Raw genomic sequence first — 55,935 nt, 5'->3', positions numbered from 1 at the left:
ACCGGGCGGGGGTTGCGGGGGGTTATGGCGCGGATCCCGGCCGGGCGGCGCCTGAAGCCGTTTTCGAGCCCTCTTCGAGTGGACGCGGACAGCATGCCCGTACCACCCGCACTCCCCGGAGGCCCGGATGACCAGCACATACGCCATGACCGAGCTGTACACACAGGTGCAGCACTTCTACGCGCGGCAGATGCAGGCGCTCGACACGGGCCGGTTCGAGGAGTACGCCGGGACCTTCACCGAGGACGGCAGTTTCCAGCACACGCCCACCGTGCCGCCCGCCGTCACCCGGCCCGGGATCGTCGCCGAACTGCGCTCGTTCAACACGAAGTACGCGGGCGATCCGGTCCGCAGGCGCCACTGGTTCAACCAGATCGTTCTCGACCCCCGTCCGGACGGCGCCATCGACTCCACCGTCTACGCGATGATCGTGCGGATCCGGCCCGGCGAGCGCCCGGAGATCTGGCCGCACTGCCTGCTGCACGACGTGCTGGTGGAGCAGGAGGGCGAGATCCTCATGCGCTCACGGGTCGTCACCTACGACGAACAGCGCTGAGTCCGGTGCCGTACGCCGGAAGCCCCGCGCGCGGCACGACCGCGAGCGAGGCCGTCACCGCCGATGCCGTCACTGCCGGTGCCGCCCCGACCCACGTCCTCCCGACCGGTGCCGTCCCGCCCCACGTCCTCCCGACCGATGCCGTCGCGACCGGTATCGACGCGCTCGCCGGCGCGCTGCGCTCCGTGCTGGTCGCTGCCCGCTCCGGCCGGGCCGGGGTCCGGCCGCTCACCGCGCCCGCCACCGGGGCGGCGCTCGGCGCGGTCGTTCTCGACCTGGCCCTGCTGCGCGCCGCCGCCCGGGGCGCGGCCCCCTGGGTGGCGGACCGGCTCGTGCCCCGGCTGCCGCTGGACAGCGCCCGGTGCCTGGCGACGGTCCTCGGCCCGGCGCTGCACCGCGCCGACGGGCCGTACGGGGAGTACCGCCGCCACCTCGCCGTGCTGGCCGCGCTCCCGGCCCCCGGGCCCGTACCGCTCGATGTTCTGCGCGCGCACCGGCCGGCGCTCGCCGTGCCGGGCGCCGGGCACGGCCCGGCGCACGGCCCGCTGGGGGAGCTGCTGCGGGACCTCTCCGGGGAACTCGCCGAAGTACGCGCAGAATGCGCCGCGTTGACGCCGGGTGATCCGCGCGTACGGGCCGCGGCCGAACGCCACGCGCTGCTCGGCGCCGCCGCCTGCCTCCTGCGCGACGCGTCGGAACCGGTCCCTGTCCGGTCCCTGTCCCCGCTCCTCCCGGAGCTGCCCCCGCGTGTGCTGTCCGGGTGCGCCGGACCCGAGCCGCTGCTCGGCGCGCTCGGCCGGGTCGCCGCCCGGCTGGGCCGGTGACGGCGCGATGCGTGCCGTCCGCGTCACCGGACCCGACGGGCCCTGGCAGCCGGTGCGTTCGGCCCTCCGCGCGCGGGGCGCCGTACTGGTCCACTCGCCCGCCGAGGGCTGGGAGACCGGCGCGGCCGAGCTGGAGCGTCTCCTCGGCCGGGACGGCGCGCGCCACCGGGCCCTGGCCGGACACGCCGTACGGCAGCGGCGGTTCGCCGTCTCCCGGCTGCTGCTGAAACACGCCGCCGCCACCGCGCTGGACGTCCGCCCGGCCGACCTGGAGCTGGCCCGTACCCCCGGCGGACGCCCGTACCTGCGCGGCTGGGGCGACATCGAGGTGAGCCTGAGCCATACCCGCGGGCTGGTCGCCGTGGCCCTGAATCTGCGCGGCGCCGTCGGTACCGACGCCGAGCCCGCCACCCGCGCCGTCCACGGCACCGGCCTGGAACTGCGCGCCTGCACACCCCACGAACGCGCGGCCCTGGACCGGCTGCCCGCGCACCGGCGCGATCTGGCGCTGCTGCGGCTGTGGACGCTGAAGGAGTCCTACACCAAGGCCCTGGGCACGGGACTCCGGCTCTCGTTCGCCTCCTTCGGCTTCGCCCTGCCGCCGGACGGCGGCCCGCCGCTGCTGCTGCGGGCCGACGGCGCTCCCGCGCCGCAGGACGAGTGGCGCTTCACCAGCCGCGTCCTGCCGTCCGGCCATGTGGTGGCGACGGCTGCGGGTCAGCCGACGAGCCGCCTGGTCTCCTCCTCGGGCAGTTCGAGGTCCAGCGAGTTCGACAACACGGCCTGGTAGAGCCGCTGGAGGCGCGGCGACGGCTCGATCCCCAGCTCGTCGATGAGCGTCCGGCGCAGCCGGTGGAACGCCGCGAGGGCCCGCGAGGTCCCGCCCGACCGGTAGAGGCTGGTCATCAGCTGCGCGCAGAGGTTCTCGTCCATCGGATGCTGGGCGGTCAGGGTCCGCAGCTCAGGGACGAGCGCGGTGTGCCGGCCGCGCCGCAGATCGGCCTCGACGCGCTGGCCCAGCGCCCGCATCCGGGCCTCTTCGAGACCGACCAGCTCGGTCTTCAGGACCCGGCCGGCCGGTACGTCCGTCAGCGCCGGTCCGTTCCACAGCCGCAGCGCGCGCTGAAGATGCACCGAGGCCGACCTGAAGTCCCCCAACTCCATGGCCGCGTAGCCCTGTTCCGCCGACCGGTGGAACTCCCGCACGTCGAGCGAGTTCACCGGTCCCGCCAGCTGGTAGCCGTTGAAGCGGGTGGCCAGGATGTCCTTGGCCGCCGTGCCGGAGTCCGGTCCCAGCGCCGCGCCGATCCTGCGGCGCAGCTGGAGGACGTACGTCTGGAGGGTGGTCGCCGCGCTGCGCGGGATGCCGTCCCCCCACAGCTCCTCCATCAGCGTCGGCACCGGGACGGGCCGGCCGGCCCGTAAAGCGAGCAGTCCGAGCACCTGACGCGGTTTGCCCGCGCTGGGTACGATCGAGACCCCCCGTTCACTGACGGCCAGTTGCCCAAGTACGTTGATGTCCAACATCGGTCGGTCCTCCCCCATGAGGAGCCGGGAGCGGTTCCCCGGCGTCGACCCGAGCCTGACACCGGTCGTGCCGTGGGCATAGTTAGGCCGTCAGCGACCTGGGTATGAAGTCCCCATCGTGTGTGACGCATGATTCCGGGCGTGAGATCTTCACGGCTCTCGGGGCCCGGCCGCTCAGTACCGCTGGAGCCAGCCGACGTCCCGGGCGATCCGGACCGCGTCCATCCGGTTGCGTGCGTGCAGTTTGGTGACGGCCGCCGACAGATAGTTCCGTACGGTGCCCACGGAGAGATGGAAGTGCGCGGCGATCTCCTGCGCCCCGGCGCCCTCGGCGGCCAGCCGCAGCACGTCCGTCTCGCGGCGGGTCAGCGGGGAGTGCTCGCTGTCCCAGGCGGCCAGCGCCAGCTCCGGGGCGATCACCCGCTGACCGGCCGCGATCTTCCTTACCGCCTGGGCCAGTTCGGCGGGCGGGGCGTCCTTGAGGAGGAACCCGGCGACCTGGGTGTCGAGCACCCGGCGTACGGTGCCGCTGCCGCCCAGACTGGTGAGCACCAGCGTGCGGCACTGCGGCAGCCGCTCGCGTAACTCGGCCGCCGCCGTGAGCCCGTCGAGACCCGGCAGGTCGATGTCGACGATCGCGACATCGGGGCGGTGCTCCAGCGCGGTACGCACGATGGTGTCGCCGCGGTCCAGTTCGGCGACGACCGTGATGTCGTCCTCCAACTCCAGCAGGGCCACCAGCGCGCCCCGGATCATGTGCATGTCCTCGGCCAGCATGACTCGTATCATCGATTGCCTTCCCCCTGTCGACCGGGGGGCTGGATCGTGATTCAGCCCCCCAGGGGCCGATAGTACGGAGGAGAGGTTCGGCGACCGAGTCGGTTTGCCCTCCGTGTCGCTCTTTGCTGAAACTCGCGCCCAGTTTTTACCGAACGTGAGAACGGGCGGGATCCGGCCGGTGGATTCCCTTCCGTGTCAGGCGTGTTCGGCGCGGTGTCAGGCGCGATCCGCCGCGCGATCCGCCGCGCGGGACGCCGCGTGCGACGCGGCGTGACTCATGGTGGCGAGGCTGTTGCGCCCCAGCGCGTCGCGGATGTGGTTCCTGGCGTCGGCGAGCGTGCTGCCCTCGCCCAGCACCTCCGCCACCGCCGCCGGATTCAGCACGACGGTGTGCGTGGCCGACGCCACCGGACCGTCGGGACCCTCGGTGAAGGTCCACAGACCGCTGTGGCCCGACAGCAGCCGGGGCATGGCCAGTTGCTTGTACGCGATCCACTCCGGCGCCCGGCACACCCGCACCGAACGCGTCGAGTGGGCCGACCCGTCGGCCGTCACCGTGTCCATCCGCAGCTCCTGGACGCCGGGCACGGTCTCGGTCAGCTCGACCCCGGCCACGTGCGGCAGCCGCTCCGCCCACAGATCGGCGCGGTTCACGAAGTCGTACGCCGCCTCGGCCGGCCCCTCCAGCGGCACCCGGTCGGTGAACGAGAACACCACGTCCTCCACCGGGTGGCCCAGCTCGGCCACCCGGGCCAGCGCGGCCAGCTCCTCGGCGCTGTTGCGGTCCAGGCCGCGCAGGAGCCCCTCCACGGTCGCCGGGTCGTCGTCGGTCGCGGCGAAGCGGTGCCGGAGCACCACCTCGGTACGCCCGCCCGGCAGTTCACGGAAGAGCCAGCCGCCGCCCATGGCGGCGACCGGAGGGTGGCTGCGTTCCTGACGGAAGCTCACATACCGGCGCTCGGGGTCCAGGACCCGCCGGGAGACCCAGTTGGCCACCTCGCCGTTGACCAGGGCCCAGATCTCGAAGCGCTCGCCGCGCCCGCCGCGTTCCAGATGGACGAGATGAACGCTCGGGCCGAAGATCGCGGGCCAGCGGGTGGCGTCGGCCACCAGGTCGTAGAGCACCTGGGCGGGCGCGGAGACGATACGGGTGTGCTCGGTGCGGTGTGTCGTCGGCCGGGCCGTGCCGGCGGGCCGGGTGGTCGCTGTCATGGGGCGGTTCTCCTCAACACGCTTGCGGAACAGGGAGGGTGAGGGGCCCTGCCCCCTCACCCTGAGTGGTGGTGCGCACGGCCCGGCGGGTCAGCCGGCCGTCGCCACGGCGGTGTCGTTGACCAGGCTCAGCAGGGCGCGGGGTGTGCCGACCTCGGCCACGTCGTCGTCCGTCAGGTCGACGCCGAACTCCTGCTTGATCCGGGCCGCGCTCTCCATCAGCGCCAGCGAGTCGTAACCCAGCTCCTCAAGAGGGGTGTCCAGGATGTCGCCGGTGAGGTCGATGCCGTCGTCCTGGCCCGCGCAGGCCACCAGGATGCGGCGGAGGTCGTCGAGGTCCATGGTCGCCATGAGAGTTCCCCGCTCTTTTCTGTGAGGTGATGAGGTCGTTGAAGTGGTGGAAGTGGTTGAAGTTGAGGTGGTTGAAGTTGAGGTGACCGAGGCCGGGGCGGGGCGGTCACTGCTCGGGACCGGTGACGACCACCGCCGAGTTGAAGCCCCAGCGACCGCGCGCCAGGACCAGCGCGGCCGTGACCGGCCGGCCGCGCGGCTCGCCCCGGACGAGGTCGATGCCGTACTCCGGCGGTACGTCGGCGCTGTGGCCGGTCGCCGGGATCACCTGGTCCCGGATCGAGAGCAGCGCGGTGACCAGGTCGACCGGGCCGCCGCCCGCGGAGAGCCGGCCGGTGAGCGCCTTGGGCGCGGTGACCGGCACGCCGTGCGGCCCGAAGATCTCGCGGATCGCCTCGGCCTCGGCCCGGTCGAGTTCCGGTGTCCCGGCCCCGTCTGCGAACACCACGTCGATGTCGGAGGGCCGCAACCCCGCGTCGGCCAGGGCAAGTTCGGCGGCGCGGCGCAGCCCCGGCGGACGGCCGGAGCCGGGCCTGGGGTCGAATGTCGCCGCGTAGCCGACGACCTCCCCGTACACCTGCGGCGCACCGCGCTCGCGCGCCCGGGCGCCGTCCTCCAGGATGACGATCGCGCCGCCCTCGCCCGGCACATGGCCCGACGCCGCCGTGTCGAACGGCAGATAGGCGCGGGCCGGGTCGTCGACGGTGCTGACCAGCCCGCCGGACAGCTGGGCCGACCAGCCCCACGGGTCGAACGCCGAGTCCACCCCGCCGCTGAGCACCATCGACGTGCCGCGCCGCACGGTGCGCCGGGCGTGGCCGACCGCGTCGAGCCCGCCCGCCTGCTCGGCGACGAGCGCGGCGCCGGGTCCGCGCATGCCGTTGCGGATGGAGATCTGGCCGGTGTTGACGGCGTAGAACCAGGCGAACGACTCGTAGACGCTGACGAATTCGGGGCCCTGGCTCCAGAGCTTGTGGAACTCCCGGTGGGTGAACTCGAAGCCGCCCTGCGCGCTGGAGGTGACCACGCCCATCTCGTAGTCCGGCAGGGTCTCGGGGCCGATCCCGGCGTCCGCCAGCGCCCAGTCGGCCGCGACCAGCGCGTACCGGGTCGAGACGTCGGTCTGCGGCAGCAGCCGGCTGGGTAGCAGCTCGCCGGCCTCGAAGTCCAGGATCTGCCCGGCCAGCCGGGACGGGTAGCCCGAGGCGTCGAAGCGGGCCAGCTCGCCGATCCCGCTCTGCCCGGCCAGCACGGCCTTCCAGTAGGCGTCCGTGCCCAGCCCGTTCGGGGCTGCCACGGCGAGCCCGGTGATCACCGTACTCATCGCGCCACCTCCGGATCGTGCAGCACCATCGCGCTCTGGAAACCGCCGAAGCCGCTGCCCACCGTCAGGACGGTGTCCACCCGCTGCTCGCGCGCGGTCAGCGGTACGTAGTCCAGGTCGCACTCCGGGTCGGCCGTGCGCAGATTCGCCGTGGGCGGTACGACATTGGCGTCGATGGCCAGCAGCGAGGCCGCGATCTCGATCGAGCCGATGGCGCCGAGCGAGTGCCCCACCATCGACTTGATGGAGCTGATGGGCACCTCACGGGCCCGCTCGCCCAGGCTGCGCTTGTAGGCGGCGGTCTCGTGCCGGTCGTTCTGCTTGGTGCCCGAGCCGTGCGCGTTGATGTAGTCGATGGCGCCGCGGTCCAGGCGGGACTCGTCGAGCGCCACCCGGATCGCCTCGGCCATCTCGCGGCCGTCCTTCTTCAGACCGGTCATGTGGTACGCGTTGCACCGGGTGGCGTAGCCGCCGACCTCGGCGTAGATGTGCGCGCCGCGCGCGCGGGCCGCCCCGTACTCCTCCAGCACGAACATGGCCGCGCCCTCCGCGAGCACGAAGCCGTTGCGCGAGCCGTCGAACGGCCGGGAGGCGTGTTCCGGGTCGTCGTTGCGGGGGGTGGTGGCCTTGATGGCGTCGAAGCAGGCGACCACGATGGGGGAGATCGGGGTGTCGGCGGCGCCGGCGACGACGGTGTCGACGGTGCCCTCCCGGATCAGCTGCACCGCGTAGCCGACGGAGTCGAGGCCGGAGGTGCAGCCGTCGGAGACCATCGCCACCGGGCCCTCCGCACCGGCGGCCCAGGCCACCTCGGCGGGCATCACCCCGGGGCTGAGGTAGTCGAACATGTGCGGCGAGAGATAGCCGGGATCCACCAGCCACTCCCGGCCCGCGTCCGACATGACCAGGTACTCGTTCTCCAGACTGGTCGCCGAGGCGACCGCGCTGCCCAGGCTCACCCCGATCCGGTGCGGGTCCAGGGAGTCCAGCTCCAGACCGCTGTCGGCGATCGCCTCCCGGGTGCAGGCGACGGCGAACTGGGTGGCGCGGTCCATCCGGCGGATCTCCCGGGGGCTGAGCCCCTCCGCCGCCGCGTCGAAGTCGACCTCGCCCGCGATCCGGGACCGGAAGGGCGAGGCGTCGAAGAACGAGATGGCGCGGGTGGCGGTACGGCCGTCGGTCAGCAGGCTCCAGAACTCCTTCGTCCCGGCGCCTCCGGGGGCGCGTACGCCGATACCGGTGATCACTACGCGCCTGCTCAACGCGGGCCTCCCGCGCGGTCGTGGGCGGGGCCTTGGGCGGGGCCGTGGGCGGGGCCCGGCCCCGTGGACCGGCAGCGCCCGGCGCCGGTCCTGTCTCGGTTCATGCGGAACATCGCTGTGCGTCCTTTCGCCTCAGAGCCTGTCGGGTGCAAGGCTGCTGGTGGCGACTTGAGCGCGGCTCGACGCCGGATGGTGGCGCGAGGGAGCGCGGCCGGTGACCGGGGCCCACCTGTGGAAACACGGCCGACAGGGGCGATTTCCGGCTGTGATAGCTTGCCGAGGCCAGTCGAACCCATGTACGTGGGTCAGGGAATCCGGTGGAAATCCGGAGCTGACGCGCAGCGGTGAGGGTGACGGGCGTGGCATCGGCCACTGGGCGGCGACCGTCCGGGAAGGCGTCACGTCCGGGAGATCCCGAGTCCGAAGACCTGCTGGCCGCCCCCGTCCTTTCAGGCGGCGGGGGAGCACCGTACGAACGGGCTCCGCGCATGGGCCCTCGAACGCAGAGGAACCACCGTGCCGATCGCGCGCCCGCTCCGTCCCGCCGCACTGACGACCCTGCTCCTCGCCGGAGCCCTGTCCCTGACGGCCTGCGGGGGAGGCGGTACGGCACAGGACGCGAAGACGGCCGAGGACGAGGCCGCCGGATATCCCCGTACCGTCGAGAACTGCGGACAGCGGGTACGGATCGACGCCCCGCCCCGCCGCGCCGTCTCGCTCAACCAGGGGACGACGGAGATCATGCTCTCCCTCGGTCTGGCGGACCGCATGGCCGGGACCGCGACCTGGACCGACCCGCTGCTGAAGGGGCTGGAGAAGGCCAACGCCGAGGTCCCCCGGCTCGCGGACAACAACCCCTCCTTCGAGAAGGTCCTCGACGCCGAGCCCGACTTCGTCGCCTCCTCCTTCCAGTCGACGCTGGGCAAGGGGGGCGTGGCCACCCGGGCGCAGTTCGAGAAGCTGGGCGTGCCCACGTACATCTCGCCCGCCGACTGCACCAAGAACGACAAGACCGTGGGCACGGACGGCGCCCGCTCCACCCCGCTGGCCATGGAGAGCGTCTACGGCGAGGTACGGGACCTGGCCGAGGTCTTCGGGGTCGAGGAGCGCGGCGAGAAGGTCGTCGCCGCGCTTGAGGCCCGGATGGCGAAGGCGACGGCGGGGCTGGACGCGGCGAAGACCGAGAAGGTCACGCTGCTGTACTGGTTCGCCAACTCCGACTCCCCGTACATGGGCGGCTGCTGCGGCGCCCCCGGCATCATCACCAACGCCGTCGGCGCGAAGAACGTCTTCGACGACACCCAGGACGAGTGGCCCCAGATCAACTGGGAGACGGTGGCCGACCGCGACCCCGACTTCCTGGTGATCGGCGACCTCACGCGCAAGTCGCAGTCCGCCGAGACCGCCGCCAAGAAGATCGAGTTCCTGGAGTCCAATCCGGTCACCAAGGAGATGGACGCGGTCAGGAACAAGCGGTACGTGCTGCTCAGCGGCCAGGCGATGAACCCGACCATCCGCACGGTCGAAGGCGTCGAGAAGGTCGCCGCTGCGCTGCGCTCGTACGCGCCCGCGAAGTGACGATCCAGCGGGAGCGGGATCCGGAGCGGGACTCGGCGAGAGATCCGGCGGGGGAAGCGGCCGCGGATCCCGGTGCGCCGCAGTCCGCCGCACCGGAGCACGCCGCACCGACCTCCGCCGCACGCGCCTCCCGCGGGCCGCGCGCCCTGTGGGGTCCGGGGAGCCCGCGCGTGCTGCTCCTGTGCGCCGGCGGGCTCGCCGCGCTGGTGGCCTCCGTCGCCGTCGCGATCACCATCGGCCCGGCGCAGATCCGGGTCGGCGACGTCTGGTCGGTCGTGGCCGCTCACCTCGGCTGGGGCGAGTCGCGGCTCACCCCGATCCGCGACGGAATCGTATGGAACCTGCGGCTGCCGCGCACGCTGCTCGCGGCCGTGTGCGGCGCCGGACTCGCGGTGTGCGGGGCGGTCATGCAGGCGCTGCTGCGCAATCCGCTCGCCGACCCGTTCGTGCTCGGTGTCTCCTCGGGCGCCTCCACCGGCGCCGTGCTCGTCGTCGTCCTCGGGGTGGGCGGCGGCGCCCTGTCGCTGTCCGGCGGCGCGTTCCTGGGCGCGCTCTGCTCGTTCGCGATGGTGCTGCTGCTCAGCCACACGCTCGGCGGGACGACGGACCGGGTGGTGCTCTCCGGGGTCGCGGCCATGCAGCTGTTCTCCGCGCTCACCTCCTTCATCGTCATGACGTCCGCCGACGCGGAGACCACGCGCGGCGTGCTGTTCTGGCTGCTCGGCTCGCTCGGCGGCGCCGGCTGGAACGATGTGTGGATCTGCTCCGCCGTGCTCGCGCTCGCGCTGCTGGTGTGCGGCGGATACGCCAGGACCCTCGACGCGTTCGCCTTCGGGCAGGACGCGGCGGCCACGCTCGGCGTCTCCGTCGGCCGTACCCGCCTGGTGCTGCTCTGTGTCACGGCCCTGCTGACGGCGGCGCTGGTCAGCTCGGCGGGGGCGATCGGCTTCGTCGGTCTCGTCCTGCCGCACGCCGCCCGCGCGCTGGTCGGCCCCAACCACGGCAGGCTGCTGCCGGTGACGGCCCTGGCCGGGGCCGTGTTCCTGGTGTGGGTCGACACCCTGGCCCGTACCGTGCTCGACCCGCAGGAGGTACCGGTGGGAGTGGTGACGTCCCTGATCGGCGTACCGGCGTTCGTGGCCGTGCTGTACCGCGCCCGGAGGACGGCATGACCGGCGCGACGCCCCCGCCCGGACTGCGCGCCGAGCGGGTCTCCCGTACCGCCGGGGGGCGGCTCGTCCTGGACGGGGTCGGCCTCGCGCCCGCGCCAGGCTCCACGCTGGGGCTGCTCGGGCCGAACGGCTCCGGCAAGTCGACCCTGCTGCGGATCCTCGCCGGAGTCCTGGCGCCCGCCTCCGGTGTCGTCACCCTCGACGGCCGCCCGCTCCCCGAACTCGGCCGCAGGGCGATCGCCCGCCAGGTCGCCGTCGTCGAGCAGCAGGCCGGTACCCAGGTCGAGCTGACCGTGCGCGAGGTCGTACGCCTCGGCCGCGTCCCGCACCGCCGCGCCTGGACACCGGAGTCGGCGGGCGACGACGAAGCGGTGCGTACGGCGCTGGAGCGCACCGGGCTCACCGACCGGGCCGGCCAGTCCTGGCACACCTTGTCGGGCGGCGAGCGCCAGCGCGTGCAGATCGCCCGCGCGCTCGCGCAGGAACCCCGGGAACTCCTGCTGGACGAGCCGACCAACCACCTCGACATCCAGCACCAGCTCGACCTGCTGAACCTCGTGGCCGCGCTGCCCGTCACCACCGTCATCGCCCTGCACGACCTGAATCTCGCGGCGATGTACTGCGACCAGGTCGTCGTGCTCCAGCACGGCCGCGTGGTGGCCGCCGGCGCCCCCAGGGAGACCCTCACCGAGCAGCTCATCGCGGCCGTCTACGGCGTACGCGCGACCGTCACCCCGGACGGTCCCGACGGCCGGCCGCATGTCCGCTTCCTGGGCACGGTCAGGGCGGCGCCCTCCGGCTGAGGCGGCGGCCCTCCGGCAGAGGCGGCGTGCGGGCGGCCGGGGCTTAATGCGTATGATGCGCAAGTGCCTAGCTATCGCATCCGAACGGCGACCCCCGATCACCTCGACGCCGCGCGCGCCGTCATGCTCGACACCGTCTACCGCGACTTCGGTACCGGGTACGTGCCGCGCTGGCACGCCGACATCATCGATCTCGCGGGCGCGTATCTGGCCTCGCCCCGGCACACGCTGCTCGTCGCCCTCGACGAGAGCGGGAGTGGGAGTGAGGGCGGGGACGGGAGCGAGGGCGTCGTCGCCGTCGCCGCGCTGGACTCCCGCGGGCCCGTCAATCCCCCCAACCCGGCCTGGATGGCGGAGCGTTACCCCTCCGGGGAGACGGCCCAGCTGCGCCGCGTCTACACCCGCCCCGGCCATCGCCGCCAGGGCCTCGCGCGGGCGCTGGTGCGTGAACTGGTGGACTTCGCGGTGGCGGACGGCGGATACCGCTCGGTCTATCTGCACACCGATCCGGCGGTGCCCGGCGCCGAGGCGTTCTGGCGCTCGATGGGCAAGGCGGTGTGTGATGAGCGCGAGGAGATCGCGGGCGGCGGTCAGAGCATCGTGCACTTCGAGATACCGCTCGGCTGATGAAAACGGTTGTCATGTAATCTCTCGTTCGTTCGTCCCGTAGCCGGTGTGTCACCCACAGACCCCGCAGAGAACAGAGAACGAGGATCATGCGCTCCGTCCGACCTCGCCGGTGGGCCGCCGGCCTGCTGCTCATCCCCCTGCTCTCCGGCTGCTTCGCCTCCGGCGGCTCCGCGGACCCCAAAGCGGGCTCCGGCGAGGGCAGGCGGCTGCGGGTCGCGCTGGCCTTCCCGCCCTCCGAGTCCTTCTCCCCGTACGGGGCCGACGCGACCCTCCTCAGCCGGCTCGGCGTCACCGAGGGGCTGACGAAGCTCGACGGCAACGGCGCCGCGGCCCCCGCGCTCGCCGAGTCCTGGACCAAGGAGAACGCCCGCACCTGGCAGTTCACCCTGCGCGACGCGCGCTTCCAGGACGGGACGCCGGTCACCGCGTCCGCTGCCGCCGCCGCCCTCACCCACGCCGCCCAGGCGAGCCCCGCGCCCGCCGCGCTCTCCGGGGTCTCCCTGACCGCCGAGGCGTCCGGCGACCGCCGGGTGCGGGTCACGACCGCGACGCCCGACCCCGTACTGCCGCTGCGGCTGGCCGGGCCCAGCCTCGCCGTGCTGTCCCCGCAGGCGTACGGGAAGAAGGGCGCCGCCGACCCGGTCGGCCACGCCACCGGACCCTTCACCCTCACCAAGGTGAACGGCTCCACCTCCGCCGCCCTGGACCGCTTCGACGACTACTGGGGCGGCCGGGCCCAGGCGTCCGGCATCGACGCCAGGTTCATCGCCGACGGCACCGCCCGCGCCAACGCGCTGCGCACCGGTGAGGAGGACATCGCCGAGGCGCTCCCGTTCGCGCAGGCGGCCTCCCTCGCCAAGGGCACCGGCCGCGAAGTCCCCACCGCCCGCACCACCAGCCTCTACCTCAACACCGCTTCCGGCCCCTTCACCGATCCGAAGCTCCGGGCCGCCGCCCGCGCCGCGATCGACACCTCCGTCCTCGCCAAGAACGTCTACGAGGGATACGCCGACCCCGGCCAGGGCATCTTCGGCCCCGCGCTGACCTGGGCGGCGGGCAAGCGCGAACAGCCCACCGGACGCGCCGCCGCCGCGAAGACCACCGGCGCCACCGTCCGGCTCGCCACGTACGACAACCGGCCGGAGCTGCCCGAGGTCGCGCAGGTGCTCCAGCAGCAGCTGGAGAAGGCCGGCTTCAAGGTGACGCTGACCGTACGGGAGTCCTCGCGCATCGAGGGCGACGCGCTGGCCGGGAAGTTCGACGCGTTCGTCGGCGCGCGCAACACCATGCTCGACACCGGCGACCCCGTCTCGGTCCTCGCCAGCGACTACACCTGCGACGGCACGTACAACATGGCCCGGCTCTGCGACAAGACCGTCGACCAGGCCGTCGCCACCGCCGACGCCATCGGCGACCCGGAGAAGCGGCAGGACGCCGCGATGGCCGCCGAGGCCAGGATCCTGGGCACGGACGCGGTCGTTCCGCTCGTCCACCAGCGCAACATTCTCGGCGTCTCCGCCGCCGTGAGCGGTGTCCTCCTCGACCCGTACGAGCGCACCGTCGTCGCCACCGGCACCCGGCGCTGAGCCATGTCCCGTACCTCCCGGGCCCGCATATCCCGGCCGGGCCTGACGGCCCTGTGGCGCTCCGTGCTCGCGGGCGGGCTGCTGTGCGCCATCGGCCTGCTGCCCTGGCTCTCGCGCACCGATCCCGCGCTGACCGTCCTCAAGGCGCGCTCCGCCGACCGCGACCCCACCCCCGAGGCGCTGGCGGCGGTACGGGACCAACTCGGCCTCGGCGCCGGGCCGCTGCGGTTGCTCGGGCAGTGGCTCGGCGACCTGGCCCACGGCGACGCCGGCCACTCCTGGATCTCCGGGAGCGCCGTACTGCCCTCCGTCGTCCAGGCCCTCGGTGTGTCGCTGCTGCTCATGGGCGTGGCGATGGTCGCGGCGCTCGCGACGGCCGCGCCGGTGTGCGCCCGCACGCTGCGGCGCGGGGCGGCGGGGCGGCCGGCCGGGCCCCGCGCGGGCGGGGTGGCCGCGATGCTCGCCTCGCTCCCCGAGTTCCTGACGGCGTCCGTGCTGGCCACCGTCGTCGGCGTACAGCTGGGCTGGCTGCCCGCGCTCGGCTGGTACGGGCCCCAGTGGCTCGTCCTGCCCGCGCTCGCGCTCGGCGTGCCCGCCGGCGCGCTGCTCGGCCGGCTGCTCGACGACTCGCTGCCCGGCGCGTTCGCCGAACCGTGGGCGCTGGCCGCGAGCGCGCGCGGCCTGCCCGGGCGCCGCATCGTCCGGCAGGCGCTGCGGCGCTGCTTCCCCGGACTGCTGCCGAACCTCGGGCTGTTCGTCGTCGGCCTCACCGGCGGATCGGTCGCCGTGGAGCAGATCTTCGACATCCCCGGACTCGGCCGGCTCACCCTCCAGGCGGCCATCGCCCAGGACCTGCCGGTGCTCCAGGCGGGCACGCTGGCACTCCTGCTGCTCGCCGCCGTCGCCGGAGGTGCCACCAGGGGAGTGGCCCGGCTGCTGCTGGGGCCCGTCCTGCGCGACGGCGCGCTCACCTCGCCGCACCGGGCCGGACCGCCGGCCCGCTCCGTACTGCCCTTCGTGTACGGGGTGCCGCTGCTCGGCGTCGTAGCTGCGGGGCTCTTCCGCGATCCGCTGGCACTGGACACCGCCGCCCGGCTGCGCCCGCCGTCCTGGGCGCACCCCTTCGGCACGGACGCGCTCGGCCGCGACGTGCTGGCGCGGGTCGGGCACGGAGCGCTCACCACGCTCGCGGTGGCGGTCGCGGTGAGCGCCGCCGCGCTGCTGATCGGGGTGCTGCTGGGGCTGGTGCCGAGGGTGTCGGGCGCGGCCGTGGACACCGTGAACGCCGTACCGCCCGTGCTCGCCGGACTCCTCGTCGCCGGGGTCGCTGGCAGCGGCCCTTACACCCCGGCGCTTGCGGTCGCCGCCGTCGCCTGGGCGCCGCTGGCCGCGCACGCGGCCGCGCTGCTGACGCAGGAGCGCGCCACCACACATCTCAGCGCCACCCGCGCGCTCGGCGCGGGCCCGCTGCATCTGCTGCGGTACGAGCTGCTGCCCGCCGTCGTCCCGCCCGTCACCCGGCACGCGCTGCTGCGGCTGCCCGCCGTGGCGCTCGCGCTGGCCTCCCTCGGCTTCCTGGGCCTGGGCGCGCAGCCGCCGTCGCCCGAGTGGGGCCTGCTGCTCGCCGAGAACCTCCCCTACGCGGAACGCGCGCCCTGGGCGGTGCTGGCCCCGGCCGCCGTACTGGCGCTGCTGGGCGCGCTGGCGGTGTCGGCGGCGGGCGGAATACGGATACGGATACGGATACGGGGACGGGGCCGGTGGCCCGCACGGCGGCCGGAACCGTCCGCGCCCGCCCGCGGGACGGCGGCCCCGAGGAGCGCCGGATGACCGAACGCCCGGCGGCGCCCGACGGCCACGCCGAAAGCGCCCGGCGGTGGCCGCGCTCAGGGACAGGGATGTGGAGTGAACTGTCCCCGCTGCTGCGGCTGCTGATCCTGACCCAATTCGCCTTCAACGTGGGCTTCTTCGCCGTACTGCCGTTCCTGGCCGATCACCTCGGCGCCGGGATCGGCCTGGCCGGCTGGCTGGTCGGCCTGGTCCTGGGGCTGCGTACGTTCAGCCAGCAGGGGCTGTTCCTGGTCGGCGGCGCGCTGACCGACCGGTACGGCGTACGGCCCGTGGTGCTGACGGGGTGCGCGCTGCGGATCGCCGGGTTCGTGTGGCTCGGGTACGCGGACCGTACGGGGCCGGTCATCGGCGCCGTCCTGCTGATCGGCTTCGCGGCGGCGCTGTTCTCGCCCGCCGTGGAGTCCGAGGTCACCCGCCAGGCGGTGGCCCGCGCGGACGCGGGCGGCGGACCGCGCACCGGCGTCCTCGCGCTCTTCACGGCGGCCGGGCAGGCGGGCGCGTTCGTGGGGCCGCTGCTGGGCGCGCTGCTGCTGGCGGTGGACTTCCGTACGGTCTGCCTCGCCGGGGCGGCCATCTTCGTCCTCGTCCTGGCCGGGCACGCGTGGCTGCTGCCCCAGCACATCCCCGGCCGGCCCCGGGTGAGCGGGCGGGGCGGGATACGGCGCATGCTCGGCAACCGGCCCTTCCTCGCGCTGTGCGCGGTGTACGGGACGTATCTGCTGGTGTACAACCAGCTCTATCTCGCCCTCCCGGCCGAGGTGGAGCGCGCGGCGGGCTCCCAGGCGCCGCTGGCCTGGCTGTTCGCGCTCTCCTCGCTGCTCGTCGTCACCACCCAGCTCCCCCTCACCAGCTGGGCGGCCGACCGCCTCGGCCTGCGCCGTTCCATGGCCACCGGGCTGCTGTTCCTGTCGGCGGGCTTCGCGCTCGTGGCCGCCACGCTCCCGGCCGGGCGCACCGGCGCGCCGGGCCTGCTCCCGGCGGCCGGCTTCGTGGCCCTGCTCGCCATCGGCCAGATGCTCATCGCCCCCGCCGCCCGAGCCTGGCTCCCCGACCTGGCCGCCCCCGGCCGCCTCGGCCTCTACACGGGCGCGCTCTCCTCCGTATCCGGCCTGATCGTCCTGGCGGGCAGCGCGGCCACGGGCGCACTGACGGACACGGGGCTGCCGGGCGCGGCGGTGTGGCTGGTCCTGGCGGCGATCCCGCTGGCGGCGATCGGTGCGCTGCCGGGGCGGGCGGCGGGGGAGTGAGCGCGTGGGGTGTTCGCGTACGCCCTGCGGCGAAACGCGGCTCCACGGGTGGGACGCGTCCGGCAGGATCCGCGGCATGAGCGAGCCCACCCACAAGTATTCGATCACCATGCCGAGGGCTGTCGCCGAGGCCGCCCGGTCACGCGGCGGTTCATCCGGACTCTCGGCGTACGAAGCAGCCGCTGTCGCACGGCAGCGTGAGCGGGACAATCCGAAGGAACTCATCGAAGCGGCCGAGGCCGAACACGGCCCGATCACCGAGGAGGAGATCCAGTCCACGCGCGAGATCTCGCGGCGCGCCCGCGAGGAACAGCGGCACTCGACCCACCGGCGGCCCATGGATCTGGGCACGTACGAGCAACGGGCGCGCGGCGGGCCCTGCTTCGTGTGCTCCTTCGTCGCGGGGGACCCGGCGTACGCGCACGAGACGGTGTACGAGGACGACGCCCACGTGGCCTTCCTCGACCGGTATCCCACCCTCCCCGGGAAGGTCCTCGTCGCGCCGAAGGCCCATGTCGAGCATGTCGTCCGCGACCTGGACGAGGCCGCGTACACCCGGCTGACGCTGCTCGTACGCACGGTGGCGCTGGCCGTCGAGGACGTGGTGGCGCCCGAGCGCACGTACCTCCTCTCCCTCGGCAGCGCCGAGGGCAACGCCCATCCGCACTGGCACATCGCCGGCCTGCCGCCCGGCGTTCCCTACGCGCGGCAGCAGTACCACGCGCTCATGACGGAGCACGGCGTGCTGGACGTACGGCCCGAGGACGGCGCCGCGACGGCGGCCCGGCTGCGGCGCGCGGTCGCCGAGCGGCTGCGGGGCGGCTGACGCCCCGTCGCCCCCCCCTCAGCGCCCCGGATACGCGTGCCGCCGCGCCGTCCAGACCACCGCCAGCGCCGCCGCGATCAGTGGCAGCGCCGTCCAGGGGAGGGCGCCGGCGCCGGTGGATTCCAGGACCAGGCCGCCCGCCAGGGAGCCCGCGGCGATGCCGCCGTTGTAGACCGTCGTCTGCATCGCCGTCGCCACGTCCGCGCGGGACGGGCCCGAGATCCGGACCAGGGCCGTCTGGATCAGGGTCGGTGCCCCGCCGAAGGCGACGCCCCAGGCCGCGACGGCGGTCAGTAGCACCGCCGGGTGCGCGCCGAAGAGGCCCAGCGCGAGCTGCGCCGCCGCGATGGCGGTCAGCGCGCCCAGCAGTGCGGCGCGTGGACGCCGGTCGACGAGGGCGCCGGTGAGCCAGATCCCGGCCACCGTGGCGGCGCCGAAGACCAGCAGGACCAGCCCCGTACGGCCGAAGCCCGCGTGTGCGGAGAAGGGCGCCATGTACGTGTACATCGTCTGGTGCCCCAGGAGCAGCAGCAGCGTGGTGGCCAGCACCGCCCCGATGCCCGGTACGGCGGCGATCCGGTGCAACGGCACCCGCTCGGCTGCCGGTTCGCCCGGGAAGTCCGGGACCTGCCGGGCCACCCACAGCACCAGCAGCCCCGCCAGCACCGCCACCGTCCCGAACGCCGCCCGCCACCCGGCCAGCGACGCCAGCGCCGTGCCCGCCGGAATGCCGAGCGAGAGCGCGACGGTGATCCCGGCCAGCACGATCGCGATGGCCCGCCCCCGCCGCTCCGCCGGGACCATCCGCGCCGCGTACCCCGCGAGCATCGCCCACATCGTGCCGCCCATCACCCCGGCCAGCAGCCGCGCCCCGAACGTCGGCCAGTACGCGGACGAGAGAGCGGTCACGGCGTTGCACAGCGCGAAACCGGCCAGCGCCCCGATGAGCACCGGACGCCGCCGCACCCCGCGCAGCGCCGCCGTCAGCGGGATCGCGGCGAGGAACGAGGCGGCGGCGTAGCCCGTCACCAGGAACCCCACCCGCCCCTCGGACACCTGGAGACTCCGGCTCATCCCGGGCAGCAGCCCGGCGGGGAGCAGTTCGGTCATGACGGCGGTGAACGCGGCCGTGAACAGGGCCAGCAGCCCCGGCAGGGGCAGCCCTCGCGGCCGGGCCGCGGGCCGAGCGGACAGGGGTGTGCCGCTGTCGGTCGATGCGGTGGACATGCGACCATGGTGAAACCTTCACATCAGTGTGAAGGCAAGCCCGGCCGAACAGGGAGCGGAGTCCGTGCGCATCGGTGAACTGTCCCGCCGCACCGGCGTCCCCACCCGCATGCTGCGCTACTACGAGGAGCAGGACCTGCTCCACCCCGGGCGCGCCGGGAACGGCTACCGCGCCTACGACGACGCGGCGGTCCACCGCGTCCAGCAGATCCGCGGTCTGCTCGACTCCGGCCTCACCACCGAGATCATCCGCCGGATCCTGCCCTTCCTGAACAGGCCGGACCAGATCCATCTCCACCCGGAGTGCCTGACCCCCGAGACCGCCGCGCTGCTGCGCGACGAGGCCGAGCGGATCCATCAGCGCGTCGAGTGCCTCGCCCGCAACCGCGACGCCATCTACGCCTACCTCGCCGCCGTACAGCCGAAGGGCGCGAAAGCGGGAGCGGGTCCGGACCCGGACCCGGGCACGGCCCCGGACCCGGGCGCGTAGGCCCGCACCCGCCCCCCGTACGCCCCGCCCCCGTCAGTCCTCGTGCGTGTCCCGCGCCGCCCACCGGGCCCGCCACCGCTCGGTGCCCACCCCGGACAGCACCACCCGCACCACGTCCTCGGCCAGCCCCTCCGTCACCGGCAGATGTCCGAACAGCGCCCGGTAGTACGTCGTCGAGGCCAGCATGTCGAGCAGCAGGTCGATGTCGGCGTCCGGCGCGATGTCGCCGCGCGCGATCCCGCGCCGCAGCGCCTCGGCCGTCGAGGCCCGCCGGGGGGCGAAGAACGTGTCCAGGAACGTGGCCGCCAGCTCGGGGTCGTCCGCGAGATCGGCGACGAGCCCGGACAGGGTGTGCCGCAGGGCGGGCGCGGCGAACGCCTGGCCGAGGGTGTTGATCCCGGCGATCAGATCGCAGTGCGTACAGCCGGTGTCGGGGGTCGGGGAGGTCCCGATCGTGGTCGCCAGCGCCTCGACGACCAGATGCTGCCGGGAGCGCCACCGCCGGCGCAGTGCCGGTTTGCTCGTACCGGCGCGCGCCGCGACCGCCTCCAGCGTGAGCCGCGCGTAGCCCGACTCCTCAAGGATCTCCAGCACCGCCACGGGTACGGAGGCGTCGATCCGCCCGTCCCGGGGTCGGCCCGTGCGTGCCGTGGCGGAGTCCCGCGTGTTGACCATGCCCGAAGTATAGGTATTCTCGAATCGTTCCGTTCTGGAACGGAACATAATTCGAGAAGGAGCCGCCCGCCATGTCCCCGCATGCCGATCCGCCCGCCCCCGCCGGGGGCGTCTTCGAGCCGCCCCACCGCGCCCTCACCCTCGGGGTGATCCTCGCCGTCGGCATGGTCGCCTTCGAGTCGCTCGGGGTGGCCACCGTCCTGCCCGACATCGCCCGGCGCCTCGACGGCCTGGGCGCGTACGGCTGGGGGCTGTCCGCGCTGATGCTCGCCAATATCGTCGCCACCGTGCTGGCGGGCCGCGCCGCCGACCGCTCGGGGCCCGCCCGGCCGCTCGCCCTGGGCATGCTGCTCTTCGCCGCGGGCTGCGCGCTGGCCGGGACCGCCGGCTCCTGGCCGCTGTTCCTCCTCGGCAGGGTCGCGCAGGGGCTGGGCGTCGGCGCCATCATGGCCATGGCGTACACGGTGATCGGCCTCGCCTACCCGGAGCGGCTGCGGGCCCGGATGTTCGCGCTGCTCTCCTCCGCGTGGACGATTCCGTCCCTGGCCGGCCCCGTCGTCGCCGGTACCCTCGCCGACCGGGTCGGCTGGCGCGGGGTGTTCCTGCTGATGCTGCCGCTGGTCGCCGTCGCCGCCGCCCTGACCCTGCCGGCCGTGGGCCGGGTGCGGGTACGGGACGCGGGAGAGCCGGCAAGGACCGCCGGAACCGCCGGGACCCCCGGGACCGCCGAAATCCCCTGGTGGAAAGGGCCGTTGGCCAGCGCCGTCCTCCTCACCGCCGGTACGGGACTGCTCCTCCAGGCGCTGCTGCTGCGTGACGCCGTACTCCTCGCCGTGCTCTCGGCGGCCGGGATCGCCCTCGCCGTGCCCGCCCTGCGCCGCGTCACCCCCCGCGGCACCCTCACCGCCCGGCCGGGGCTCGGCGCGGGCATCGCGCTCCGCGGGCTGCTCTGCGGGGTCTACTTCGGGAGCGAGGCGTTCCTGCCGCTCGGCCTCCAGGAGCTGCGCGGGCTGAGCCCCACGGCCGCCGGGCTCGGCCTCTCGGCGGGCGCGATCACCTGGGTGCTCGGCTCACTGCTCCAGGCGCGGCGCGACACCGGGAACCCCGGGGGCCGCACCACCGGTGTGACGCTCGGCTTCGCGCTGCTGCTCGGCGGGGTGGCCGTGACGGCGACGGCGGTGCTGGCCGGCTCCGTACCCGCCTGGATCGCCGTGCTGGGCTGGGCGATCGGCGGCGCCGGCATGGGGATCGCCTTCAACGCGTCCACCACGGAGACCCTGGAGCAGGCGCCACCCGGCCGGCAGGGCGAGATCAGCGGCGCCCTTCAGCTCGCCCAGACCCTCGCCACCGCGCTCGTCGCCGGTCTCGGCGGCGCCGCGCTCGCCCTCGCCCACCACCACGGCGCCACCACCCGCGCCGCCCTGCTGTGGACCTTCGCGTTCACCGCCGCCCTCGCGTCGGCGGGGGTCCTCCTCGCCGGCCGGATCAGGCCCCGTCGCCCGGCCGTGACATCCGCAGCGCCAGCTCCCGCAGCAACTCCTCCGACGTGATGTCCGTACGCCCGCTGTCATGGACCCGCGCCAGCTCCGCGTAGATGTACGAGAACGCGCCGATCAGCCGCATCACGGCGGGCAGCGCCGCCTCGGTCACCGCGTGCGCCGCCTCCAGCGGGGTCGCCTCGGGGGAGACCGTGAACGAGGGGAAGACCTCGGCGAGCAGCGAGCCGATCTGACCGGCGCCCGGCGTGACGTCCGGCTCCGGATCTCCGGCCGCCCCGGCGCCCTCGGCGGCCCCCGCCGCCTCCGGGTTCTCCGAGCCGGCCGTCCTCACCCACTCCGCCGACTGCGTCAGGATCCCGATGGCCCTGAGGACAACTTCGTTCTGCTCCATCCGCAGAGACTATGCCCGGGGCGCACACGCGCCGTCCGCGCCGGGTGGAAGTGGGCAAAACCCGGACGCGGCGCCGCGATCGGACCTACTCTCGAAGGGTGTCCGGGGCGTCCGGCCGGGTGCTCGTTGTCGACGACAACAGAGTCATCCGGCAGCTGATCAGGGTCAACCTTGAGCTGGAGGGGTTCGAGGTCGTGACCGCGGCCGACGGTGCCGAATGCCTGGACGTGGTGCACGACGTGCGGCCCGACGCCATCACCCTCGACATGGTGATGCCCCGGCTCGACGGGGTGCGCACCGCCGCCCGGCTGCGCGCCGACCCGCGCACCCGCCTGCTGCCCATCGCGATAATCAGCGCCTGCACGCAGTACGAGATGGAGGAGGGCCTCACCGCCGGGGCGAACGCCTTCCTCGCCAAGCCCTTCGAACCGTCGGAGCTGGTCAGACTCGTACGGCGGCTGACCCACCAGGAGGCGCCGCCGGCGCGCGACGACAGATACGGCGCCGGGTGGGCCGGATCCGCCCTGAGCTGACCGCCCCCAGCCGGCCCGGACGCACCCGGAGCCGACCGCCCGGAGCTGCCCGCATCGCGAAACGGGTTCGCCAAGAGCCCACCCCCCTCCCATACGCTTGTCCCGTGACCCCCGCAGAACTCTCCCGAACCGTGCGGCACGCCGTGTGCCGCGCCGTCGCGGACGACGCCCTGCCCGGGCCCGTGCCCGACCGGATCATGATCGAGCGGCCGCGCCCCGGCGGCAGCGGGGACTACGCCACCAGCATCGCGCTGCGCCTGGCCGGCCCGGCCGGCCGGCCGCCCCGCGAGGTCGCCGAGATCCTGCGCGGCCGGGTCGCCACGGCCCCCGGCGCCGACGGGGCCATCGAGCGCGTCGAGATCACCGGCCCCGGTTTCCTGAACTTCACCCTCGCCCCCGCCGGCCGCGACCGGCTGCGCGCCGAGCTGGTCCGTACGGTCCTGCGCGACGGCACGCGCCACGGCCACGGCGACGCCCTCGCCGGTACGGCCGCCCGCTTCGCGCCCGCAGCCGAGGAGCGCGCCGCCCTCTGGACCCGTACCGTCGTCGCGCTGCTCCGTGCCCAGGGCGCCGAGGCGGAGATCGTGCCGGGAGCCGCCGAGACGCTCCGCGTGACCCCCGTCGGCGCCGCCTCCGACACCGGGTCCGACGTCTTCCGCCGCCTCGGGCCCGACGCCGCCCGCTGGGCGCTGCTGCGGCCCGCCGCGCACGACCGTCCGTACACCGGCCCCGACCTGCTCGTACAGCGCGAGAGCAACCCGCTCTTCCGGGTCCGCTACGCGCACGCCCGCACACAAGCACTCGCGCGCGGCGCGCGGCAGCTCGGTCTCACCCCCGGCACTCCCGGCTACGAGGTGAGCGAGCCCACGCACACCGGCCTCCTCACCGCCCTCGGCGACCACCCCGCCGTCCTCGAAGCCGCCGCCGGGCTCCGCGCGCCCGACCGGCTCGCCCGCCACCTCGAACACACCGCGGAGGCTTTCCTGCGCTTCCAGGAGGCCGCCCGTCCGCTGCCGCTCGGCGACGAGAAACCCTCGGCCGCCCACCGCTCCCGGCTCGCGCTCGCCGCCGCCGCCGGGGCCGTGCTGGCCGGCGGCCTGTCCCTGCTCGGCATCGACGCCCCAGAACACCTCTGAACAACCAAGAGAGCCACGAACATGAGCCGTTCCGCACACCCCGCAGGCCCCCGCCACGGAGACGTACTGCCCGAAGGGCACTACACCGCCCCCGCCGCCGACCTCAACGTCCTCGACGAGAAGGTCTGGTCGCGCACGGTCGGCCGGAACGAGGACGGGGTGGCGACCGTCGCTGGCATCGAAGTGACCCGGCTGGCCGAGGAGTTCGGCACCCCCGCGTACTTCCTCGACGAGGCCGACTTCCGCGCCCGCTGCCGCGCCTGGGCGGACGCCTTCGGCCCCGGCGCCGACGTGTTCTACGCGGGCAAGGCGTTCCTCTCCCGCGCCGTCGTCCGCTGGCTGTACGAGGAGGGGCTCAACCTCGACGTGTGCTCGGGCGGCGAGCTGGTGACCGCGCTGGCCGCCGGGATGCCCGCCTCGCGCATCGCCTTCCACGGGAACAACAAGTCCGCCGACGAGATCGAGCGCGCCGTCGCCGCCGGAGTCGGCCGGATCGTCCTCGACTCGTTCCAGGAGATCGTCCAGGTCGCCCATGTCGCGCAGCGCCTCGGCAAGCGCCAGCCCGTCCAGATCCGGGTCACCGTCGGCGTCGAGGCGCACACGCACGAGTTCATCGCGACGGCGCACGAGGACCAGAAGTTCGGCATCGCGCTCGCCGGCGGGCAGGCCGCCGAGGCCGTCCGGCGGGCCCTGACGCTCGACGGCCTGGAACTGATCGGCATCCACTCGCACATCGGCTCGCAGATCTTCGACATGGCGGGCTTCGAGGTCTCCGCCCGCCGCGTCGTGCGGCTGCTCGCCGAAGTGCGCGACGAGCACGGCGTGGAGCTGCCCGAGATCGACCTCGGCGGCGGCCTCGGCATCGCCTACACCCCGCAGGACGACCCGCGCGAGCCGTACGACATCGCCAAGGCGCTCAGCGACATCGTCACCCGCGAGTGCGAGTCGGCCGGGCTGAGCACCCCCCGGATCTCCGTCGAGCCGGGACGCGCGATCGTCGGGCCCACGGCGTTCACGCTGTACGAGGTCGGCACCATCAAGCCGCTCGAAGGGCTCCGTACGTATGTCAGTGTGGACGGTGGCATGTCCGACAACATCCGTACCGCCCTGTACGACGCGGAGTACAGCGTCGCGCTCGTCTCCCGCCGCTCCGACGCCGAGGCGATGCTCACCCGCGTCGTCGGCAAGCACTGCGAGAGCGGTGACATCGTCGTACGGGACGCGTTCCTGCCCGCCGACCTGGCGCCCGGCGATCTGATCGCCGTCCCCGCCACCGGCGCGTACTGCCGCTCGATGGCGAGCAACTACAACCACGCGCTCCGGCCGCCCGTCGTCGCCGTCAGGGACGGCGAGGCCCGGGTGATCGTCCGGCGTGAGACGGAGGAAGATCTTCTGCGACTGGATGTCGGAGAATGAAATAAATGTCTCGCAATCTGGACGAAGGACAGGAATTCCCGTCCGGTGAGTGAGACTGGATCGCACTGATCCTGTACCGCTTGCTGTACCTCTCGTGCTCGAACGGCTGTGTTGGATGAAAGGCGTAGGTCGGATGATGCGTACGCGTCCGCTGAAGGTGGCGCTGCTGGGCTGTGGTGTGGTCGGCTCAGAGGTGGCGCGCATCATGACGACGCACGCCGACGACCTCGCCGCGCGGATCGGGGCCCCGGTCGAACTGGCCGGGGTCGCGGTCAGGCGCCCCGCGAAGGTGCGCGAGGGCATCGACCCCGCGCTGATCACCACCGACGCCACCGCCCTCGTCAAGCGCGGTGACATCGACGTGGTGGTCGAGGTGATCGGCGGGGTCGAGCCCGCCCGTACGCTCATCACCACCGCGTTCGAACACGGCTCCTCCGTCGTCTCCGCCAACAAGGCGCTGCTCGCCGAGGACGGCACGACGCTCTACGAGGCCGCCGAGCGGCACGGCCGCGACCTGTACTTCGAAGCGGCCGTCGCGGGCGCGATCCCGCTGATCAGGCCGCTGCGCGAGTCCCTCGCCGGGGACACCGTCAACCGCGTCCTCGGCATCGTCAACGGCACGACCAACTTCATCCTCGACCGGATGGACACCGCGGGCGCCGGCTACTCCGAGGCGCTCGACGAGGCCACCGCCCTCGGCTACGCGGAGGCCGACCCGACGGCGGACGTCGAGGGCTTCGACGCCGCCGCCAAGGCCGCGATCCTCGCCGGGATCGCCTTCCACACCCGGGTACGGCTGGACGACGTCCACCGCGAGGGCATCACCGAGGTCACCTCGGCCGACCTCGCCTCCGCCAAACGCATGGGCTGCACGGTCAAGCTCCTCGCCATCTGCGAGCGCGCCGCCGACGGCAGGTCCGTCACCGCCCGCGTGCACCCGGCGATGATCCCGCTCAGCCATCCGCTGGCCTCCGTGCGCGAGGCGTACAACGCGGTCTTCGTCGAGGCGGCGGCGGCCGGACAGCTGATGTTCTACGGTCCCGGCGCGGGCGGCTCGCCCACCGCCTCGGCCGTCCTCGGCGACCTCGTCGCGGTCTGCCGCAACAAGCTGGCCGGGGCGACCGGCCCCGGCGAGTCCGCGTACACCAGGCTGCCGGTCAGCCCCATGGGCGACGTGGTGACGCGCTATCACATCAGCCTCGACGTGGCCGACAAGCCGGGCGTGCTCGCCCAGGTCGCGGCGGTCTTCGCCGAGCACGGCGTATCGATCGACACCGTACGGCAGAAAGGCCGGCCGGACGGAGACGGCGAGGCTTCCCTCGTCGTCGTCACCCACCGCGCGCGCGACGCCGCCCTCTCGGGGACCGTCGAAGCGCTGCGCAAGCTCGACACCGTGCGCGGTGTCGCCAGCATCATGCGTGTTGAAGGGGAGTAAGGGACCCATGACCAGCAATGGCACCCGTGAGGGCACCCATCAGTGGCGCGGCATCATCGAGGAGTACCGGCACCGCCTCCCGGTGACGGACACGACGCCGGTCGTCACGCTCCGCGAGGGCGGTACGCCGCTCGTTCCCGCGCAGGTGCTCTCCGAGCGGACCGGCTGTGAGGTGCATCTCAAGGTCGAGGGCGCCAACCCGACCGGATCCTTCAAGGACCGTGGCATGACCATGGCCATCACCCGGGCCAAGGAGGAGGGCGCCCAGGCGGTCATCTGCGCCTCCACCGGCAACACCTCCGCCTCGGCCGCGGCCTACGCGGTGCGCGCCGGGATGGTCTGCGCGGTCCTCGTGCCCCAGGGCAAGATCGCGCTGGGCAAGATGGGCCAGGCGCTGGTCCACGGCGCGAAGATCCTCCAGGTCGAGGGGAACTTCGACGACTGCCTGACGCTGGCCCGCTCGCTCTCCGACAACTACCCGGTGGCGCTGGTCAATTCGGTCAACCCGGTACGTATCGAGGGCCAGAAGACCGGGGCGTTCGAGATCGTGGACGCGCTCGGCGACGCCCCCGACATCCATGTGCTGCCCGTCGGCAACGCCGGCAACATCACGGCGTACTGGAAGGGCTACACCGAATACGCCGCCGACGGCGTGGCGGGACGCACGCCGCGCATGTGGGGCTTCCAGGCGTCCGGCTCCGCGCCCATCGTGCGCGGCGAGATCGTCAAGGACCCGCACACCGTCGCCACCGCCATCCGGATCGGCAACCCGGCGTCCTGGCAGTACGCGCTGGCCGCCCGCGACGAGTCCGGCGGCTTCATCGACGAGGTGACGGACCGGCAGATCCTCTCCGCCTACCGGCTGTTGGCCTCCCAGGAGGGCGTCTTCGTGGAGCCCGCCTCGGCCGCCTCCGTGGCCGGTCTGCTCAAGGCCGCCGAAGAGGGCAAGGTCGACCCCGGCCAGCGCATCGTCTGCACCGTCACCGGCAACGGCCTCAAGGACCCGGACTGGGCGGTCGCGGGCGCGCCGCAGCCGGTCACCGTGCCGATCGACGCGGTCGTCGCGGCGGAGCGCCTCGGGCTCTCGTCCTGACCCACGGCACCGCCGGCCGGCACACCGGCACCGCCTGAACTACGGCAAGACCGACAAAGGCGCACAGGAGGCCCCGCGACACGCATCGTGCGCCTCCTGTGCGCCCTATGTCGCGGCGCAACCAACCTTCGATAGGCTGTACTCAATCCCGCCCGCCGCATATGCCGCGTGGTGTTGATGCCTCTGTTCGCCTCCGGGCGTTCCGTATGTCCCGCACCTCGCGCGGGAACCCAACCCGCAGCCCAAGGAGAGTCGTCGAAGCGATGGCCGGTCCCGCGTTCCGCGCCGCCGCCGTACGGGTGCGCACCCCCGCCACCAGCGCCAATCTGGGTCCGGGGTTCGACGCCCTGGGGCTCTCGCTGGGGCTCTACGACGACGTGGTCGTCCGTGTCGCCGACTCCGGGCTGCACGTCGACATCGCGGGCGAGGGCGCCGAGACGCTGCCCCGTGACGAGAACCATCTGCTCGTACGGTCCCTGCGCATCGCCTTCGACCTGCTCGGCGGACAGCCGCGCGGCCTGGAGGTCGTCTGCGCCAACCGCATCCCGCACGGGCGCGGCCTCGGCTCCTCCTCGGCCGCGATCTGCGCCGGGATCGTCGCCGCTCGCGCGGTGACCATAGGCGGCGACGCCCGGCTCGACGACGCGGCGCTGCTGGAGCTGGCGACCGAGATCGAGGGACACCCCGACAACGTCGCCGCCTGTCTGCTCGGCGGCTTCACCCTCGCCTGGATGGACGGAGGAGCGGCGCGCGCGATCAGGATGAGCCCCGTCGGTTCCATCGTTCCGGTGGTTTTCGTCCCCGGCAAGCCGGTGCTCACGGAGACCGCCCGCGGGCTGCTGCCGCGCACCGTCCCCCATGTGGACGCGGCGGCCAACGCCGGTCGCGCGGCCCTGCTCGTGGAGGCCATGACCAGGCGCCCCGAACTGCTTCTGCCGGCCACCGAGGACCGGCTCCACCAGGACTACCGGGCACCGGCGATGCCCCAGAGCGTGGCCCTGGTCAACCGGCTGCGCGCGGACGGCGTCCCGGCGGTCATCTCCGGCGCGGGACCCACGGTCCTGGCGCTGGTCGAGGACGGTGCGGCCGACAAGGTCGCGCGGCTGGCGGGTGAGGGATGGGCGGCGAACCGGCTCTCCCTCGACGCCGGGGGGACGAGCGTTCTGCCGCTCGGCTCGCAGTGACAAGTGATTGCCGGTGAGTGAGAGGGGGAATGTTTGTTGGAGCCGGTAGTGTTAACCTCAAGTCTGCAACCGACGTCTTTGAGGCGCGGTGCTTCGTGTCCCGCTTCGGGACCACCCTTCTTCCGGGAGCCTCCCCAACTGCCTGAGCAGCCTGCCTGAGCAGTTTTGAGCACGCACCGGAACCGGCACGACACCCCCCGTTTTTCACCACGGTGGGCCGAGCAGGGGGACCTCGGGCCGGGCCCATGGCACGTATGCACGTATCCGGACAGCACGTATGCACGTACGCAGATTTCTCCGCCGTACCCGGCGGGACCACCGCCCCGGCACGGTCCACAAGATGGGACCGCAGCCGGACAGCACAACCGGTCGCCGAGCCAGAAGGCCGACGTCCGCTCCAGGGAAGGACCCTTCGTGAGCGACACCACCGATCTGATGGGCGTGACTGCCGACAGCAGTGTCGACACCACCGCGCCCGCCGAAGGTGCTGCCACTGGCACCACCGCGCGGCGCCGCCGCTCCGGCACCGGCCTTGACGGCATGGTCCTGGCCGAGTTGCAGCAGGTCGCGTCCGGCCTCGGGATCAGGGGCACGGCGCGGATGCGCAAGAGCCAGCTGATCGAGGTCATCAAGGAGGCGCAGGCCGGCTCCTCGCCCGCCGCCAAGCCCGCCGACAGCGCTGACAGCGCCGAGACCAAGCCCAAGCGCCGCGCGACCTCCAAGGCCCGTACGGGCGAGGCCGCGGCCGCCGCCGAGGCGAAGGCCGGCAAGGCCGAGCAGGCCGCCGACCAGCAGCAGATCGACATCCCCGGCCAGCCCGCCAGCGACGATCAGCCCACGGGCGAGCGCCGCCGTCGCAGGGCTACCGCGCAGGCCGGCAGCCCCGAGACCAAGACGGAGGCCAAGGCCGAAGCGCCGGCCGACGTCAAGGTCGAGGCACAGCCCGACGCCAAGGCCGAGACGGCCGTCTCCGCGTCCGGCGCCGGCACCGCGCAGAGCGAGACCGACGGCCGCCGCGGCGACCGCCAGGACCGCGGCCAGCGCGGCGACCGCGACCGCGGCGACCGCAGGGACCGCCAGCGCGACCGCCGGGGCAAGGGCGATGAGCAGCAGGGCGGCCAGGGCGGCCAGCAGCAGGGCGGCGGCCGCCAGCAGCGCGACAGCCGCGACAGCCAGCGCGACAACCGCGGCGGCGGCCAGAACAGCGGCCAGAACGCCCCGAACAACGGCCCGCAGGACGACTTCGACGACGAGGCGGGCGGCCGTCGCGGCCGTCGCGGCCGCTACCGCGACCGACGGGGACGCCGCGGGCGCGACGAGTTCGGCCCCGGCGAGCCGCAGGTGGCCGACGACGATGTGCTGATCCCCGTCGCCGGCATCCTCGACATCCTCGACAACTACGCGTTCATCAGGACCTCCGGCTATCTGCCGGGCCCCAACGACGTGTACGTCTCGCTCGCCCAGGTCCGCAAGAACGGCCTGCGCAAGGGCGACCACGTCACCGGCGCCGTGCGCCAGCCCAAGGACGGCGAGCGCCGCGAGAAGTTCAACGCGCTGGTCCGGCTGGACTCCGCCAACGGCATGGCCGCGGACTCGGGCCGGGGCCGCCCCGAGTTCCAGAAGCTGACCCCGCTCTACCCGCAGGACCGGCTCCGCCTGGAGACCGACCCGGGTGTGACGACCACGCGCATCATCGACCTGGTCGCCCCCATCGGCAAGGGCCAGCGCGGTCTGATCGTGGCCCCGCCGAAGACCGGCAAGACCATGATCCTCCAGGCCATCGCCAACGCGATCACGGTCAACAGCCCCGAGTGCCACCTGATGGTCGTCCTCGTCGACGAGCGGCCCGAAGAGGTCACCGACATGCAGCGGTCGGTCAAGGGCGAGGTCATCTCCTCGACCTTCGACCGTCCGGCCGAGGACCACACCACCGTCGCCGAGCTGGCCATCGAGCGCGCCAAGCGCCTGGTGGAGCTGGGCCACGACGTGGTCGTCCTGCTCGACTCGATCACCCGTCTGGGCCGCGCGTACAACCTCGCCGCCCCCGCCTCCGGCCGCATCCTGTCCGGTGGTGTCGACTCGACCGCGCTCTACCCGCCGAAGCGCTTCTTCGGTGCGGCGCGCAACATCGAGGACGGCGGTTCGCTGACCATCCTGGCCACCGCGCTGGTCGAGACCGGTTCGCGGATGGACGAGGTCATCTTCGAGGAGTTCAAGGGCACCGGCAACATGGAGCTGCGGCTCGACCGGAAGCTCTCGGACAAGCGCATCTTCCCGGCGGTGGACGTGGACGCGTCCTCCACCCGTAAGGAAGAGATCCTCCTCGGCAGCGACGAGCTGGCCGTCGTCTGGAAGCTGCGCCGGGTGCTGCACGCACTCGACCAGCAGCAGGCGATCGAGCTGCTCGTCGACAAGATGAAGAAGACGAAGTCGAACGCCGAGTTCCTGCTCCAGATCCAGAAGACGACCCCTGGATCGGGCAACGGGAACGACTGACCGGCGCCGACCGCGCCACCCGAGGAATCCGCCCCGCCGCCACGGCGACGGGGCGGTTTTTTCATGCCCGGCGCGCGACCACCGCCCGGAGACCTTCGCCACACCCCTCACGCCGGTGCCTGAGGGCCCGCTGAGCGGCCCGGCACGGCCGAGCCGCAGGTCGGGGCAGGGACGGCCGGGCGGCGGCCCGTACCGCGCCGCTGTCCGCGCGTGTCCGCCGCGGGTGTCCGGTACGGCATGGTGTGCAACCCTTCCGGATGCTTCACTGTCTGTACAAGTGGCGACATAGCGCGCCTCGTCACCACGGCAGGAGGCAGCCGGGGGCCAAGGACGACGAAGACGGACAGAGGGACGGACATGGGCGACCGGATCAGCGGCCGAATACGCGGCGGCGGCAAGCGACGCATGACGGCGGGCAAACGACGCCGGGCGACGACCGTCGCGGCCTGGTCGGCCGCGGGGCTGGTGCTCATCGGCGGATCCGGGCTCGGCTACGTCTACTTCAAGCTCGACGGCAACATCAAGGGAATCGACATCAATTCCCAGCTGGGCAGGGACCGCCCGGCCAACCCCGACAACGGCTCCGAGGACATCCTCGTCCTCGGCTCGGACTCCCGCGCCGGCGCGAACTCCTCGTACGGCAAGGACGAGGGCGCCGCCCGCTCCGACACGGCCATGATCGTCCACGTCTACCAGGGCCACAAGAAGGCCAGCGTCGTCTCCGTACCGCGGGACACCCTGGTCGACCGGCCCGACTGCACCGCCCCCGACGGCAGCAAGGCCGCGGGAGCGCACCTCGCGATGTTCAACACGGCGTACGAGGTCGGGGGCCCCGCCTGCGCGGTCAAGACCGTCGAGCAGATGTCCGGCATCCGCATGGACCACTACATCGAGGTCGATTTCACCGGCTTCAAGAAGCTCGTCGACGAACTGGGCGGCGTCAGGATCACCACCAGCCGGGCCATCGACGACCCCAAGAGCCACCTCACGCTCGCGCCCGGCACCCACACGCTCGACGGCGAGCAGTCCCTCGGCCTGGTGCGCACCCGCCACGGCGTCGGCGACGGCAGCGACCTGGGGCGAATACAGCTCCAGCAGGCGTTCATCAAGGCGTTGATCGAGCAGGTCAGGAGCGTCGGCGTGTTCAGCAACCCCAAGAAGCTCTACGACCTCGCCGACACCGCCACCAAGGCGATCACCCCGGACTCGCAGCTCGACTCCGTCAACGCGCTGATCAGCTTCGCCGACGGACTGAAGAACCTCGGCTCCAGTGACGTCCACATGATCACCCTGCCCGTGCGCTACGACCCGGCCGACCCGAACCGCGTCCTGCCCCTGCCCGCCGCCTCCCAGCAGGTCTGGACGGCGCTCAAGCAGGACAAGCCGATCCCCGCCTCCGCGACCAGGAACTCGGCCGGCGACAAGGGCTCCGCGCACAGCGTCGTCACGGGCAGTGACAAGAGCTGAGCGGACGGCACCGAACCGGGCCCCCGGAACACTTCCGGAATACTTTCCGCCGCACCCCGGTTTGGGGAGATGCGGCCGGTCCTGGCAGACTGGTTCGTCGGCCCCGGTTCACGTACGAGCAATCCGCGCGTACGACCCGGCGCCCTCCCGAATCTAGGAGAACCCCTTGAAGCGCGACATCCACCCCACGTACGTCGAGACCGAGGTCAGCTGCACCTGCGGCGCGTCGTTCGTCACCCGCAGCACCATCGAGAGCGGCCGCATCCGCGCCGACCTGTGCTCCGAGTGCCACCCGTTCTACACGGGCAAGCAGAAGATCCTCGACACCGGTGGCCGCGTGGCCCGCTTCGAGGCCCGCTTCGGCAAGGCCGCTGCCGCCGCCAAGAAGTAGCGAGCCTTCCGCGCCGGTTTCCGGTGCCCCGCTAGGGCCTGTACGGGCCGGGGCGCCGGGACCGGCGCTTTGGCGTCCCGCAGCACCTTCGCAGCACTCTCGCAGTACTTCGTACGTACGAAACCAGGAGCCCCCGAATGTTCGAGGCGGTCGAGGAACTGATCGGCGAGCACGCCGATCTGGAGAAGAAGCTCGCCGACCCGTCGGTCCACGCGGACCAGGGCAACGCGCGCAGGCTCAACAAGCGTTACGCCGAGCTGACGCCGATCGTCTCCACGTACCGCTCCTGGAAGCAGCTGGGCGAGGACATCGCGACCGCCCGCGAGTTCGCCGCCGACGACCCCGACTTCCTCGCCGAGGCCAAGGAGTCGGAGAAGCGGCGCGACGAGGTCACCGAGAAGCTGCGCCTGCTGCTCGTGCCCCGCGACCCCAGCGACGACAAGGACGTCATCCTTGAGGTCAAGGCCGGCGCGGGCGGCGACGAGTCGGCGCTCTTCGCCGGCGACCTGCTGCGCATGTACCTGCGGTACGCCGAGCGCGTCGGCTGGAAGACCGAGATCATCGACGCCACCGAATCCGAGCTGGGCGGCTACAAGGACGTCCAGGTCGCGGTGAAGACCAAGGGCGGCAACGGCGCCACCGAGCCGGGCCAGGGCGTCTGGGCACGGCTGAAGTACGAGGGCGGGGTGCACCGCGTGCAGCGCGTGCCCTCCACCGAGTCCCAGGGCCGCATCCACACCTCCGCCGCCGGCGTGCTCGTCACGCCCGAGGCCGAGGAGGTCGACGTCGAGATCCACGCCAACGACCTGCGCATCGACGTCTACCGCTCCTCGGGACCCGGCGGCCAGTCCGTCAACACCACCGACTCGGCCGTCCGCATCACCCACCTGCCGACCGGCGTCGTGGCCTCCTGCCAGAACGAGAAGAGCCAGCTCCAGAACAAGGAGCAGGCCATGCGTATCCTGCGCTCGCGGCTGCTCGCCGCCGCACAGGAGGAGGCGGAGAAGAACGCGGCCGACGCGCGGCGCAGCCAGGTCCGTACCGTCGACCGGTCCGAGAAGATCCGTACGTACAACTTCCCGGAAAACCGGATCTCGGACCACCGGGTCGGATTCAAGGCGTACAACTTGGACCAGGTGCTCGACGGAGAGCTGGACGCCGTCATCCAGGCCTGCGTGGACGCCGACTCCGCCGCCAAGCTGGCAGCCGCGCAGTAACTTCCTCAGCAACCACTCTCGCACTCGGAGGAACCAGCCGTGCAGCCACATTCTGGGGGGCCCAGCGACTCCCAGCGGCGCAGCCTGCTGCTCGCGGAGGTGGCCCAGGCCACCCAGCGGCTGGCCGACGCGGGCGTGCCCTCACCGCGCTTCGACGCCGAGGAACTCGCCGCGTACGTGCACGGCGTGAAACGGGGCGAGCTGCACCGGGTCAAGGACATCGACTTCGACGCCCGTTACTGGGAGGCCGTGGCCCGCCGCGAGGCCCGCGAGCCGCTCCAGCACATCACCGGCCGCGCCTTCTTCCGCTATCTGGAACTCCAGGTCGGACCCGGCGTGTTCGTGCCCCGCCCGGAGACCGAGTCGGTCGTCGGATGGGCCATAGACGCCGTACGCGCGATGGACGTCGTCGAGCCGATCGTCGTCGACCTGTGCTCCGGATCCGGCGCGATCGCCCTCGCCATGGCGCAGGAGGTGCCGCGTTCGCGCGTGCACGCCGTCGAGCTGTCCGAGGACGCCCTCTCCTGGACGCGGAAGAACGCGGAGGGATCCAGGGTCACCGTGCACCGGGGAGACGCCCTGAGCGCCCTGCCCGAGCTGGACGGCCAGGTCGACCTGGTCATCTCCAACCCGCCGTACATCCCGCTCACCGAGTGGGAGTACGTCGCGCCCGAAGCCCGCGACCACGACCCCGAGATGGCCCTCTTCTCCGGCGAGGACGGCCTCGACACCATCCGCGGCATCGAGCGCACCGCCCACCGGCTGCTGCGCCCCGGCGGTCTCGTCGTCATCGAGCACGCGGACACCCAGGGCGGACAGGTCCCGTGGATCTTCAGCGAGGAATCCGGCTGGGCGGACGCGGCCGACCACCCCGACCTGAACAAGCGCCCCCGCTTCGCGACCGCCCGCAAGGCGATGCCGTGAGGTTCGGGGCGAACGAACGAATTCCGCACGGTCGGCCGCGGGCAGGGGCGAAAGGCGCCCCGGCGGCGAACCGGGCAGCACACACGAGGAGGGCCCGTTAAATGGCTCGGCGATACGACTGCAACGACGCGACCGACCGTGCCACGGGTCTGCGCGAGGCCGCGTCGGCCGTACGCCGCGGTGAGCTGGTCGTGCTGCCCACCGACACGGTGTACGGGATCGGCGCGGACGCCTTCAGCGCCGAGGCGGTCGCCGATCTGCTGACGGCGAAGGGCCGGGGCCGCACCATGCCCACTCCGGTGCTCATCGGCTCCCCGAACACCCTGCACGGCCTGGTCACGGACTTCTCCGAGCACGCCTGGGAGCTGGTCGACGCCTTCTGGCCCGGCGCCCTGACCCTGGTCGCCAAGCACCAGCCGTCCCTCCAGTGGGACCTCGGGGACACCCGGGGCACCGTCGCGATCCGGATGCCGCTGCACCCCGTCGCCATCGAACTGCTCACCGAGGTCGGCCCGATGGCCGTCTCCAGCGCCAACCTGACGGGACACCCGGCTCCAGAGGACTGCGACGCCGCGCAGGAGATGCTCGGCGACTCCGTCTCCGTCTACCTCGACGGCGGCCCCACGCCCGCCAACATCCCCTCCTCGATCGTCGACGTCACCGGCCGGGTCCCGGTGCTGCTGCGAGCCGGTGCCCTCGACGCGGAGGAGCTGCGCAAGGTGGTACCCGACCTCGAGGTGGCCAATTGACCGCCCCGCAGGGGCGTGGCATAGCGGAGACCGCATACACCGGCACTCCCTTCCGCATCCTCCACGTCAGTACCGGCAACGTCTGCCGCTCGCCCATCACCGAGCGGCTGAACCGGCACGCCCTGAGCGTCCGCCTCGGCGAACGGCTCCCGGGCGGCCTGATCGTGGAGAGCGCGGGCACCTGGGGCCACGAGGGCGCCCCGATGGAGGCCAACGCCGAGGCCGTCCTCGCCGACTTCGGCGCGGACGCCTCCGGCTTCGTCGGCCGTGAACTGCTCGACGAGCACGTCATCCGCGCCGACCTCGTCCTCACCGCGACCCGCGACCACCGGGCCCAGGTGATCTCCATGGGCCACTCGGCGGGGCTGCGCACCTTCACGCTGAAGGAGTTCACCCGGCTGGTCCGCGCCATAGACCCGGCCACCCTGCCCGACCCGCTGGACGACGGCGTGGTCGAACGCGCCCAGGCCCTGGTCCGCGCCGCCGCCGCCCTCCGCGGCTGGCTGCTGGCCCCCACGGCGGACGCGGACGAGGTCTACGACCCGTACGGCGCGCCCCTGACCTTCTTCCGGTCGATCGGCGAGGAGATCAACCAGGCCCTGGACCCGGTGGTGACGGCCCTGACGGGCGTCCCGGCGGCGCTCTGACTCCGCCGGGCCGGGCCGCGCGGGGGCCCGGCGGCGACCGGCCCGCGCGTGGCGGCCGTCCGAGGACGGCCGAACCGGGGAGTCGCACCCGCGCCGCCACCGCTCTCCAGCCTCAGGCCACCGGCCCGGCAGACGGCACGAGGCGGCTGGTGTAGCCCGCGCGGCACAGCCGTTCGTAGGCGTCGGTGACGTCGTCGGGCACGGGCAGGCTGATCATGAATCCCTGCGCCGGGTAGATCAGCAGCCGTTGCAGGGCGCCGACGAGCATGTCGATCACGAGGCGTGGGCTCCCGATGGACTCCACGTACGTCTCGAAGGGCATCGGCGCGGACGCGCAGACGATCTCGGCCCCGGGCCAGAGCCGGCGCGCGGTGGCGTAGGCGCGACGTTCCTCGTACGGCTTGCTGATCAGCAGCACGGACGCCACGTCCACCCCGGCCCGCTCCAGCAGTTCCCGCGTGAAGCGGATGTTCTCGCCGGTATTGCGGGCACGCGGCTCCACGAGCACGGCGGAACGCGGAACGCCGAGTTCGAGTGCCCGTTCCCGGTAGTGGACGGCCTCCCCGCGCGGCATGCGCTCCCGCGTCGTCCGGCTGGTCGCACCGGTGAAGACGATCAGCGGCACCATCCCGCGCCGGTACAACTCCACCGCCGCGTCGGCCACCCCGAGATCGTGGCTCCCCAGCCCGACCCCGACCGAACACGGCCGCGCCTCGTGACGCATCCGGTGGAAGTCCCACAGCCGCCGGGCGTCGGACCATGTCTGTACCGGGATCACCGCGTCCGCCTTCCGCTCCACGCTAGGAGTCTCCCTCGGCAGCCCACTCCTCACGGAGGATCCCGTACGTGATCGAGTCCCGCCAGGCGCCGCGTACGTGGACGTGGCCCCGGATGCGTCCCTCTTCGGTCATTCCGGCGGCCAACCTCCGATCGTGGCCGCGCGTTGCTGGTGCGGGTCGAGTGCCAGGCGGGCGAATCCGATCAGCTCGTCGCTGTCCTGCCGTGTGAGGGCGAGCGCGTACTCGTCCCGTGGGGAGGCCGTCGCCGATGCCATGGACCGGGCGACGATGCCGTCGACGTCGTCGCGCGAGCGCGGGGTGAAACTGAGGTGCTCGGTCGCTTCGGAGCTGCCGTAGACGGCGAGGACCGCGTCCACGTCATCGGTGGTGAGTTCGCGGAGCGAGAGCCGTGCGCCGTGGCGATTGACCGGATGCATGCCACGTGATGCTAGTGCTCCAGCGCGCCTCCCGGGCATCTTCGCCCGCACGGTGGGGTAGTGCCTGCGCATGACTCGGGAAACCAGCTTCCGCAGCCCCGATGGTCTGTTGCTCCGGGGCAGCGTCGGGTACCCGCTTGATGCGACCCGGGGTGTCGCGGTGTTGGTTCACGGCGGCGGGGTGACACGTGAGGAAGGCGGATTCTTCGGCCGTCTTGCCGATGGCCTGGCGACGGTGGGCGTCGGCTCGTTGCGCTTTGACCTCCGGGGGCACGGAGAGAGCGAAGGGCGTCAGGAGGAACTGACGATCGCGGGAGTCCTCAACGATATTCAGGCCGCCACAGATCATGTCCGTCAGCTGTTCGACTGTGGTCCCGTGCACCTGATCGGAACGAGTTTCGGCGGTGGAATCAGTGCCCTCTTCGCGGCACGCCACCCGCAGGAGGTAAAGAGCCTGACTCTTATGAACCCTCTTCTGAACTACAAGAAGCGGTTCATCGAGGACAAGCCGTACTGGAAGAACGCCACGATCGACGAATCAGCTGGCAGGGAGCTGGCCTCCCGTGGATTCCTGGAGCACTCGCCTACGTTTCGGGTCGGGCGCGGTTTCCTCAACGAACTCTTCTATCTTCAGCCGCACAGGGCTCTTGGGGATATCGTCTCGCCTGCCCTCCTTATTCACGGAACACTGGACACTTTCATTCCGGTGGAGAGTTCACGATCCGCCGTCGGGGCTCTGAAGTCGGAAGTCAAGCTTCTGGAGATCGACGGGGCACAGCACGGGTTCGCGGTGCACGACGACCCGCAGTATCGGCATCCGCAGACGCAAGAATGGCAAGCGTATGTGGTCCAGTCGGTAGCCGACTGGACCATCCGTCACACGTAGGCCGTGGCTTCGGGGCAGGCGTAGAGGGTCCTCTACGCGGCGACAACCAGGTCCCGGGCGCGTTCGTTGAAGTCCGCGACGAGGCGGTGGCGCCCGAAGGGCCGCATGCGTTGCTGTAGGTCCTGTACCGCTTCCACGCAGCGTGACGACTTCACCTGGCGGGCCAGAGCCAGCGTGCGCAGCCCGGCCGAGTGGGCGGATTCGAGGTCCTGACGTTGCAGATGCGAGACCGCGAGCGCGGCCTGTGACATCGCGCCTCGTCGTGCGCGCTTCTGCCTTTTCGCGTGGTCGATGGAGTGGCGCGCGTGTTCCTCGGCGTTCTGTGAGTCGCCCAGGTCGCGGAAGGTATTCGCGTGCTCGCCGTGGAGGTAGGCGGGGTCGATGAAGGCGGCCCACTCCTGTTCCGTCTCAGGCCGTGCCCGCTCGAACGCTTCCTCGGACCGTGCCACTGCGTGTGCCGCGCCGGACTTGTCCCCGAGCAGGGCGAGGGCCCGTGCTTCGAGGCACCACAGGTCCGCCAGGCAGGCGAGTGAGTCCGCTCGTGAGAGTCCGTGGCGCCCGGCCTGGGCGAGGCGGCGCCCTTCGGCGGGGTCACCGAGCAGCGTGGCCTGATCGGCCATGCCGGCAAGTACATGGGCGCCGAGCGCCGGGTTGCCCGACTCCTCGGCGAGCCGCAGCGACTGGATCAGATACCTCTGCGCGGTGCCGTGTTCGCCGTTGTCGTACGCCATCCATCCGAGCAGATATGTCTGCTCGGCCGCAGCGTCGCACAGCGCACCGCGCACATCGGAGCCGTGGGTGCGACGCAGCAGCGGATAGACGTGCTGCGTCATGTACTCGGCGAGGACCAGGCGGCCCGATCCACCGCCTTGGAGGACATCCATGCGCTGAAAGGTGGCGAACATGTTCTTCACGGCCGAGACGTCTTCGAGCCGCACACGCGGGCCCGGTTCCACCTCGTGGTCAAGCACGTTCATCAGCCAGTCCCGCGAGGGGCCTACTCCGGCAGCGGCGGCGAACGGTGCGGCGGCAAGGAACTTGCGTCGGTCCACGTCAGCTCTCCCCAGGTCTGTGACGACATCCACGGTAGCCGCGTACGAGGAGTTGTACACGAGCGCCGCATCCGCTGAACTGCCGTCACCGAGGCCCAAGTCGTAGGTCGTGAACCGGAATCCAAAGCGCTCGGAGAAGACTGCGGCCAGGATGTCCGGGAGGGGCGTCCGTGGCGTCTCACCTTGGAGCCAGCAACGAATGCGGGTCGTGTCGGGCGAGATATGAGGCTGCTTCCACTCAACTGCCTTGGATTTCACCCGCCGCGCTAACTCTCCCCGGCTCATTGCCGACCGATGGAGCCACTGCGCGAGCTTGTCGTTCGGTGTTTTCATGATCAACAACTTTCTCCGCGGGGCGTGGCGCAAGCGACACCCTTCGACACCCCTTGGGGCGGTGCCCTCAATCAGTTTGTCCCTGTTGCCTGGGCATAGAAACCAATCGGTGACGGGGAGTCATCACGATGACGAACAAAGAGCGGTACGGCAACTCACCCATTCCACCGCCAGGGGACTCAGCCCGGATCTGCTTTCCTCCCCTGGCGGGACCGCCGCCGCAGCTCATGTTGGTGAGCGAGCCGCAGTCGGTGCACGCGGCACGAGAGTGGGCGCGCGAGTTCATCGGAAGTCGGCTGCCGACGGCGAGTGGCGAGCGGGCGGCCGATATCGAGCTGGTGGTCTCCGAACTGGTCACCAATGCCATCCGGTACGGGAGCGAGCCCGGGGACAGCGTCCTGGCAGTCCTGGCCGTCCTGCCCGCGCTGGTTCGGGTGGAGGTCCATGACCCGGTGCGCCGGCGGCCACGCTTCCGTGCCGCCACTTCCGGCCAATGCGTCCGTGGGCGGGGACTGTTCATCGTGGCGGCGCTGGCCGAGCGGTGGGGCGTTGAGGACCGGCCGTTCGGCAAGAGGATCTGGGCGGAGCTGGCCCGTTGACCGGTTGATCCCAGCGCTGGCCACCGCCGCGCTCGTCGTCCTCGTCGTGACGCTCGTCAGCGATCAGTTCGGCACATGAACGCCTCGACCGGTCAGTGCGGCGGATGCTTCCCCACCCCTTACGCCCGCACCACGTCTGCCCCGCACCCTGACCACCTCCCCCACCCCTGACAGCCGGAGGTGGCGGGGGAGGGGCGCGACGGCGGGAGGGGGACGGGGGCGCAGGAGGTGCGTGTCCGGACAATAAAGCGTGATTTGTGGCGCACGCGGTCCGCAGACGAACCACCGGTCCGCAGGCGCCGTAAATCATGCCGTCCGGGCATGCGCCTCCGGAGCCCCCGGCCCCCGCACCAGCGACGTCGTGAACCCGCACCACGATCCACCGAAGGCCCGCCGCCCCCACACCCACCACCGCACCCGCACCCGCCCCCGCGCCCCACGCTCCCCTCCGCCCTACATTGGAGAAGGGACGTCTCGCCCGAGGAGCCCGCCATGCCCGCCACCCCCGCCGCCACGGCATATCCGCAGCCACCCGGCGCTGACCCCGCCGACCGCGCCGACCGCGCCTTCGGCGCCCTCCGCCGCCAGGATCCCGAGATGGCCGAGGTGATCCTCGGGGAGGCGCGCCGGCAGTGCGACAGCCTCCAGCTCATCGCCGCCGAGAACTTCACCTCGCCCGCCGTGCTCGCCGCGCTCGGGTCGCCGCTGGCCAACAAGTACGCCGAGGGATATCCGGGCGCCCGCCACCACGGGGGCTGCGAGCTGGTGGACGCCGCCGAGCGGATCGCGGTCGGGCGGGCGAAGGCGCTCTTCGGGGCCGAGCACGCCAATGTGCAGCCGCACTCCGGCTCGTCCGCCGTGCTCGCGGCGTACGCCGCGCTGCTGCGGCCGGGGGACACGGTACTGGCGATGGGGCTGCGGTACGGCGGCCACCTCACCCACGGCTCGCCGGCCAACTTCTCCGGCCGGTGGTTCGACTTCGTCGGGTACGGGGTGGACCCCGGCAGCGGGCTGATCGACTACGCGCAGGTGCGGAAGCTGGCGCGGGAGCGGCGGCCCAAGGCGATCGTCTGCGGATCGATCTCGTATCCGCGCCACATCGACTACGCGGCGTTCCGGGAGATCGCGGACGACGTCGGCGCCTATCTGATCGCCGACGCGGCGCATCCGATCGGGCTGGTGGCCGGGGGAGCGGCGCCGAGTCCGGTGCCGTACGCGGATGTCGTGTGCGCGACGACGCACAAGGTGCTGCGGGGGCCGCGCGGCGGGATGATCCTGTGCGGCGAGCGGTACGCGGAGCGGGTGGACCGCGCGGTGTTCCCGTTCACCCAGGGCGGCGCGCAGATGCACACGATCGCCGCCAAGGCCGTCGCCTTCGGCGAGGCGGCGGGCCCCGCCTTCACCGGCTACGCCCATCAGGTCGTCGCCAACGCCCGCGCGCTGGCGCGGACGTTGGACGCGGAGGGTGTGCGCGTCATCACGGACGGTACGGACACGCATCTGATCACGGTCGACACCGCGCCGCTGGGGGCGGACGGCCGGGCCGCACGCGGCCGGCTCGCCGCGGCGGGGCTGGTGCTGGACACCTGCGCCCTGCCGTACAGGGACGGGCGCGGCATCCGGCTGGGTACCGCCGCCGTGACCACTCAGGGCCTGCGAGAGGGCGAGATGGAGTGGATCGGGCACGCGATGGCCTCCGTGCTGCGGGAGGGCGCTGACGGGGCGCGTACGGTCCGCGCCGACGTCCGCTCCGACGTACGGGAACTGGTGGGCCGGTTTCCGCCGTATGCGACCCTTTCCTGAGAGAAAGGCCGACGGTCCGGCGGCAGTGCAACCAACCGGCCTACCCAGGTGTCCTTGCCCATATGCCGACTCCGTTTCCACCCGACGCCTCCGCGCGGGCTAGGGTGTGGGGCTGAGATGGCCAGCGATTCCTGTGGGGCAGCCCGTGCGTGATTACCTGCTGACGCTCTGCGTGACGGCCGCGGTGACCTATCTGCTGACCGGCCCGGTGCGGAAGTTCGCCATCGCGACCGGAGCGATGCCGGAGATCCGCGCCCGTGACGTTCACCGCGAACCGACGCCGAGACTCGGCGGCATCGCCATGTTCTTCGGCCTGTGCGCCGGACTGCTCGTCGCCGACAACCTCCAGAACCTCAACGGGGTCTTCGAGTTGTCGAACGAGCCGCGCGCGCTGCTCTCCGGGGCCGCGCTGATCTGGCTGATCGGTGTTCTGGACGACAAGTTCGAACTGGACGCCCTGATCAAGCTCGGCGCGCAGATGATCGCGGCCGGTGTGATGGTGATGCAGGGTCTGACGATCCTGTGGATTCCCGTCCCCGGCGTCGGTACGGTCTCGCTGACCTCCGGCCAGGGCACGCTGCTGACCGTGGCGCTGGTCGTGGTCACGATCAACGCGGTCAACTTCGTGGACGGTCTCGACGGCCTCGCGGCCGGGATGGTCTGCATCGCCTCGGCGGCGTTCTTCCTGTACGCGTACCGGATGTGGTACGGCTACGGCATCGAGGCCGCCGCCCCCGCCACCCTGTTCGCGGCCATCCTGATGGGCATGTGCGTGGGCTTCCTGCCGCACAACATGCACCCCGCCCGGATCTTCATGGGCGACTCGGGATCGATGCTGATCGGCCTGGTGCTGGCGGCGGGCGCGATCTCCGTGACGGGACAGGTCGACCCGGACGCGCTGAAGATCTTCGAGGGGTCGACCCGGCAGGCCACCCACGCCGCGCTGCCGGTCTTCATTCCGCTGCTGCTGCCGCTGACGATCATCGCGATCCCGTTCACGGACCTGGTGCTCGCGGTGGTCCGGCGGGCCTGGAACGGCAAGTCGCCGTTCGCCGCCGACCGGGGGCATCTCCATCACCGGCTGCTGGAGATCGGGCACTCGCACAGCAGGTCCGTACTGATCATGTACTTCTGGTCGGCGCTGATCGCGTTCGGTGTCGTGGCGTACTCGGTGCACTCGGCGTCGATGTGGATCGTGTTCGTCGTCGTCGGGCTGAGCGCGGTGGGCCTGGTGCTCCTGCTGCTGCCGCGCTTCACCCCCCGGGCGCCGCTCTGGGCGCAGTCCTTCGTGCCGCCGCGCTACCGGCGCCGCAGCCGTCGGCACGGCGGGGAACAGCCGTCGGCGCCGCAGTCGCCGAGCGCGGCACCGGACGAGGCGGCCGAGCGCGAGCCGGGTGGGCCCGAGGGCGCGCGGGAGGCTCAGGAGGCTTGTGAGGCGACCGAGGGCAAGGCGGCCGAGGACCGTATGCCCGTTCCCGCCGGCGTCAACGGGGCGACCGCTCTCAGTGCTCGTTCGCGTTCGACTGAGCCACGTAAGGCTGGTTCTCGTCCCTGACCGGCGCGCCATTTTTCACATCGAGCCGCAATACCAGACAAGTTGCCGCGCTGTCCTGCACACACGCGCGCGCTAACTCTCATGTGTGACAGTAAGCACACCGTCATGGTAAAGACCTCATCAAATAGTTTGTGATACTGTTCACTAAGCCCGGCGACGGAGCCGAAGGACCTTAGAGCGACGGTCCGTTGGCCCGAGAAATCACCTCTCGAACCGGGCCTTACGCTCGTCCTTGACGACACCATCTGCCCCACCCAGTTTCAGCGGAGCCGCCGCCATGCCGTCCAATGACGTCCGGACCCTCCTTCACACAGTTGTGCCCACCGCCGCCGTCGGTGCGGTCGCCGCTGTGATCAGTGGTGTGGTCGCGGGTGGCAAGGGAGCACTGGGTGCCGTCATCGGTACGGCGGTGGTCATCGTCTTCATGGGTATCGGCCTCGTGGTGCTCGAACGCGTGGCGAAGTCAATGCCGCACCTGTTCCAGGGGATGGGACTGCTGCTCTACACCTCGCAGCTGCTCCTGCTGTTCGTCTTCATGGCGGCGGTCAAGGACACCACCCTGTTCAACCCCAAGGCTTTCGCGTTCACGCTGGTCGGGACGGTCCTCGTGTGGATCGCGGCCCAGGCCCGTGCGTACATGACAGCCAAGACCCTTTACGTCGAACCCGAGTCCACCTCGGCCGAGAAGGCCGGGAAGAGCGGTTCTTCGACGTGAGAGGTAGGGCCGGAATAAGTGCCTGTTCGGGACCCTGCTATCGTCCGGTGCCAACTGCGGCATTGCGGACGCGGGCATCCGAGCTGACGCCTGTTCTCACGCGAGGCTCATCGCCCGTCCGTCGTCCCCACATCCGTTTCACCAGTCCAGTGCCGAATCGTGGCTGCGCGCCGCGCCGACACCATGAGGTTGCCGTACCTATGCGCCACGCTGAAGGAGCCCCCGGTGAGTGCTGACCCGACGCAGGTGCTCGCCTTCGAGACCGACTGCCACCTCTTCAAGGGGTGTGGTTTCGAGGGACCGAGCGTGTGGTCGTTCATCTTCGAACCGATCGCCAAAGTCGGCCCGGTGGAAATCAACAAGCCGATGCTGCTGGCCGTCATCGGTTCGATTCTGATCATGGTCTTCTTCTGGCTGGCCTTCGCCAAGCCGAAGGTCGTGCCCGGCAAGACGCAGATGGTCGCCGAGGTGCTCTACGACTTCGTCCGGCGCGGCATCGGCCGTGAGGTCATCGGCAAGAAGGCCGAGCCCTTCATCCCGCTGCTGGTCTCGCTGTTCTTCTTCGTCTGGATGCTGAACCTCTGGGCCCTGATTCCGCTCGCCCAGTTCCCGGTCAGCTCGGTGATCGCCTTCCCGGCGGGCCTGGCGATCGTGGTCTGGGTCACGTACATGACGGTGACCTTCAAGACCAACGGGTTCGTCGGCGGTATCCGGAACCTCTGCGTCCCCTCCGGGCTGCCCAAGCCGATCTACGTCATCCTGACCCCGATCGAGTTCATCTCGAACATCTTCGTCCGGCCGTTCACGCTCGCCGTCCGACTGTTCGCGAACATGTTCGCCGGCCACGTGCTGATCCTGATCTTCACGACCGCCACCTGGTACATGCTCGGCACGCTGCTCGGCACCGTCTACGCCACCGCGTCCTTCGCCCTGACCCTCGTGCTCACGGTCTTCGAGATGTTCATCCAGGCGCTCCAGGCGTACGTGTTCACCGTGCTGACCGCCACCTACCTCTCCCAGGCGCTCGAAGAGGCCCACTGAGCCCCACGGGCCCACCTCGCGGAACCCCACATCGTCCGGTGGACCAACCACCCACCGGCCCACCAAGAGAAGGAACCACGCAATGTCTGCTCTCGAGACCACCGCGGCCATCAGCGGCAACATCGGCACCATTGGTTACGGCCTCGCCGCGATCGGCCCCGGCATCGGCGTCGGCATCATCTTCGGTAACGGTGTCCAGGCGATCGCCCGTCAGCCCGAGGCGGCCGGCCTGATCCGTCAGAACATGCTGCTCGGCTTCGCGGTCGTCGAGGCCCTCGCCCTGATCGGCTTCGTCGTTCCGTTCATCCTCAAGTAAACCCTGAGGGTCAGGACATAGCCGTATCCGACGAAAGGTCCACCATGATGTACCTGGCATCCACGGAGCCGCAGAACCCGCTGCTCCCGGTCTGGCCCGAGGTCGTCATCGGTCTGATCTGTTTCGGCATTATCTACTTCGTCTTCGCGAAGAAACTCCTCCCGGCCATCAACAAGGCCCTGGACGAGCGTCACGCGGCGATCGAAGGCGGTATCGAGAAGGCCGAAGCGGCTCAGATCGAGGCGCAGAGCGTCCTTGAGCAGTACAAGGCCCAGCTCGCCGAAGCCCGGCACGAGGCCGCGCGTCTCCGCCAGGAGGCGACCGAGCAGGGCACCGCGATCATCCAGGAGATGAAGGCGGAAGGCCAGCGGCAGCGCGAAGAGATCATCGCCGCCGGCCATGCCCAGATCGAGGCCGACCGCAAGGCGGCCGCCGGCTCGCTGCGTCAGGACGTGGGCAAGCTCGCCACCGACCTGGCCGGCAAGCTCGTCGGCGAGTCCCTTGAGGACAGCGCCCGGCAGAGCCGCACCATCGACCGCTTCCTCGACGAGCTCGAGGACGGCGCCGTGAAGGCCGAGGCGAGCCGGTGACTGCGCACGGAGCGAGCCGTGCGGCGCTGGCCGCCGCCCGCGAGCGTCTCGACGCGCTGACCGACTCCACGTCGGCCGACGCGGCGAAGCTCGCGGACGAGCTGGCAGCCGTCACCGCGCTGTTCGACCGCGAGGCGTCGCTGCGCAGGGTCCTCACCGACCCCGCGCGGACCGGTGAGGCCAAGGCCGAGCTGGCCGGGCAGCTGCTGGCGGGACAGGTGAGCGGTACCACCGCGGACCTGGTCTCCGGCATGGTCCGGGCCCGCTGGTCGGGCGCGCGCGGCCTGGTCGACGCGGTGGAGGAGCTGGCGGCTCTCGCCGAGCTGACCGCCGCGCAGCGGGCCGGCACGCTGGACGACGTGGAGGACGAGCTGTTCCGGTTCGGCCGGATCGTCGAGTCCAGCACCGGACTGCGTGCCGCGCTGACCGACCGGTCGGCGACGGTCGCCGCCAAGACCGAGCTGCTGCACAGTCTGCTGGGGGGCCGGGCGAATCCGGTCACCGAGCGTCTGGTAGTGCGCCTTGTGACCCGGCCCCGGGGACGTAGCCTGGAAGCGGGTCTCCAGACCCTCTCCCGGCTCGCGGCCGCGCGCCGGGACCGCAGGGTCGCCGTGATCACCTCGGCGGTGCCGCTCACCGACGTACAGAAGCAGCGCCTCGGCGCGGCTCTGGCGAAGCTCTACGGGCACACCATGCACCTGAACCTGGACGTGGACCCCGAGGTCCTCGGCGGGATCACGGTGCGGGTCGGCGACGAGATCATCAACGGCACGGTCGCGGCTCGCCTCGAAGAGGCGGAACGGCGGCTGGCCGGCTGACGGCAGCCCGACGGACAGCCGCCGGCACCAGCCGGACCACCGGCCGGCGCCGGCAACAGAACAGAGCAAGACCAGCGGCCCGGTTGGGCCGTGCAGAGATTGCAGAAGATCTTTCTGGGGGCCGCCCCCGGAACATGGCAGCCCCCCAAAGAAACTTCGGGCCCAACAAGGAGAGCAGGGAACCCAGATGGCGGAGCTCACGATCCGGCCGGAGGAGATCCGGGATGCGCTGGAGAACTTTGTCCAGTCGTACAAGCCGGACGCGGCCTCGCGCGAGGAGGTCGGTACGGTCAGCGTGGCCGGAGACGGTATCGCCAGGATCGAGGGACTGCCCTCGGCCATGGCGAACGAACTGCTGAAGTTCGAGGACGGCACCCTCGGTCTCGCCCTCAACCTCGAAGAGCGCGAGATCGGTTCGATCGTCCTCGGCGAGTTCAGCGGTATCGAGGAGGGGCAGTCGGTCACCCGTACCGGCGAGGTCCTCTCCGTGGCGGTCGGCGAGGGCTACCTCGGCCGTGTCGTCGACCCGCTCGGCAACCCGATCGACGGTCTCGGCGAGATCGCGACCGAGGACCGGCGTGCCCTGGAGCTGCAGGCTCCCGGCGTCATGGTCCGCAAGTCGGTCCACGAGCCGATGCAGACCGGCTACAAGGCCGTCGACGCGATGGTCCCGATCGGCCGCGGTCAGCGTCAGCTGATCATCGGCGACCGGCAGACCGGCAAGACCGCGCTGGCCGTCGACACGATCATCAACCAGCGCGACAACTGGCGCTCGGGCGACGTGAACAAGCAGGTCCGCTGCATCTACGTCGCCATCGGCCAGAAGGGCTCCACCATCGCGTCCGTACGCGGTGCGCTGGAAGAGGCCGGCGCGCTGGAGTACACGACCATCGTCGCGGCCCCCGCGTCCGACCCGGCCGGCTTCAAGTACCTGGCGCCGTACACCGGCTCGGCCATCGGCCAGCACTGGATGTACCAGGGCAAGCACGTCCTGATCATCTTCGACGACCTCTCGAAGCAGGCCGACGCCTACCGCGCCGTGTCCCTGCTGCTGCGCCGCCCGCCGGGCCGTGAGGCCTACCCGGGTGACGTCTTCTACCTGCACTCGCGTCTGCTGGAGCGCTGCGCCAAGCTCTCCGACGAGCTGGGCGCCGGTTCGATGACCGGTCTGCCGATCGTCGAGACCAAGGCGAACGACGTGTCGGCGTTCATTCCGACCAACGTCATCTCCATCACCGACGGCCAGTGCTTCCTGGAGTCCGACCTGTTCAACGCCGGCCAGCGGCCCGCGCTGAACGTCGGTATCTCGGTCTCCCGTGTCGGTGGCTCCGCCCAGCACAAGGCGATGCGCCAGGTCTCCGGCCGACTGCGCGTGGACCTCGCCCAGTACCGCGAGCTGGAGGCGTTCGCGTCCTTCGGTTCCGACCTGGACGCCACCTCCAAGGCGTCGCTGGAGCGCGGTAAGCGTCTCGTCGAGCTGCTGAAGCAGCCGCAGTACGCCCCCTTCCCCGTCGAGGAGCAGGTCGTCTCCGTCTGGGCCGGCACCACCGGCAAGCTGGACGACGTCCCGGTCGAGGACATCAGCCGCTTCGAGACCGAGCTGCTGGAGCACCTGCGCCGCGAGCGCAAGGAGCTCCTCACCGGTATCGCCGAGGGCGGCAAGATGAACGACGACACGATCCAGGCCATCGGGGACGCCATCGCCGCCTTCAAGCAGCAGTTCGAGACCTCGGACGGCAAGCTCCTCGGAGACGACGCCCCGGCCGCCAACGTCTCCAAGTGACGACGGAAGGGACCTGACTCATGGGAGCCCAGCTCCGGGTCTACAAGCGTCGCATCAAATCCGTCACCGCGACCAAGAAGATCACCAAGGCGATGGAGATGATCGCCGCCTCGCGCATCATCAAGGCGCAGCGCCAGGTGGCGGCGTCGGAGCCGTACGCGACCGAACTCACCCGCGCGGTGACGGCGGTGGCGACCGGATCCTCCACCAAGCACGCCCTGACCACCGAGGTCGAGAACCCGACCCGGGCCGCGGTCCTGCTCATCACGAGCGACCGCGGTCTGGCCGGGGGCTACTCCTCGAACGCCATCAAGGCGGCCGAGCATCTCACCAGCCAGCTGAGCAGTGAGCGCAAGGACGTCGTGACCTACATCGTGGGTCGCAAGGGCCTGGCCTACTACGGCTTCCGTGACCGTCCGGTCGCGGACTCCTGGACGGGCTTCACCGACAACCCCACCTATGCCGACGCGAAGGTGGTGGCCGCCCCGCTCATCGAGGCGATCACCAAGGACACGTCCGAGGGAGGGGTGGACGAGGTCCACATCGTCTTCACCGAGTTCGTGTCGATGATGACGCAGACGCCGGTCGAGAGGCGGCTGCTGCCGCTCACCCTCGCGCCGAGCAGCGCGGAGGAGTCGGCCGAGGTCTTCAAGCGCGGTGGCGAGGTTCGGCCGCTGTTCGACTTCGAGCCGTCGGCGGAGGACGTCCTCGACGCCCTGCTGCCGCGCTACATCGAGAGCCGTATCTACAACGCGCTGCTCCAGGCCGCCGCTTCCAAGCACGCTGCCACCCGCCGCGCGATGAAGTCGGCGACCGACAACGCCGGGGATCTCATCAAGAGCCTCTCCCGGCTCGCCAACGCGGCCCGCCAGGCCGAAATCACCCAGGAAATCAGCGAGATCGTCGGTGGCGCCAGCGCCCTGGCCGACGCGACCGCGGGGAGTGACAGGTAAATGACGACGACTACCGAGAACGCTGTGGCCGCAGCCACGGGCCGCGTCGCCCGGGTCATCGGCCCGGTCGTCGACGTGGAGTTCCCCGTCGACGCGATGCCGGAGATCTACAACGCGCTGCACGTCGAGGTGGCTGACCCCGCCGAGGACGGCAAGCTCAAGACGCTGACCCTCGAAGTCGCCCAGCACCTGGGCGAGGGCGTGGTCCGTGCCGTCTCGATGCAGCCGACCGACGGTCTGGTCCGCCAGGCCCCGGTCGTCAACACGGGCGCCGGTATCACCGTGCCCGTCGGGGACGTGACCAAGGGCAAGGTGTTCAACACCCTCGGTCAGATCCTGAACGAGCCCGAGGCCGAGGCGCAGATCACCGAGCGCTGGCCGATCCACCGCAAGGCCCCGGCCTTCGACCAGCTCGAGTCGAAGACCGAGATGTTCGAGACCGGCCTGAAGGTCGTCGACCTGCTGACCCCGTACGTCAAGGGCGGCAAGATCGGTCTGTTCGGTGGTGCGGGTGTCGGCAAGACGGTCCTCATCCAGGAAATGATCATGCGTGTGGCCAAGCTGCACGACGGTGTTTCCGTGTTCGCCGGTGTGGGTGAGCGCACCCGTGAGGGCAACGACCTCATCGACGAGATGACCGACTCGGGCGTTCTGGACAAGACCGCGCTGGTCTTCGGCCAGATGGACGAGCCGCCGGGCACGCGTCTGCGGGTCGCGCTCTCCGCGCTGACCATGGCGGAGTACTTCCGCGATGTGCAGAAGCAGGACGTGCTGCTCTTCATCGACAACATCTTCCGCTTCACCCAGGCCGGTTCCGAGGTCTCCACGCTGCTCGGCCGTATGCCGTCCGCGGTGGGTTACCAGCCGACCCTGGCGGACGAGATGGGTGTGCTCCAGGAGCGCATCACCTCGACCCGCGGTCACTCGATCACCTCGATGCAGGCGATCTACGTGCCGGCGGACGACCTGACCGACCCGGCCCCGGCCACGACCTTCGCGCACCTCGACGCGACGACCGTGCTGTCGCGTCCGATCTCGGAGAAGGGCATCTACCCGGCGGTGGACCCGCTGGACTCGACGTCCCGCATCCTGGACCCGCGCTACATCTCGCAGGACCACTACAACGCGGCCAGCCGCGTCAAGGGGATCCTCCAGAAGTACAAGGACCTCCAGGACATCATCGCGATCCTCGGTATCGACGAACTCGGCGAGGAGGACAAGCTCGTCGTCAGCCGGGCCCGTCGCGTCGAGCGCTTCCTGTCGCAGAACACCCACGCCGCCAAGCAGTTCACCGGCCTGGACGGTTCGGACGTGCCGCTGGACGAGTCGATCGCCGCGTTCAACGCGATCATCGACGGGGACTACGACCACTTCCCCGAGCAGGCGTTCTTCATGTGCGGTGGCCTGGACGACCTCAAGGCCAGCGCCAAGGAGCTGGGCGTCTCCTGAGCCGTTCGGCTCAGGACGGGGGGCGGGTTTGCCCGCCCCCCGTCCGACGCTCCCATCGACACCCCATAGAATTGAAGCCAACACCCGGCGATACGGCCGGGTGGTGACCCGAGGAGCCACCCATGGCTGCTGAGCTGCATGTCGAGCTGGTCGCCGCGGACCGTAGGGTCTGGTCCGGTGAGGCCACTCTCGTCGTCGCGCGCATCACGTCCGGCGACATCGGTGTCATGCCCGGTCACCAGCCGCTGCTCGGTGTGCTGGAGTCTGGCCCGGTGACCATTCGTACGAGCGACGGCGGAACGGTGGTGGCCGCCGTACACGGTGGTTTCCTCTCGTTCGCCGACAACAAGCTTTCGCTGCTGGCGGAGACCGCCGAGCTGGCGGATGAGATCGACCCCCAGCGCGCCGAGCGTGCGCTGGACCGCGCGAAATCGGGTGACGACGACGCCGCTGGGCGCCGTGCCGACGTCCGACTGCGTGCGGTGGCGGCCCGATAGGGGCTGCCACAACGGATTTACCCTCAGCCGCGGCTCGTTCCGGAACCCTCCGGACCGGGTCGCGGCTGAGGCGATGCGGCTGCGGTTGTGTTCCGGTACTGGATGAGGCGAGGAGGTCGGTGTTGATGGTCCTCGCTCTGCTTGTCTGCGGACTGGTCGTCGTACTGGTTGCGGTGGGGCTCTTCGTCTTCGGGCTGCGCAGGCGGCTGATTCAGCGCTCGGGCGGCACCTTCGACTGCAGTCTGCGGTGGAACGTCCCGGAGGAGCCGGATCTGTCCGGCAAGGGCTGGGTCTACGGCGTGGCCCGCTACAACGGCGACCGGATCAACTGGTTCCGGGTCTTCTCCTACGCCCCGCGCCCGCGCCGCACCCTGGAGCGCTCCGCGATCGAGGTGCTGGCCAGGCGGGCGCCCGAGGGCGAGGAGGAGCTGGCCCTGCTCTCCGACGCGGTCATCCTGGGCTGCGCGCACGGCGGGGTCCGGCTGGAGCTGGCGATGAGCGACGACGCGCTCACCGGCTTCCTGGCCTGGCTGGAGGCGGCGCCGCCCGGACAGCGTGTGAACGTGGCCTGAGCACGGCCTACGGCATGGGGAAGGGGGCGGCGCCCGTGGGCGCCGCCCCCTCCGTATGCCCGCCGCCGGTTATCCGAGGCCGCTGTTGATCGCGGTCACCAGCTCGCCGTTGGCCGTGTCACCGGTGAAGTCCCAGAAGAAGGCTCCGCCGAGGCTCTGCTGATTGGCCCACGCCATCTTCGCCGTGATGGTGGCCGGGGTGTCGTAACTCCACCAGTTCGATCCACACTTGGCGTACGAGGTGCCCGCGATGGTGCCGGTGGGCGGGCAGGTGTTCTTCAGGACCTTGTAGTCCTCGATCCCCGCCTCGTACGTCCCGGGAGCCGCCCCGGTGGCGGTGCCGCCCGGCGTCGCCTGGCTCACTCCGGTCCAGCCGCGCCCGTAGAAGCCGATGCCGAGCAGCAGCTTCTTCGCCGGCACGCCCTGCGCCTTGAACTTGGCGATCGCGTCGGCGGAGTTGAAGCCCTCCTGCGGGATGCCTGGGTACGAGGTGAGCGGGGAGTGCGGGGCCGTCGGGCCCTGGGCGGCGAAGGCGCCGAAGAAGTCGTACGTCATGACGTTGAACCAGTCCATGTACTGCGCGGCGCCCGCGTAGTCCACCTTGTCGATCTTGCCGCCGGCCGAGGCGTCCGCCGTGACGGCCGCCGTGACCAGGCTGCCCGTACCGAACTTGGCCCGCATGGCCTGCATCATGTTCTTGAACGCCGCGGGACCGCTGGTGTCGCAGGACAGCCCGCAGGCGTTCGGGTACTCCCAGTCCAGGTCGATGCCGTCGAAGACATCGGCCCAGCGCGGGTCCTTCACCAGGTCGTAGCAGGACTGGGCGAAGGCGGTCGGGTTCTGCACGGCCTGGCCGAAGCCGCCGGACCAGGTCCAGCCGCCGAAGGACCAGAGCACCTTGATGCCCGGGTACTTCGCCTTGAGCTTGCGCAGCTGGTTGAAGTTGCCGCGCAGCGGCTGGTCCCAGGTGTCGGCGGTGCCGTCCACGGACTGGTCGGCGGTGTACGCCTTGTCGGTCGCCGCGTAGCTGTCGCCCATGGCGCACTTGCCGCCGGTGACGTTGCCGAAGGAGTAGTTGATGTGGGTGATCTTGCTCGCGGAGCCGGAGGTCACCAGGTTCTTGACGTGGTAGTTGCGGTCGTAGACGCCCCACTCGGTGAAGTAGCCGAGCTTGACCTTGTCGCCCGTGCCGGGGCCGGGGCCGGTGCCGCCGCCGGTGGTGCGCACCGTGCGGGCGCCGCTGACCGGGCCCGTCTGGTCGGCGGTGTCGCGGGCCTGGACGGTGTACGAGTAGTCCGTGCCGGCGCTCAGACCGGTGTCGGTGTACGTCGTACCGGTGACCGTGGCGATCTTGGCGCCGCCGCGCAGGACGTCGTAGTTCTTGACGCCCTTGTCGTCGGTGGCGGCGGCCCAGGTCAGCTTGACCGAGGTGTTGGTGATGTCGCTCGCGGTGGGGGTGCCGGGTGCGGAGGGCGGGTTGTCGCCGGGCACGCCGGGGCCGCCGTCGCAGGAGCCGCCGTTGAGCTTGCAGGCCGACGGGGATCCGGCGCCGCTGCCGTTGAAGCCGAAGCTGATGGACGCGCCGGGGGCGAGCGAGCCGTTCCAGCTCTTGTTCTTCGCGGTCCAGTGGTTGGCGGAGCCGGTGATGTCGGCGTCCCAGCCGGAGGTGACGGCCGTACCGGAGGGGAAGTCCCACTCCACGGTCCAGGCGGAGAGGCTGGTGGTGCCGGTGTTCCGCACCGTCCACTTGCCCTCGAAGCCCGTGCCCCAGTCGGAGACCTTGGTGTAGGTGGCGGTGGCCGACTCGGCGGCCTGGGCGGGGGTGGCGAGGCCGACGAGCGCGGCCAGCGGCAGCAGCAGCGCCGTCAGACCGGCGACGGTTCTGTGTCTGAAACGGGGTCTGGGGGAGGCGAGTCGGGTCTTCACGCGTGCTCCTCAGAGGTGAGGTGGGGGACGGCTCACCCTGCGACGGCTCGCACCGCAGTGTGTGCGGTGAGAGTAGAAAGGTCTGGACCACCCGTCAATAGGTCCAGACCAAAGCCGACGATCCGTGTCAGATGCCCAACTCCCTCGCGAGTACCGCCGCTTGCGCCCGGCTGCGCAGCTCCAGCTTCCCCAGCAGCCTGCTCACATGGGTCTTCACCGTCGCCCCGGCCATCTCCAGCCGTACGGCGATCTCCGCGTTCGACAGCCCCTCGCCCAGACAGGAGAGCACCTCGCGCTCCCGGCGCGTCAGGGTCTCCAGCGCCGCGCGGACCGCCGCGTCACCGGACCGTACGGGGGCGGGCGCGGCGAACTCCGCGATCAGCCGGCGGGTCACGGCCGGGGCGATCAACCCCTCGCCGCGCGCCACCGTGCGTACCGCCGTGAGCAGCTCCCCGGCCTCCGCGTTCTTCAGCAGGAACCCGGCCGCGCCCGCCCGCAGCGCGCCGAAGACATACTCGTCCAGGTCGAAGGTGGTCAGCACCAGCACGTCCGCCAGCCCCTCGGCGACCACCGCGCGGGTCGCCGACACCCCGTCCAGGCGCGGCATCTGCACGTCCATCAGCACCAGATCGGGGCGCAGCTCCCGGGCCAGCGCGAGCGCCTCCTCGCCGTCCGCCGCCTGGCCGACGACCTCGATGTCCGGGGCGCTGCGCAGGATCAGCGCCAGCCCCGCCCGTACCGCCGACTGGTCCTCAGCGACCAGCACCCGGATCGTCATGACGTACCGCTCCCTTCCGGTCCTCGGTGATTCCGCGACACGGGCAGCTCCGCCCGTACCACCCAGACCTCGCGGCCCGTGTCGCCGACGGTCACCGGACCCGCCTCGAACACACCGTCCAGCAGCGCGGCCCGCTCGCGCATCCCGACCAGACCGGCTCCGGAGCCCGGCGCGCGCGGGCCGGGGCGGGCGCCGTACGGGCTGGCCACCCGTACGGTCAATATGCCTTCGGAGCAGCGCAGTCCGATGTCGACGGTACCGGGGGCCGCGTGCTTGAGCGCGTTGGTCAGCGACTCCTGGACGATGCGGTACGCGGCCAGCTCCACCGGCGCGGGCAGCGCCGTCGCCCTGCCGCGCCCGTCGTCCAGGGTGAAGCCGAGCCCGCTGGACGCGCCGTTGGTACGGGCCTGTTCCAGCAGCGCGTCCAGCGCGGCGAGGCTGGGGGCGGGGGCCGGCCGCCGGTCCTCGTCGCCGCTGTCCCGCAGCAGCCCGATCAGCCGGCGCATCTCGGCGAGCCCGTCGACGCTGTTCTCCCGGATGACGGTGAGCGCCTC

The 55,935-nt window shown here is 71.6% G+C and carries 56 protein-coding genes, 1 pseudogene and 1 riboswitch (1 of these 58 cut by a window edge); of the genes and pseudogenes, 41 read left to right on the top strand and 16 right to left on the bottom strand.

What is annotated here, in order from left to right; genetic code table 11:
• Window positions 1-127 precede the first annotated feature (127 nt).
• The 3 genes from OG627_RS09755 to OG627_RS09745 are packed head-to-tail and all read left to right on the top strand — an operon-like array spanning window position 128 to window position 2,170.
• A complete protein-coding gene (locus OG627_RS09755; protein WP_329063449.1) occupies window positions 128-556 on the top strand; it encodes a nuclear transport factor 2 family protein in 429 nt (142 codons plus the stop codon).
• 5 nt (window positions 557-561) lie between these two features.
• The gene (locus tag OG627_RS09750) at window positions 562-1,380 is read left to right on the top strand and encodes a hypothetical protein (RefSeq protein ID WP_329063447.1); all 819 of its coding nucleotides are present in this window, start codon (window positions 562-564) and stop codon (window positions 1,378-1,380) included.
• A 7-nt stretch (window positions 1,381-1,387) separates the two neighbouring features.
• A complete protein-coding gene (locus OG627_RS09745; protein WP_329063445.1) occupies window positions 1,388-2,170 on the top strand; it encodes a 4'-phosphopantetheinyl transferase family protein in 783 nt (260 codons plus the stop codon).
• Here the strand turns inward: OG627_RS09745 and OG627_RS09740 are convergent.
• The 6 genes from OG627_RS09740 to OG627_RS09715 all read right to left on the bottom strand — a co-directional run bounded on the left by OG627_RS09740 (window position 2,098) and on the right by OG627_RS09715 (window position 7,836).
• Window positions 2,098-2,907, bottom strand: a complete 810-nt coding sequence (locus OG627_RS09740) for an AfsR/SARP family transcriptional regulator (RefSeq protein ID WP_329063443.1) — start codon at window positions 2,905-2,907, stop codon at window positions 2,098-2,100. The two genes, OG627_RS09745 and OG627_RS09740, sit on opposite strands and share 73 nt — an antisense overlap.
• Window positions 2,908-3,081: 174 nt before the next feature.
• Window positions 3,082-3,696, bottom strand: coding sequence for a response regulator transcription factor (locus OG627_RS09735; protein WP_329063441.1), 615 nt, complete (start codon window positions 3,694-3,696; stop codon window positions 3,082-3,084).
• Between the two features lie 207 nt (window positions 3,697-3,903).
• Window positions 3,904-4,899 (bottom strand): aromatase/cyclase, encoded by a 996-nt coding sequence (locus OG627_RS09730; RefSeq protein ID WP_329063439.1) that lies wholly within the window; start codon window positions 4,897-4,899, stop codon window positions 3,904-3,906.
• A gap of 90 nt (window positions 4,900-4,989) precedes the next feature.
• Window positions 4,990-5,250, bottom strand: a complete 261-nt coding sequence (locus OG627_RS09725) for an acyl carrier protein (RefSeq protein ID WP_329063438.1) — start codon at window positions 5,248-5,250, stop codon at window positions 4,990-4,992.
• A gap of 106 nt (window positions 5,251-5,356) precedes the next feature.
• Window positions 5,357-6,574: a ketosynthase chain-length factor gene (locus tag OG627_RS09720; RefSeq protein ID WP_329063436.1), complete on the bottom strand. Its 1,218-nt coding sequence runs from the start codon at window positions 6,572-6,574 to the stop codon at window positions 5,357-5,359.
• Entirely contained in the window at window positions 6,571-7,836 is a 1,266-nt protein-coding gene (locus OG627_RS09715) for a beta-ketoacyl-[acyl-carrier-protein] synthase family protein (RefSeq protein WP_329063434.1), read from the bottom strand. The genes OG627_RS09720 and OG627_RS09715 overlap by 4 nt, the downstream gene beginning before the upstream one ends.
• A 266-nt stretch (window positions 7,837-8,102) precedes the next feature.
• A riboswitch (cobalamin riboswitch) is annotated at window positions 8,103-8,286 on the top strand.
• Window positions 8,287-8,352: 66 nt separating this feature from the next.
• Here OG627_RS09715 and OG627_RS09710 point away from each other — a divergent pair.
• The 9 genes and pseudogenes from OG627_RS09710 to OG627_RS09670 all read left to right on the top strand — a co-directional run bounded on the left by OG627_RS09710 (window position 8,353) and on the right by OG627_RS09670 (window position 17,529).
• Entirely contained in the window at window positions 8,353-9,414 is a 1,062-nt protein-coding gene (locus tag OG627_RS09710; RefSeq protein WP_329063432.1) for an ABC transporter substrate-binding protein, read from the top strand.
• A 146-nt stretch (window positions 9,415-9,560) separates the two neighbouring features.
• Window positions 9,561-10,586 (top strand): FecCD family ABC transporter permease, encoded by a 1,026-nt coding sequence (locus tag OG627_RS09705; protein ID WP_443073613.1) that lies wholly within the window; start codon window positions 9,561-9,563, stop codon window positions 10,584-10,586.
• Window positions 10,583-11,389: an ABC transporter ATP-binding protein gene (locus tag OG627_RS09700; RefSeq protein WP_329063428.1), complete on the top strand. Its 807-nt coding sequence runs from the start codon at window positions 10,583-10,585 to the stop codon at window positions 11,387-11,389. Before OG627_RS09705 ends, OG627_RS09700 begins: the two co-directional genes overlap by 4 nt.
• Before the next feature lie 63 nt (window positions 11,390-11,452).
• Window positions 11,453-12,016 (top strand): GNAT family N-acetyltransferase, encoded by a 564-nt coding sequence (locus tag OG627_RS09695; RefSeq protein WP_329063426.1) that lies wholly within the window; start codon window positions 11,453-11,455, stop codon window positions 12,014-12,016.
• Between the two features lie 89 nt (window positions 12,017-12,105).
• A complete protein-coding gene (locus OG627_RS09690; protein WP_329063424.1) occupies window positions 12,106-13,605 on the top strand; it encodes an ABC transporter substrate-binding protein in 1,500 nt (499 codons plus the stop codon).
• A 3-nt stretch (window positions 13,606-13,608) separates the two neighbouring features.
• The gene (locus tag OG627_RS09685; protein WP_329063422.1) at window positions 13,609-15,435 is read left to right on the top strand and encodes an ABC transporter permease subunit; all 1,827 of its coding nucleotides are present in this window, start codon (window positions 13,609-13,611) and stop codon (window positions 15,433-15,435) included.
• Window positions 15,432-16,703, top strand: a complete 1,272-nt coding sequence (locus OG627_RS09680; protein WP_443073439.1) for an MDR family MFS transporter — start codon at window positions 15,432-15,434, stop codon at window positions 16,701-16,703. The genes OG627_RS09685 and OG627_RS09680 overlap by 4 nt, the downstream gene beginning before the upstream one ends.
• A gap of 76 nt (window positions 16,704-16,779) precedes the next feature.
• Window positions 16,780-17,019, top strand: a pseudogene (locus OG627_RS09675) (CopG family transcriptional regulator); the annotation flags it as partial.
• A 21-nt stretch (window positions 17,020-17,040) separates the two neighbouring features.
• Window positions 17,041-17,529, top strand: coding sequence for an HIT family protein (locus OG627_RS09670; protein ID WP_329072531.1), 489 nt, complete (start codon window positions 17,041-17,043; stop codon window positions 17,527-17,529).
• 18 nt (window positions 17,530-17,547) lie between these two features.
• Here OG627_RS09670 and OG627_RS09665 read toward each other — a convergent pair whose 3' ends face one another.
• Window positions 17,548-18,756 (bottom strand): MFS transporter, encoded by a 1,209-nt coding sequence (locus OG627_RS09665; protein WP_329063420.1) that lies wholly within the window; start codon window positions 18,754-18,756, stop codon window positions 17,548-17,550.
• Between the two features lie 64 nt (window positions 18,757-18,820).
• On the opposite strand from OG627_RS09665, the gene OG627_RS09660 reads away from it, so the two are divergent.
• Window positions 18,821-19,246: a MerR family transcriptional regulator gene (locus OG627_RS09660; RefSeq protein WP_329063418.1), complete on the top strand. Its 426-nt coding sequence runs from the start codon at window positions 18,821-18,823 to the stop codon at window positions 19,244-19,246.
• Between the two features lie 33 nt (window positions 19,247-19,279).
• Here the strand turns inward: OG627_RS09660 and OG627_RS09655 are convergent, their stop codons facing one another.
• Window positions 19,280-19,921 carry a TetR/AcrR family transcriptional regulator gene (locus OG627_RS09655; protein WP_329063416.1) on the bottom strand — a complete coding sequence of 214 codons (642 nt, stop codon included), beginning with the start codon at window positions 19,919-19,921 and terminating at the stop codon, window positions 19,280-19,282.
• A 71-nt stretch (window positions 19,922-19,992) separates the two neighbouring features.
• On the opposite strand from OG627_RS09655, the gene OG627_RS09650 reads away from it, so the two are divergent.
• Window positions 19,993-21,471, top strand: coding sequence for an MFS transporter (locus OG627_RS09650; protein WP_329063414.1), 1,479 nt, complete (start codon window positions 19,993-19,995; stop codon window positions 21,469-21,471).
• Here the strand turns inward: OG627_RS09650 and OG627_RS09645 are convergent.
• Window positions 21,407-21,811, bottom strand: a complete 405-nt coding sequence (locus OG627_RS09645) for a hypothetical protein (RefSeq protein ID WP_329063411.1) — start codon at window positions 21,809-21,811, stop codon at window positions 21,407-21,409. The genes OG627_RS09650 and OG627_RS09645 overlap by 65 nt on opposite strands.
• 11 nt (window positions 21,812-21,822) lie before the next feature.
• Here OG627_RS09645 and OG627_RS09640 point away from each other — a divergent pair, with 11 nt between their 5' ends.
• From OG627_RS09640 to OG627_RS09580, 13 genes are all read left to right on the top strand, one after another.
• Entirely contained in the window at window positions 21,823-22,344 is a 522-nt protein-coding gene (locus tag OG627_RS09640) for a response regulator (protein ID WP_329063409.1), read from the top strand.
• 104 nt (window positions 22,345-22,448) lie between these two features.
• Complete coding sequence (gene nrtL, locus OG627_RS09635; protein WP_329063407.1) at window positions 22,449-23,480, top strand: ArgS-related anticodon-binding protein NrtL; 1,032 nt, start codon at window positions 22,449-22,451, stop codon at window positions 23,478-23,480.
• 21 nt (window positions 23,481-23,501) lie between these two features.
• A complete protein-coding gene (gene lysA, locus OG627_RS09630) occupies window positions 23,502-24,896 on the top strand; it encodes a diaminopimelate decarboxylase (RefSeq protein ID WP_329063405.1) in 1,395 nt (464 codons plus the stop codon).
• Between the two features lie 133 nt (window positions 24,897-25,029).
• Complete coding sequence (locus OG627_RS09625) at window positions 25,030-26,331, top strand: homoserine dehydrogenase (protein ID WP_329063403.1); 1,302 nt, start codon at window positions 25,030-25,032, stop codon at window positions 26,329-26,331.
• Window positions 26,332-26,338: 7 nt separating this feature from the next.
• Entirely contained in the window at window positions 26,339-27,424 is a 1,086-nt protein-coding gene (gene thrC / locus OG627_RS09620; RefSeq protein WP_329063401.1) for a threonine synthase, read from the top strand.
• Window positions 27,425-27,687: 263 nt separating this feature from the next.
• A complete protein-coding gene (gene thrB, locus OG627_RS09615; RefSeq protein WP_329063399.1) occupies window positions 27,688-28,608 on the top strand; it encodes a homoserine kinase in 921 nt (306 codons plus the stop codon).
• Window positions 28,609-29,022: 414 nt separating this feature from the next.
• The gene (gene rho / locus OG627_RS09610; RefSeq protein ID WP_329063397.1) at window positions 29,023-31,104 is read left to right on the top strand and encodes a transcription termination factor Rho; all 2,082 of its coding nucleotides are present in this window, start codon (window positions 29,023-29,025) and stop codon (window positions 31,102-31,104) included.
• A gap of 357 nt (window positions 31,105-31,461) precedes the next feature.
• On the top strand, window positions 31,462-32,571 hold the full coding sequence (locus OG627_RS09605) for an LCP family protein (RefSeq protein ID WP_329063395.1): 1,110 nt from the start codon (window positions 31,462-31,464) through the stop codon (window positions 32,569-32,571).
• A gap of 166 nt (window positions 32,572-32,737) precedes the next feature.
• On the top strand, window positions 32,738-32,962 hold the full coding sequence (gene rpmE, locus OG627_RS09600) for a 50S ribosomal protein L31 (protein WP_114623205.1): 225 nt from the start codon (window positions 32,738-32,740) through the stop codon (window positions 32,960-32,962).
• A 137-nt stretch (window positions 32,963-33,099) separates the two neighbouring features.
• Window positions 33,100-34,179 carry a peptide chain release factor 1 gene (prfA, locus tag OG627_RS09595; RefSeq protein ID WP_329063390.1) on the top strand — a complete coding sequence of 360 codons (1,080 nt, stop codon included), beginning with the start codon at window positions 33,100-33,102 and terminating at the stop codon, window positions 34,177-34,179.
• 39 nt (window positions 34,180-34,218) lie between these two features.
• Window positions 34,219-35,103 carry a peptide chain release factor N(5)-glutamine methyltransferase gene (prmC, locus tag OG627_RS09590; RefSeq protein WP_329063388.1) on the top strand — a complete coding sequence of 295 codons (885 nt, stop codon included), beginning with the start codon at window positions 34,219-34,221 and terminating at the stop codon, window positions 35,101-35,103.
• 101 nt (window positions 35,104-35,204) lie between these two features.
• Window positions 35,205-35,852, top strand: coding sequence for an L-threonylcarbamoyladenylate synthase (locus OG627_RS09585; RefSeq protein WP_329063387.1), 648 nt, complete (start codon window positions 35,205-35,207; stop codon window positions 35,850-35,852).
• Window positions 35,849-36,499 carry an arsenate reductase/protein-tyrosine-phosphatase family protein gene (locus OG627_RS09580; protein WP_329063386.1) on the top strand — a complete coding sequence of 217 codons (651 nt, stop codon included), beginning with the start codon at window positions 35,849-35,851 and terminating at the stop codon, window positions 36,497-36,499. Before OG627_RS09585 ends, OG627_RS09580 begins: the two co-directional genes overlap by 4 nt.
• Window positions 36,500-36,611: 112 nt before the next feature.
• Here OG627_RS09580 and OG627_RS09575 read toward each other — a convergent pair whose 3' ends face one another.
• Genes OG627_RS09575 through OG627_RS09565 form a run of 3 tightly spaced genes read right to left on the bottom strand, consistent with a single transcriptional unit; the run spans window position 36,612 to window position 37,715 of the window.
• A complete protein-coding gene (locus OG627_RS09575; protein WP_329072529.1) occupies window positions 36,612-37,277 on the bottom strand; it encodes a YdcF family protein in 666 nt (221 codons plus the stop codon).
• A gap of 22 nt (window positions 37,278-37,299) precedes the next feature.
• Window positions 37,300-37,410 carry a GNAT family protein gene (locus tag OG627_RS09570; protein ID WP_329063384.1) on the bottom strand — a complete coding sequence of 37 codons (111 nt, stop codon included), beginning with the start codon at window positions 37,408-37,410 and terminating at the stop codon, window positions 37,300-37,302.
• Window positions 37,407-37,715, bottom strand: a complete 309-nt coding sequence (locus OG627_RS09565; RefSeq protein WP_329063382.1) for a GNAT family N-acetyltransferase — start codon at window positions 37,713-37,715, stop codon at window positions 37,407-37,409. The genes OG627_RS09570 and OG627_RS09565 overlap by 4 nt, the downstream gene beginning before the upstream one ends.
• Before the next feature lie 70 nt (window positions 37,716-37,785).
• Here OG627_RS09565 and OG627_RS09560 point away from each other — a divergent pair, with 70 nt between their 5' ends.
• Window positions 37,786-38,601, top strand: a complete 816-nt coding sequence (locus OG627_RS09560) for an alpha/beta hydrolase (RefSeq protein ID WP_329063380.1) — start codon at window positions 37,786-37,788, stop codon at window positions 38,599-38,601.
• Between the two features lie 32 nt (window positions 38,602-38,633).
• On the opposite strand, the gene OG627_RS09555 is transcribed toward OG627_RS09560, so the two are convergent.
• Entirely contained in the window at window positions 38,634-39,986 is a 1,353-nt protein-coding gene (locus OG627_RS09555) for a transcriptional regulator (protein WP_329063378.1), read from the bottom strand.
• 227 nt (window positions 39,987-40,213) lie between these two features.
• Between OG627_RS09555 and OG627_RS09550 the strand changes: the two genes are divergently transcribed.
• From OG627_RS09550 to OG627_RS09490, 13 genes are all read left to right on the top strand, one after another.
• Entirely contained in the window at window positions 40,214-40,585 is a 372-nt protein-coding gene (locus OG627_RS09550; RefSeq protein ID WP_329063377.1) for an ATP-binding protein, read from the top strand.
• Window positions 40,586-41,077: 492 nt separating this feature from the next.
• Window positions 41,078-42,388 carry a serine hydroxymethyltransferase gene (gene glyA / locus OG627_RS09545; protein WP_329063375.1) on the top strand — a complete coding sequence of 437 codons (1,311 nt, stop codon included), beginning with the start codon at window positions 41,078-41,080 and terminating at the stop codon, window positions 42,386-42,388.
• Between the two features lie 145 nt (window positions 42,389-42,533).
• The gene (locus tag OG627_RS09540) at window positions 42,534-43,943 is read left to right on the top strand and encodes an MraY family glycosyltransferase (protein ID WP_329063373.1); all 1,410 of its coding nucleotides are present in this window, start codon (window positions 42,534-42,536) and stop codon (window positions 43,941-43,943) included.
• Window positions 43,944-44,220: 277 nt separating this feature from the next.
• Window positions 44,221-44,658, top strand: a complete 438-nt coding sequence (locus OG627_RS09535) for a hypothetical protein (RefSeq protein ID WP_329063371.1) — start codon at window positions 44,221-44,223, stop codon at window positions 44,656-44,658.
• 183 nt (window positions 44,659-44,841) lie between these two features.
• Window positions 44,842-45,699, top strand: coding sequence for a F0F1 ATP synthase subunit A (gene atpB / locus OG627_RS09530; protein ID WP_329072527.1), 858 nt, complete (start codon window positions 44,842-44,844; stop codon window positions 45,697-45,699).
• 82 nt (window positions 45,700-45,781) lie between these two features.
• Entirely contained in the window at window positions 45,782-46,015 is a 234-nt protein-coding gene (atpE, locus tag OG627_RS09525; RefSeq protein WP_329063369.1) for an ATP synthase F0 subunit C, read from the top strand.
• 44 nt (window positions 46,016-46,059) lie between these two features.
• Window positions 46,060-46,605, top strand: coding sequence for a F0F1 ATP synthase subunit B (locus tag OG627_RS09520; RefSeq protein WP_329063367.1), 546 nt, complete (start codon window positions 46,060-46,062; stop codon window positions 46,603-46,605).
• Window positions 46,602-47,423: a F0F1 ATP synthase subunit delta gene (locus OG627_RS09515; RefSeq protein ID WP_329063365.1), complete on the top strand. Its 822-nt coding sequence runs from the start codon at window positions 46,602-46,604 to the stop codon at window positions 47,421-47,423. The genes OG627_RS09520 and OG627_RS09515 overlap by 4 nt, the downstream gene beginning before the upstream one ends.
• Window positions 47,424-47,610: 187 nt before the next feature.
• A complete protein-coding gene (atpA, locus tag OG627_RS09510) occupies window positions 47,611-49,206 on the top strand; it encodes a F0F1 ATP synthase subunit alpha (RefSeq protein WP_329063363.1) in 1,596 nt (531 codons plus the stop codon).
• Window positions 49,207-49,226: 20 nt separating this feature from the next.
• Window positions 49,227-50,159, top strand: coding sequence for a F0F1 ATP synthase subunit gamma (locus OG627_RS09505; RefSeq protein WP_329063361.1), 933 nt, complete (start codon window positions 49,227-49,229; stop codon window positions 50,157-50,159).
• Window positions 50,160-51,608 (top strand): F0F1 ATP synthase subunit beta, encoded by a 1,449-nt coding sequence (gene atpD, locus OG627_RS09500; protein ID WP_114624151.1) that lies wholly within the window; start codon window positions 50,160-50,162, stop codon window positions 51,606-51,608.
• Window positions 51,609-51,730: 122 nt separating this feature from the next.
• On the top strand, window positions 51,731-52,105 hold the full coding sequence (locus OG627_RS09495) for a F0F1 ATP synthase subunit epsilon (protein WP_114624150.1): 375 nt from the start codon (window positions 51,731-51,733) through the stop codon (window positions 52,103-52,105).
• Window positions 52,106-52,230: 125 nt separating this feature from the next.
• Window positions 52,231-52,677: a DUF2550 domain-containing protein gene (locus tag OG627_RS09490; RefSeq protein WP_329063356.1), complete on the top strand. Its 447-nt coding sequence runs from the start codon at window positions 52,231-52,233 to the stop codon at window positions 52,675-52,677.
• A gap of 69 nt (window positions 52,678-52,746) precedes the next feature.
• On the opposite strand, the gene OG627_RS09485 is transcribed toward OG627_RS09490, so the two are convergent.
• The 3 genes from OG627_RS09485 to OG627_RS09475 form a co-directional block, all read right to left on the bottom strand.
• Window positions 52,747-54,603 carry a glycoside hydrolase family 18 chitinase gene (locus OG627_RS09485; protein ID WP_329063353.1) on the bottom strand — a complete coding sequence of 619 codons (1,857 nt, stop codon included), beginning with the start codon at window positions 54,601-54,603 and terminating at the stop codon, window positions 52,747-52,749.
• Window positions 54,604-54,730: 127 nt separating this feature from the next.
• On the bottom strand, window positions 54,731-55,381 hold the full coding sequence (locus OG627_RS09480) for a response regulator transcription factor (RefSeq protein WP_329063351.1): 651 nt from the start codon (window positions 55,379-55,381) through the stop codon (window positions 54,731-54,733).
• Window positions 55,378-55,935, bottom strand: partial view of a sensor histidine kinase gene (locus OG627_RS09475; protein ID WP_329063349.1) — the final stretch only. The gene runs 672 nt beyond the window's last position; 558 of the gene's 1,230 nt are visible here — the last part of the coding sequence; the start codon falls outside the window, past its right edge — the gene reads right to left on this strand; its stop codon occupies window positions 55,378-55,380. Before OG627_RS09475 ends, OG627_RS09480 begins: the two co-directional genes overlap by 4 nt.

The organism is Streptomyces sp. NBC_01429, from assembly GCF_036231945.1.
GTDB lineage: Bacteria > Actinomycetota > Actinomycetes > Streptomycetales > Streptomycetaceae > Streptomyces.
The sequence above is the reverse complement of the archived record's forward strand: the minus strand, read 5'-3'. Positions and strand labels throughout refer to the sequence as shown.

Excerpts from the sequence above, each read along its gene's own strand:
- thrB (WP_329063399.1), top strand. The coding sequence starts at position 27,688 with ATGGCCGGTCCCGCGTTCCGCGCCGCCGCCGTACGGGTGCGCACCCCC.
- OG627_RS09535 (WP_329063371.1), top strand. The coding sequence starts at position 44,221 with ATGCCGTCCAATGACGTCCGGACCCTCCTTCACACAGTTGTGCCCACC.
- OG627_RS09665 (WP_329063420.1), bottom strand. The coding sequence starts at position 18,756 with ATGTCCACCGCATCGACCGACAGCGGCACACCCCTGTCCGCTCGGCCC.
- prfA (WP_329063390.1), top strand. The coding sequence starts at position 33,100 with ATGTTCGAGGCGGTCGAGGAACTGATCGGCGAGCACGCCGATCTGGAG.
- OG627_RS09495 (WP_114624150.1), top strand. The coding sequence starts at position 51,731 with ATGGCTGCTGAGCTGCATGTCGAGCTGGTCGCCGCGGACCGTAGGGTC.
- OG627_RS09640 (WP_329063409.1), top strand. The coding sequence starts at position 21,823 with ATGCCCGGGGCGCACACGCGCCGTCCGCGCCGGGTGGAAGTGGGCAAA.
- OG627_RS09700 (WP_329063428.1), top strand. The coding sequence starts at position 10,583 with ATGACCGGCGCGACGCCCCCGCCCGGACTGCGCGCCGAGCGGGTCTCC.
- OG627_RS09490 (WP_329063356.1), top strand. The coding sequence starts at position 52,231 with ATGGTCCTCGCTCTGCTTGTCTGCGGACTGGTCGTCGTACTGGTTGCG.
- OG627_RS09690 (WP_329063424.1), top strand. The coding sequence starts at position 12,106 with ATGCGCTCCGTCCGACCTCGCCGGTGGGCCGCCGGCCTGCTGCTCATC.
- OG627_RS09685 (WP_329063422.1), top strand. The coding sequence starts at position 13,609 with ATGTCCCGTACCTCCCGGGCCCGCATATCCCGGCCGGGCCTGACGGCC.
- OG627_RS09650 (WP_329063414.1), top strand. The coding sequence starts at position 19,993 with ATGTCCCCGCATGCCGATCCGCCCGCCCCCGCCGGGGGCGTCTTCGAG.
- glyA (WP_329063375.1), top strand. The coding sequence starts at position 41,078 with ATGCCCGCCACCCCCGCCGCCACGGCATATCCGCAGCCACCCGGCGCT.
- OG627_RS09645 (WP_329063411.1), bottom strand. The coding sequence starts at position 21,811 with ATGGAGCAGAACGAAGTTGTCCTCAGGGCCATCGGGATCCTGACGCAG.
- atpD (WP_114624151.1), top strand. The coding sequence starts at position 50,160 with ATGACGACGACTACCGAGAACGCTGTGGCCGCAGCCACGGGCCGCGTC.
- OG627_RS09570 (WP_329063384.1), bottom strand. The coding sequence starts at position 37,410 with ATGACCGAAGAGGGACGCATCCGGGGCCACGTCCACGTACGCGGCGCC.
- OG627_RS09730 (WP_329063439.1), bottom strand. The coding sequence starts at position 4,899 with ATGACAGCGACCACCCGGCCCGCCGGCACGGCCCGGCCGACGACACAC.
- atpA (WP_329063363.1), top strand. The coding sequence starts at position 47,611 with ATGGCGGAGCTCACGATCCGGCCGGAGGAGATCCGGGATGCGCTGGAG.
- OG627_RS09720 (WP_329063436.1), bottom strand. The coding sequence starts at position 6,574 with ATGAGTACGGTGATCACCGGGCTCGCCGTGGCAGCCCCGAACGGGCTG.
- lysA (WP_329063405.1), top strand. The coding sequence starts at position 23,502 with ATGAGCCGTTCCGCACACCCCGCAGGCCCCCGCCACGGAGACGTACTG.
- OG627_RS09740 (WP_329063443.1), bottom strand. The coding sequence starts at position 2,907 with ATGTTGGACATCAACGTACTTGGGCAACTGGCCGTCAGTGAACGGGGG.
- OG627_RS09550 (WP_329063377.1), top strand. The coding sequence starts at position 40,214 with ATGTTGGTGAGCGAGCCGCAGTCGGTGCACGCGGCACGAGAGTGGGCG.
- OG627_RS09725 (WP_329063438.1), bottom strand. The coding sequence starts at position 5,250 with ATGGCGACCATGGACCTCGACGACCTCCGCCGCATCCTGGTGGCCTGC.
- OG627_RS09735 (WP_329063441.1), bottom strand. The coding sequence starts at position 3,696 with ATGATACGAGTCATGCTGGCCGAGGACATGCACATGATCCGGGGCGCG.
- thrC (WP_329063401.1), top strand. The coding sequence starts at position 26,339 with ATGACCAGCAATGGCACCCGTGAGGGCACCCATCAGTGGCGCGGCATC.
- OG627_RS09505 (WP_329063361.1), top strand. The coding sequence starts at position 49,227 with ATGGGAGCCCAGCTCCGGGTCTACAAGCGTCGCATCAAATCCGTCACC.
- OG627_RS09625 (WP_329063403.1), top strand. The coding sequence starts at position 25,030 with ATGATGCGTACGCGTCCGCTGAAGGTGGCGCTGCTGGGCTGTGGTGTG.
- OG627_RS09565 (WP_329063382.1), bottom strand. The coding sequence starts at position 37,715 with ATGCATCCGGTCAATCGCCACGGCGCACGGCTCTCGCTCCGCGAACTC.
- atpB (WP_329072527.1), top strand. The coding sequence starts at position 44,842 with ATGAGGTTGCCGTACCTATGCGCCACGCTGAAGGAGCCCCCGGTGAGT.
- OG627_RS09520 (WP_329063367.1), top strand. The coding sequence starts at position 46,060 with ATGATGTACCTGGCATCCACGGAGCCGCAGAACCCGCTGCTCCCGGTC.
- OG627_RS09555 (WP_329063378.1), bottom strand. The coding sequence starts at position 39,986 with ATGAAAACACCGAACGACAAGCTCGCGCAGTGGCTCCATCGGTCGGCA.
- OG627_RS09680 (WP_443073439.1), top strand. The coding sequence starts at position 15,432 with ATGACCGAACGCCCGGCGGCGCCCGACGGCCACGCCGAAAGCGCCCGG.
- OG627_RS09585 (WP_329063387.1), top strand. The coding sequence starts at position 35,205 with ATGGCTCGGCGATACGACTGCAACGACGCGACCGACCGTGCCACGGGT.
- atpE (WP_329063369.1), top strand. The coding sequence starts at position 45,782 with ATGTCTGCTCTCGAGACCACCGCGGCCATCAGCGGCAACATCGGCACC.
- OG627_RS09745 (WP_329063445.1), top strand. The coding sequence starts at position 1,388 with ATGCGTGCCGTCCGCGTCACCGGACCCGACGGGCCCTGGCAGCCGGTG.
- OG627_RS09560 (WP_329063380.1), top strand. The coding sequence starts at position 37,786 with ATGACTCGGGAAACCAGCTTCCGCAGCCCCGATGGTCTGTTGCTCCGG.
- OG627_RS09655 (WP_329063416.1), bottom strand. The coding sequence starts at position 19,921 with ATGGTCAACACGCGGGACTCCGCCACGGCACGCACGGGCCGACCCCGG.
- OG627_RS09480 (WP_329063351.1), bottom strand. The coding sequence starts at position 55,381 with ATGACGATCCGGGTGCTGGTCGCTGAGGACCAGTCGGCGGTACGGGCG.
- OG627_RS09670 (WP_329072531.1), top strand. The coding sequence starts at position 17,041 with ATGGATCTGGGCACGTACGAGCAACGGGCGCGCGGCGGGCCCTGCTTC.
- OG627_RS09755 (WP_329063449.1), top strand. The coding sequence starts at position 128 with ATGACCAGCACATACGCCATGACCGAGCTGTACACACAGGTGCAGCAC.
- OG627_RS09605 (WP_329063395.1), top strand. The coding sequence starts at position 31,462 with ATGGGCGACCGGATCAGCGGCCGAATACGCGGCGGCGGCAAGCGACGC.